This window comes from Cupriavidus sp. H39 (assembly GCF_050271075.1).
In the GTDB taxonomy this organism is placed as follows: domain Bacteria; phylum Pseudomonadota; class Gammaproteobacteria; order Burkholderiales; family Burkholderiaceae; genus Cupriavidus; species Cupriavidus necator_B.
Genome location: NZ_CP189848.1, coordinates 1 through 56,314 on the forward strand (window position 1 = coordinate 1; position 56,314 = coordinate 56,314).

The 56,314-nt window shown below is 66.7% G+C and carries 48 protein-coding genes, 3 tRNA genes, 3 rRNA genes and 1 pseudogene (1 of these 55 cut by a window edge); 33 read left to right on the plus strand and 22 right to left on the minus strand.

The annotated features are described in order from the left end of the window. Positions 1-57: 57 nt before the first annotated feature. The 5 genes from rrf to ACOCMH_RS15500 all read right to left on the minus strand — a co-directional run bounded on the left by rrf (position 58) and on the right by ACOCMH_RS15500 (position 5,245). Positions 58-170 (minus strand): 5S ribosomal RNA (gene rrf, locus ACOCMH_RS15480). Positions 171-291: 121 nt separating this feature from the next. Then, positions 292-3,170: ribosomal RNA gene (locus ACOCMH_RS15485) — 23S ribosomal RNA — on the minus strand. A gap of 316 nt (positions 3,171-3,486) precedes the next feature. After that, positions 3,487-3,562, minus strand: a tRNA-Ala gene (locus tag ACOCMH_RS15490). A gap of 12 nt (positions 3,563-3,574) precedes the next feature. Further along, positions 3,575-3,651, minus strand: a tRNA-Ile gene (locus ACOCMH_RS15495). A gap of 62 nt (positions 3,652-3,713) precedes the next feature. Beyond that, positions 3,714-5,245, minus strand: a 16S ribosomal RNA gene (locus ACOCMH_RS15500). Together the 16S, 23S and 5S rRNA genes with 2 tRNA genes alongside form the textbook arrangement of a ribosomal RNA operon. A 589-nt stretch (positions 5,246-5,834) precedes the next feature. Here ACOCMH_RS15500 and ACOCMH_RS15505 point away from each other — a divergent pair. The 3 genes from ACOCMH_RS15505 to ACOCMH_RS15515 all read left to right on the plus strand — a co-directional run bounded on the left by ACOCMH_RS15505 (position 5,835) and on the right by ACOCMH_RS15515 (position 8,191). After that, positions 5,835-6,221 (plus strand): DUF488 domain-containing protein, encoded by a 387-nt coding sequence (locus tag ACOCMH_RS15505; RefSeq protein WP_427311692.1) that lies wholly within the window; start codon positions 5,835-5,837, stop codon positions 6,219-6,221. 63 nt (positions 6,222-6,284) lie between these two features. Continuing rightward, complete coding sequence (locus ACOCMH_RS15510; RefSeq protein ID WP_427311694.1) at positions 6,285-7,529, plus strand: nucleoside recognition domain-containing protein; 1,245 nt, start codon at positions 6,285-6,287, stop codon at positions 7,527-7,529. A gap of 383 nt (positions 7,530-7,912) precedes the next feature. Beyond that, positions 7,913-8,191 (plus strand): DUF1488 domain-containing protein, encoded by a 279-nt coding sequence (locus ACOCMH_RS15515; RefSeq protein ID WP_018006086.1) that lies wholly within the window; start codon positions 7,913-7,915, stop codon positions 8,189-8,191. A gap of 58 nt (positions 8,192-8,249) precedes the next feature. Here ACOCMH_RS15515 and ACOCMH_RS15520 read toward each other — a convergent pair whose 3' ends face one another. Further along, positions 8,250-8,720, minus strand: a complete 471-nt coding sequence (locus ACOCMH_RS15520; RefSeq protein ID WP_427311695.1) for a universal stress protein — start codon at positions 8,718-8,720, stop codon at positions 8,250-8,252. A gap of 204 nt (positions 8,721-8,924) precedes the next feature. Between ACOCMH_RS15520 and paaA the strand changes: the two genes are divergently transcribed. From paaA to ACOCMH_RS15555, 7 genes are all read left to right on the plus strand, one after another. After that, positions 8,925-9,944, plus strand: coding sequence for a 1,2-phenylacetyl-CoA epoxidase subunit PaaA (paaA, locus tag ACOCMH_RS15525; RefSeq protein WP_427311697.1), 1,020 nt, complete (start codon positions 8,925-8,927; stop codon positions 9,942-9,944). Positions 9,945-9,975: 31 nt separating this feature from the next. Continuing rightward, the gene (gene paaB, locus ACOCMH_RS15530) at positions 9,976-10,263 is read left to right on the plus strand and encodes a 1,2-phenylacetyl-CoA epoxidase subunit PaaB (protein ID WP_012354162.1); all 288 of its coding nucleotides are present in this window, start codon (positions 9,976-9,978) and stop codon (positions 10,261-10,263) included. A 10-nt stretch (positions 10,264-10,273) separates the two neighbouring features. After that, positions 10,274-11,125 carry a 1,2-phenylacetyl-CoA epoxidase subunit PaaC gene (gene paaC / locus ACOCMH_RS15535; protein WP_427311700.1) on the plus strand — a complete coding sequence of 284 codons (852 nt, stop codon included), beginning with the start codon at positions 10,274-10,276 and terminating at the stop codon, positions 11,123-11,125. Positions 11,126-11,156: 31 nt separating this feature from the next. Continuing rightward, positions 11,157-11,717, plus strand: coding sequence for a 1,2-phenylacetyl-CoA epoxidase subunit PaaD (paaD, locus tag ACOCMH_RS15540; RefSeq protein WP_427311702.1), 561 nt, complete (start codon positions 11,157-11,159; stop codon positions 11,715-11,717). Positions 11,718-11,741: 24 nt separating this feature from the next. Then, positions 11,742-12,830 (plus strand): 1,2-phenylacetyl-CoA epoxidase subunit PaaE, encoded by a 1,089-nt coding sequence (gene paaE / locus ACOCMH_RS15545; RefSeq protein WP_427311704.1) that lies wholly within the window; start codon positions 11,742-11,744, stop codon positions 12,828-12,830. A gap of 195 nt (positions 12,831-13,025) precedes the next feature. Continuing rightward, positions 13,026-13,823, plus strand: coding sequence for a DUF1835 domain-containing protein (locus ACOCMH_RS15550; protein WP_427311705.1), 798 nt, complete (start codon positions 13,026-13,028; stop codon positions 13,821-13,823). A 10-nt stretch (positions 13,824-13,833) separates the two neighbouring features. After that, on the plus strand, positions 13,834-14,451 hold the full coding sequence (locus tag ACOCMH_RS15555; RefSeq protein WP_427311707.1) for a TetR/AcrR family transcriptional regulator: 618 nt from the start codon (positions 13,834-13,836) through the stop codon (positions 14,449-14,451). A gap of 27 nt (positions 14,452-14,478) precedes the next feature. Here the strand turns inward: ACOCMH_RS15555 and kefC are convergent, their stop codons facing one another. Further along, a complete protein-coding gene (kefC, locus tag ACOCMH_RS15560; protein WP_427311709.1) occupies positions 14,479-16,293 on the minus strand; it encodes a glutathione-regulated potassium-efflux system protein KefC in 1,815 nt (604 codons plus the stop codon). Then, entirely contained in the window at positions 16,290-16,844 is a 555-nt protein-coding gene (locus ACOCMH_RS15565) for an NAD(P)H-dependent oxidoreductase (protein ID WP_427311711.1), read from the minus strand. Before ACOCMH_RS15565 ends, kefC begins: the two co-directional genes overlap by 4 nt. A gap of 328 nt (positions 16,845-17,172) precedes the next feature. Between ACOCMH_RS15565 and ACOCMH_RS15570 the strand changes: the two genes are divergently transcribed. After that, positions 17,173-17,871, plus strand: coding sequence for a GNAT family N-acetyltransferase (locus tag ACOCMH_RS15570; RefSeq protein ID WP_427311713.1), 699 nt, complete (start codon positions 17,173-17,175; stop codon positions 17,869-17,871). Between the two features lie 98 nt (positions 17,872-17,969). Here the strand turns inward: ACOCMH_RS15570 and ACOCMH_RS15575 are convergent, their stop codons facing one another. The 5 genes from ACOCMH_RS15575 to ACOCMH_RS15595 form a co-directional block, all read right to left on the minus strand. After that, complete coding sequence (locus tag ACOCMH_RS15575; protein WP_010813460.1) at positions 17,970-18,464, minus strand: Lrp/AsnC family transcriptional regulator; 495 nt, start codon at positions 18,462-18,464, stop codon at positions 17,970-17,972. Between the two features lie 407 nt (positions 18,465-18,871). Further along, positions 18,872-19,486, minus strand: coding sequence for an EF-hand domain-containing protein (locus tag ACOCMH_RS15580; RefSeq protein WP_427311716.1), 615 nt, complete (start codon positions 19,484-19,486; stop codon positions 18,872-18,874). A 154-nt stretch (positions 19,487-19,640) separates the two neighbouring features. Beyond that, on the minus strand, positions 19,641-20,432 hold the full coding sequence (locus tag ACOCMH_RS15585; RefSeq protein WP_427311718.1) for a type II secretion system protein N: 792 nt from the start codon (positions 20,430-20,432) through the stop codon (positions 19,641-19,643). A 127-nt stretch (positions 20,433-20,559) separates the two neighbouring features. Then, positions 20,560-21,780 (minus strand): globin domain-containing protein, encoded by a 1,221-nt coding sequence (locus tag ACOCMH_RS15590; protein WP_427311719.1) that lies wholly within the window; start codon positions 21,778-21,780, stop codon positions 20,560-20,562. A gap of 92 nt (positions 21,781-21,872) precedes the next feature. Continuing rightward, positions 21,873-22,325, minus strand: a complete 453-nt coding sequence (locus tag ACOCMH_RS15595; protein WP_427311721.1) for an RrF2 family transcriptional regulator — start codon at positions 22,323-22,325, stop codon at positions 21,873-21,875. A 243-nt stretch (positions 22,326-22,568) separates the two neighbouring features. Here ACOCMH_RS15595 and gspG point away from each other — a divergent pair, with 243 nt between their 5' ends. From gspG to gspF, 11 genes are all read left to right on the plus strand, one after another. After that, positions 22,569-23,030: a type II secretion system major pseudopilin GspG gene (gene gspG, locus ACOCMH_RS15600; protein ID WP_427311722.1), complete on the plus strand. Its 462-nt coding sequence runs from the start codon at positions 22,569-22,571 to the stop codon at positions 23,028-23,030. Between the two features lie 33 nt (positions 23,031-23,063). Then, on the plus strand, positions 23,064-23,564 hold the full coding sequence (locus tag ACOCMH_RS15605; RefSeq protein WP_427311724.1) for a GspH/FimT family pseudopilin: 501 nt from the start codon (positions 23,064-23,066) through the stop codon (positions 23,562-23,564). Further along, on the plus strand, positions 23,561-23,974 hold the full coding sequence (gspI, locus tag ACOCMH_RS15610; protein ID WP_427311726.1) for a type II secretion system minor pseudopilin GspI: 414 nt from the start codon (positions 23,561-23,563) through the stop codon (positions 23,972-23,974). The genes ACOCMH_RS15605 and gspI overlap by 4 nt, the downstream gene beginning before the upstream one ends. Then, complete coding sequence (locus tag ACOCMH_RS15615) at positions 23,952-24,659, plus strand: PulJ/GspJ family protein (protein ID WP_427311728.1); 708 nt, start codon at positions 23,952-23,954, stop codon at positions 24,657-24,659. The genes gspI and ACOCMH_RS15615 overlap by 23 nt, the downstream gene beginning before the upstream one ends. After that, positions 24,656-25,705 carry a type II secretion system minor pseudopilin GspK gene (gene gspK / locus ACOCMH_RS15620; protein WP_427311730.1) on the plus strand — a complete coding sequence of 350 codons (1,050 nt, stop codon included), beginning with the start codon at positions 24,656-24,658 and terminating at the stop codon, positions 25,703-25,705. Before ACOCMH_RS15615 ends, gspK begins: the two co-directional genes overlap by 4 nt. A 270-nt stretch (positions 25,706-25,975) precedes the next feature. Next, positions 25,976-27,418, plus strand: coding sequence for a type II secretion system protein GspL (gene gspL, locus ACOCMH_RS15625; RefSeq protein ID WP_427311732.1), 1,443 nt, complete (start codon positions 25,976-25,978; stop codon positions 27,416-27,418). A gap of 16 nt (positions 27,419-27,434) precedes the next feature. Continuing rightward, positions 27,435-28,040 (plus strand): type II secretion system protein M, encoded by a 606-nt coding sequence (locus ACOCMH_RS15630; protein ID WP_427311734.1) that lies wholly within the window; start codon positions 27,435-27,437, stop codon positions 28,038-28,040. Then, positions 28,040-28,849, plus strand: a complete 810-nt coding sequence (gspN, locus tag ACOCMH_RS15635; protein ID WP_427311736.1) for a type II secretion system protein N — start codon at positions 28,040-28,042, stop codon at positions 28,847-28,849. Before ACOCMH_RS15630 ends, gspN begins: the two co-directional genes overlap by 1 nt. Positions 28,850-28,883: 34 nt before the next feature. Further along, a complete protein-coding gene (gene gspD / locus ACOCMH_RS15640) occupies positions 28,884-31,370 on the plus strand; it encodes a type II secretion system secretin GspD (RefSeq protein ID WP_427311737.1) in 2,487 nt (828 codons plus the stop codon). A gap of 8 nt (positions 31,371-31,378) precedes the next feature. Beyond that, complete coding sequence (gene gspE, locus ACOCMH_RS15645; RefSeq protein WP_427311739.1) at positions 31,379-32,926, plus strand: type II secretion system ATPase GspE; 1,548 nt, start codon at positions 31,379-31,381, stop codon at positions 32,924-32,926. A 14-nt stretch (positions 32,927-32,940) separates the two neighbouring features. After that, the gene (gene gspF, locus ACOCMH_RS15650) at positions 32,941-34,158 is read left to right on the plus strand and encodes a type II secretion system inner membrane protein GspF (RefSeq protein WP_427311741.1); all 1,218 of its coding nucleotides are present in this window, start codon (positions 32,941-32,943) and stop codon (positions 34,156-34,158) included. A gap of 228 nt (positions 34,159-34,386) precedes the next feature. On the opposite strand, the gene ACOCMH_RS15655 is transcribed toward gspF, so the two are convergent. Continuing rightward, positions 34,387-35,664: an NYN domain-containing protein gene (locus ACOCMH_RS15655; RefSeq protein ID WP_427311743.1), complete on the minus strand. Its 1,278-nt coding sequence runs from the start codon at positions 35,662-35,664 to the stop codon at positions 34,387-34,389. Positions 35,665-36,002: 338 nt separating this feature from the next. On the opposite strand from ACOCMH_RS15655, the gene ACOCMH_RS15660 reads away from it, so the two are divergent. Beyond that, complete coding sequence (locus ACOCMH_RS15660; protein ID WP_427311745.1) at positions 36,003-39,608, plus strand: indolepyruvate ferredoxin oxidoreductase family protein; 3,606 nt, start codon at positions 36,003-36,005, stop codon at positions 39,606-39,608. Between the two features lie 173 nt (positions 39,609-39,781). Here ACOCMH_RS15660 and ACOCMH_RS15665 read toward each other — a convergent pair whose 3' ends face one another. Next, a complete protein-coding gene (locus tag ACOCMH_RS15665) occupies positions 39,782-40,393 on the minus strand; it encodes an HD domain-containing protein (protein ID WP_427311747.1) in 612 nt (203 codons plus the stop codon). Between the two features lie 176 nt (positions 40,394-40,569). Between ACOCMH_RS15665 and ACOCMH_RS15670 the strand changes: the two genes are divergently transcribed. The 4 genes from ACOCMH_RS15670 (at position 40,570) to ACOCMH_RS15685 (ending at position 43,933) form a co-directional block, all read left to right on the plus strand. Next, positions 40,570-40,920: a GFA family protein gene (locus ACOCMH_RS15670; RefSeq protein ID WP_427311749.1), complete on the plus strand. Its 351-nt coding sequence runs from the start codon at positions 40,570-40,572 to the stop codon at positions 40,918-40,920. A 4-nt stretch (positions 40,921-40,924) separates the two neighbouring features. Then, positions 40,925-41,344 (plus strand): VOC family protein, encoded by a 420-nt coding sequence (locus ACOCMH_RS15675; protein WP_427313303.1) that lies wholly within the window; start codon positions 40,925-40,927, stop codon positions 41,342-41,344. 100 nt (positions 41,345-41,444) lie between these two features. Beyond that, positions 41,445-42,734 (plus strand): MFS transporter, encoded by a 1,290-nt coding sequence (locus ACOCMH_RS15680; protein ID WP_427311750.1) that lies wholly within the window; start codon positions 41,445-41,447, stop codon positions 42,732-42,734. Positions 42,735-42,802: 68 nt separating this feature from the next. Next, a complete protein-coding gene (locus tag ACOCMH_RS15685) occupies positions 42,803-43,933 on the plus strand; it encodes an MFS transporter (RefSeq protein ID WP_427313304.1) in 1,131 nt (376 codons plus the stop codon). Positions 43,934-43,947: 14 nt separating this feature from the next. Here the strand turns inward: ACOCMH_RS15685 and ACOCMH_RS15690 are convergent, their stop codons facing one another. Next, on the minus strand, positions 43,948-44,832 hold the full coding sequence (locus ACOCMH_RS15690) for a DODA-type extradiol aromatic ring-opening family dioxygenase (RefSeq protein WP_427311752.1): 885 nt from the start codon (positions 44,830-44,832) through the stop codon (positions 43,948-43,950). Between the two features lie 263 nt (positions 44,833-45,095). On the opposite strand from ACOCMH_RS15690, the gene ACOCMH_RS15695 reads away from it, so the two are divergent. Together ACOCMH_RS15695 and ACOCMH_RS15700 are read left to right on the plus strand one after the other, a co-directional pair. Beyond that, complete coding sequence (locus tag ACOCMH_RS15695) at positions 45,096-45,413, plus strand: hypothetical protein (RefSeq protein WP_427311754.1); 318 nt, start codon at positions 45,096-45,098, stop codon at positions 45,411-45,413. A 75-nt stretch (positions 45,414-45,488) separates the two neighbouring features. Beyond that, positions 45,489-46,802, plus strand: coding sequence for an MFS transporter (locus tag ACOCMH_RS15700; protein ID WP_427311756.1), 1,314 nt, complete (start codon positions 45,489-45,491; stop codon positions 46,800-46,802). Between the two features lie 69 nt (positions 46,803-46,871). Here ACOCMH_RS15700 and ACOCMH_RS15705 read toward each other — a convergent pair whose 3' ends face one another. Continuing rightward, complete coding sequence (locus ACOCMH_RS15705) at positions 46,872-47,228, minus strand: DUF2314 domain-containing protein (RefSeq protein WP_427311758.1); 357 nt, start codon at positions 47,226-47,228, stop codon at positions 46,872-46,874. Between the two features lie 104 nt (positions 47,229-47,332). Here ACOCMH_RS15705 and ACOCMH_RS15710 point away from each other — a divergent pair, with 104 nt between their 5' ends. Then, on the plus strand, positions 47,333-47,959 hold the full coding sequence (locus ACOCMH_RS15710; RefSeq protein ID WP_427311760.1) for a DNA-3-methyladenine glycosylase I: 627 nt from the start codon (positions 47,333-47,335) through the stop codon (positions 47,957-47,959). Positions 47,960-48,307: 348 nt separating this feature from the next. Here the strand turns inward: ACOCMH_RS15710 and ACOCMH_RS15715 are convergent, their stop codons facing one another. After that, positions 48,308-49,252 (minus strand): cation diffusion facilitator family transporter, encoded by a 945-nt coding sequence (locus tag ACOCMH_RS15715; RefSeq protein WP_427311761.1) that lies wholly within the window; start codon positions 49,250-49,252, stop codon positions 48,308-48,310. A 205-nt stretch (positions 49,253-49,457) separates the two neighbouring features. Here ACOCMH_RS15715 and ACOCMH_RS15720 point away from each other — a divergent pair, with 205 nt between their 5' ends. Beyond that, positions 49,458-49,709 (plus strand): hypothetical protein, encoded by a 252-nt coding sequence (locus ACOCMH_RS15720; protein WP_018006124.1) that lies wholly within the window; start codon positions 49,458-49,460, stop codon positions 49,707-49,709. A 7-nt stretch (positions 49,710-49,716) separates the two neighbouring features. On the opposite strand, the gene ACOCMH_RS15725 is transcribed toward ACOCMH_RS15720, so the two are convergent. Further along, complete coding sequence (locus tag ACOCMH_RS15725; protein WP_427311763.1) at positions 49,717-50,430, minus strand: aspartate/glutamate racemase family protein; 714 nt, start codon at positions 50,428-50,430, stop codon at positions 49,717-49,719. A gap of 41 nt (positions 50,431-50,471) precedes the next feature. Next, positions 50,472-50,946: pseudogene (locus tag ACOCMH_RS15730) on the minus strand (MFS transporter); the annotation flags it as partial. Positions 50,947-51,835: 889 nt separating this feature from the next. Here ACOCMH_RS15730 and ACOCMH_RS15735 point away from each other — a divergent pair. Together ACOCMH_RS15735 and ACOCMH_RS15740 are read left to right on the plus strand one after the other, a co-directional pair. Further along, entirely contained in the window at positions 51,836-53,752 is a 1,917-nt protein-coding gene (locus ACOCMH_RS15735; RefSeq protein ID WP_427311765.1) for a hypothetical protein, read from the plus strand. A 203-nt stretch (positions 53,753-53,955) separates the two neighbouring features. Beyond that, positions 53,956-54,981: a hypothetical protein gene (locus ACOCMH_RS15740; protein WP_427311766.1), complete on the plus strand. Its 1,026-nt coding sequence runs from the start codon at positions 53,956-53,958 to the stop codon at positions 54,979-54,981. A gap of 161 nt (positions 54,982-55,142) precedes the next feature. Here ACOCMH_RS15740 and ACOCMH_RS15745 read toward each other — a convergent pair. Together ACOCMH_RS15745 and soxB are read right to left on the minus strand one after the other, a co-directional pair. Next, positions 55,143-55,218: transfer RNA gene (locus ACOCMH_RS15745), tRNA-Ala, on the minus strand. A gap of 73 nt (positions 55,219-55,291) precedes the next feature. Then, positions 55,292-56,314, minus strand: the 3' portion of a protein-coding gene (soxB, locus tag ACOCMH_RS15750) for a thiosulfohydrolase SoxB (RefSeq protein WP_427311767.1). The gene runs 699 nt beyond the window's last position; only the last 1,023 of its 1,722 coding nucleotides appear in the window; its start codon lies off the right edge, out of view; its stop codon occupies positions 55,292-55,294.

The window sequence follows — 56,314 nt, forward strand, 5'->3', positions numbered from 1 at the left end:
GCGCCAAAGCAAAAACCCCTCGCAGCGAATGCTGTCGAGGGGTTTTGCACAATAAGAGCCTGGCGATGACCTACTTTCACACGGGAATCCGCACTATCATCGGCGCGGAGCTGTTTCACGGACCTGTTCGGGATGGGAAGGGGTGGTTCCAGCTCGCTATGGTCACCAGGCATGAGGGGTTGTGGCGCTGTCCTGGGACAGCGTCACGAATCGGGATGTAGTGTTGGTTGTGTATGGACTGTGTCAACTGGCACAAGGCGAATCACTCACCAGGCAAAACACACTGGTTATAGGATCAAGCCTTACGGGCAATTAGTACTGGTTAGCTTAACGCATTACTGCGCTTCCACACCCAGCCTATCAACGTCCTGGTCTCGAACGACCCTTCAAGGAGGTCAAGCCTCCAGGGAATCCTCATCTTCAGGCGAGTTTCCCGCTTAGATGCTTTCAGCGGTTATCTCTTCCGTACATAGCTACCCTGCGATGCCTCTGGCGAGACAACAGGTACACCAGCGGTACGTCCACTCCGGTCCTCTCGTACTAGGAGCAGCCCCCGTCAAGATTCCAACGCCCACGGCAGATAGGGACCAAACTGTCTCACGACGTTTTAAACCCAGCTCACGTACCTCTTTAAATGGCGAACAGCCATACCCTTGGGACCGGCTACAGCCCCAGGATGAGATGAGCCGACATCGAGGTGCCAAACACCGCCGTCGATATGAACTCTTGGGCGGTATCAGCCTGTTATCCCCAGAGTACCTTTTATCCGTTGAGCGATGGCCCTTCCATTCAGAACCACCGGATCACTATGTCCTGCTTTCGCACCTGCTCGACTTGTCGGTCTCGCAGTTAAGCACGCTTTTGCCATTGCACTTTAGGTACGATGTCCGACCGTACCAAGCGTACCTTCGAACTCCTCCGTTACACTTTGGGAGGAGACCGCCCCAGTCAAACTGCCTACCATGCACTGTCCCCGACCCGGATTCACGGGCCAAGGTTAGAACCTCAAACAAACCAGGGTGGTATTTCAAGGACGGCTCCACGTGAACTGGCGTCCACGCTTCAAAGCCTCCCACCTATCCTACACAGATCGGTTCAAAGTCCAATGCAAAGCTACAGTAAAGGTTCATGGGGTCTTTCCGTCTAGCCGCGGGGAGATTGCATCATCACAAACACTTCAACTTCGCTGAGTCTCGGGAGGAGACAGTGTGGCCATCGTTACGCCATTCGTGCAGGTCGGAACTTACCCGACAAGGAATTTCGCTACCTTAGGACCGTTATAGTTACGGCCGCCGTTTACCGGGACTTCAATCAAGAGCTTGCACCCCATCATTTAATCTTCCGGCACCGGGCAGGCGTCACACCCTATACGTCCACTTTCGTGTTTGCAGAGTGCTGTGTTTTTATTAAACAGTCGCAGCCACCATTTTATTGCAACCCCTTCACCCTTCTGGCGCAGGCCAGTCAAGCTACCAGGGCGTACCTTATCCCGAAGTTACGGTACCAATTTGCCGAGTTCCTTCTCCCGAGTTCTCTCAAGCGCCTTAGAATACTCATCTCGCCCACCTGTGTCGGTTTGCGGTACGGTCTCGTATGACTGAAGCTTAGAGGCTTTTCTTGGAACCACTTCCAATTGCTTCGCAGCACTAGGCCGCTCGCCCCACACTCTTGAATTCCGCGCCCGGATTTGCCTAAGCGCCTTCTCCAATGCAGGGACCGGGACTTCCAACACCCGGACAACCTTCCGCGATCCGTCCCCCCATCGCATCATACGACGGTGCAGGAATATTAACCTGCTTCCCATCAGCTACGCATCTCTGCCTCGCCTTAGGGGCCGACTCACCCTACGCCGATGAACGTTGCGTAGGAAACCTTGGGCTTACGGCGAGGGGGCCTTTCACCCCCTTTATCGCTACTCATGTCAGCATTCGCACTTCTGATACCTCCAGCATCCTTTACAAGACACCTTCACAGGCTTACAGAACGCTCTCCTACCACGCACTTGCGTGCGTCCGCAGCTTCGGTATATGGCTTAGCCCCGTTACATCTTCCGCGCAGGACGACTCGATCAGTGAGCTATTACGCTTTCTTTAAAGGGTGGCTGCTTCTAAGCCAACCTCCTGACTGTTTTAGCCTTCCCACTTCGTTTCCCACTTAGCCATATTTGGGGACCTTAGCTGGCGGTCTGGGTTGTTTCCCTCTTGACACCGGACGTTAGCACCCGATGTCTGTCTCCCGTGATTGCACTCTTCGGTATTCGGAGTTTGCTATGGCGGGGTAATCAGCAATAGACCCCCCAACCATGACAGTGCTCTACCCCCGAAGGTGAGACACGAGGCACTACCTAAATAGTTTTCGGAGAGAACCAGCTATTTCCAGATTTGTTTAGCCTTTCACCCCTATCCACAGCTCATCCCCTAACTTTTCAACGTTAGTGGGTTCGGTCCTCCAGTACGTGTTACCGCACCTTCAACCTGGCCATGGATAGATCATCTGGTTTCGGGTCTACACCCAGCGACTCAACGCCCTGTTCGGACTCGCTTTCGCTACGCCTTCCCTAATCGGTTAAGCTTGCCACTGAATGTAAGTCGCTGACCCATTATACAAAAGGTACGCCGTCACCCCTTACGAGGCTCCGACTGTTTGTATGCATGCGGTTTCAGGATCTATTTCACTCCCCTCCCGGGGTTCTTTTCGCCTTTCCCTCACGGTACTGGTTCACTATCGGTCGATCACGAGTATTTAGCCTTGGAGGATGGTCCCCCCATCTTCAGACAGGATTTCACGTGTCCCGCCCTACTTGTCGTACACCTAGTTCCACAATCGTGTTTTCGCATACAGGGCTATCACCTGCTAGGGCCGGGCTTTCCATCCCGTTCTGCTAACACCACTGCTAAAGAGTACAAGGCTCTTCCCATTTCGTTCGCCACTACTCTGGGAATCTCGGTTGATTTCTGTTCCTGCAGCTACTTAGATGTTTCAGTTCGCCGCGTTCGCTTCCCTGACCTATGAATTCAGTCAGGGATGACCCATACGGGCCGGGTTTCCCCATTCGGACATCTCCGGATCAAAGCTTGTTTGCCAGCTCCCCGAAGCTTTTCGCAGGCTACCGCGTCCTTCATCGCCTGTGATCGCCAAGGCATCCACCACATGCACTTGTTCGCTTGACCCTATAACGAGTGTGTCTCGATGACTCGAAACCGTCGCTACAGGATGAGTTCTCGCATTTGTGCCGTATTCCAAGTCATCTTTCGATCACTTAAATACATTTTGGTTGATACAATCACAACCCGGTATCGCGTTATACAACTGTGCGTCTCATCAACGCACCGCGACACCTTTACTACATCCCATATTGTTAAAGAACAGCCGATTCGCAGGTGAGACCCGCGATCGCTTGGCAATGCCAAAGGGAAGCACTCAGTAAGCGCTTTCCTTTGACAACCAAACCAAGGTACCAGGTAGTTTCGTCCCGCTCGTAAGCGGTGGTGGAGGATGACGGGATCGAACCGACGACCCCCTGCTTGCAAAGCAGGTGCTCTCCCAGCTGAGCTAATCCCCCCTTCGGATAACTTGGTGGGTCTGGTAGGACTTGAACCTACGACCCCCGCCTTATCAAGACGGTGCTCTAACCACCTGAGCTACAGACCCTTGGCTGTAACAGCAAACAAACCGATAAGTGTGAACGCTAGGCTTGAGACACAAGCCTCTGGAAAGGAGGTGATCCAGCCGCACCTTCCGATACGGCTACCTTGTTACGACTTCACCCCAGTCATGAACCCTGCCGTGGTAATCGCCCTCCTTGCGGTTAGGCTAACTACTTCTGGCAAAACCCACTCCCATGGTGTGACGGGCGGTGTGTACAAGACCCGGGAACGTATTCACCGCGGCATGCTGATCCGCGATTACTAGCGATTCCAGCTTCACGCAGTCGAGTTGCAGACTGCGATCCGGACTACGATGCGTTTTCTGGGATTAGCTCCCCCTCGCGGGTTGGCAACCCTCTGTACGCACCATTGTATGACGTGTGAAGCCCTACCCATAAGGGCCATGAGGACTTGACGTCATCCCCACCTTCCTCCGGTTTGTCACCGGCAGTCTCTCTAGAGTGCCCTTTCGTAGCAACTAGAGACAAGGGTTGCGCTCGTTGCGGGACTTAACCCAACATCTCACGACACGAGCTGACGACAGCCATGCAGCACCTGTGTCCACTTTCCCTTTCGGGCACCTGATGCATCTCTGCTTCGTTAGTGGCATGTCAAGGGTAGGTAAGGTTTTTCGCGTTGCATCGAATTAATCCACATCATCCACCGCTTGTGCGGGTCCCCGTCAATTCCTTTGAGTTTTAATCTTGCGACCGTACTCCCCAGGCGGTCAACTTCACGCGTTAGCTACGTTACTGAAGAAATGAATCCCCAACAACTAGTTGACATCGTTTAGGGCGTGGACTACCAGGGTATCTAATCCTGTTTGCTCCCCACGCTTTCGTGCATGAGCGTCAGTGACGTCCCAGGGGGCTGCCTTCGCCATCGGTATTCCTCCACATCTCTACGCATTTCACTGCTACACGTGGAATTCTACCCCCCTCTGACATACTCTAGCCTGACAGTCACAAGCGCCATTCCCAAGTTGAGCTCGGGGATTTCACGCCTGTCTTATCAAACCGCCTGCGCACGCTTTACGCCCAGTAATTCCGATTAACGCTCGCACCCTACGTATTACCGCGGCTGCTGGCACGTAGTTAGCCGGTGCTTATTCTTCCGGTACCGTCATCGACCCCGGGTATTGGCCAGGGCCATTTCTTTCCGGACAAAAGTGCTTTACAACCCGAAGGCCTTCTTCACACACGCGGCATTGCTGGATCAGGGTTGCCCCCATTGTCCAAAATTCCCCACTGCTGCCTCCCGTAGGAGTCTGGGCCGTGTCTCAGTCCCAGTGTGGCTGATCGTCCTCTCAGACCAGCTACTGATCGTCGCCTTGGTAGGCTTTTACCCCACCAACTAGCTAATCAGACATCGGCCGCTCCTGTCGCGCGAGGCCTTACGGTCCCCCGCTTTCACCCTCAGGTCGTATGCGGTATTAGCTAATCTTTCGACTAGTTATCCCCCACGACAGGGCACGTTCCGATGTATTACTCACCCGTTCGCCACTCGCCACCAGGGTTGCCCCCGTGCTGCCGTTCGACTTGCATGTGTAAGGCATGCCGCCAGCGTTCAATCTGAGCCAGGATCAAACTCTTCAGTTCAATCTCTGTGTGGAAGCCTCGCGGCTCCCTCGCTCTTTCGAGCGGTCGCTCACTCTCAGAAAACTGACTGACCAGATCCGAAGACCCGGTCACGTTTTGCTGTGCGAGCACTGTATAACTTGAAGCAACACTGTCCGAAGACAGCGGCGTCCGCTACCCAGCGCCCACACTTATCGGTTGTTTGTTTGTTAAAGAACTTCGCCACCCGGCTTTGCCGTTCAGCGCGCCGCGTTGTCTGCAGCAGAGAAACGAGATTATGCAGAGCTTTCTTCGTTTCGTCAACCGTTTGCAGCAATCTTTTTTGCTGCCGTCAGCGCTGCAAACCTTGCTGCGCCAACCTTCCGGCCGACCCCGCATCCCTTGCTGCGCCTGCCTTGCAGGGCCGCTTGGTGTTGCGAGGGGGCGAATAATAAGCGACCGCAACGGGGTTGGCAAGCGGTTCCACGAAATAATTCGAAGGCACCGGTAAATCCTGCCGAAAACGCACCAGTTTGTCAGCCACAGCCCCATGATTCATGATCTGGGCTGGGGCAAACCAGCCACCCCGCCGCCGCAGTCTTGCGGGGCGGCCAGACTCAATCGGAACCTCATGACCATCAGCATCGTAAGACTGGGGGCACCGCGTGCGGCCGCCGAGGGCCTGCGCATCGGTACCGTGCGCCGGCCGCCGCGTGGCGTGCCCAAATCGGAGTTTGCGAGCCGCGATTTCTATGATGTCTGGTACCCGGCGCTTTCGCCATCGCCGGAGCTGGTTGCGCAGGCACTACATGCGACCGACGATAAACAATGGCGGGCTTTCGTGCGGCATTTCCGCAAGGAAATGGCCGAGCCGGACGCCAGCCGTACGCTGGACCTGCTGGCAGCGCTGTCGCACCAGACCAATTTCTCGGTGGGCTGCTATTGCGAAGACGAAGCGCGTTGCCACCGCTCGGTCTTGCGCGAGCTGCTCATCGAACGCGGGGCCGTGATCGGCTGAGTTGCGCGACGTGCCGGGATTCTCCCGGCTTTGTTCTCAGGTTTTCCCGCTTCCCCTTTTCCGATGGCGCTGAACGTAGTCTGGCTCGGCTTTTTCCTGATTTCCTTCTCCGTCGCCTGCGTCCGCGTGATCCAGGGCGACCTCGCCGTCTTCCCGGCGATGCTCGGCAGCCTGTTCGACAGCGCCCGCACAGCCTTCGAGATTGCGCTCGGACTGGCGGGGGTGATGAGTCTGTGGCTAGGCATCATGCGCATCGGCGAGCGCGCTGGCGTTGTGGACGCCTTCGCCCGGCTGGTGAACCCGCTGTTGCGGCACTTCTTTCCCGGGGTGCCCCAAGGCCACCCTGCGCAGGGCGCCATGATGATGAACGTATCGGCCAACCTGCTCGGGCTGGACAACGCCGCCACGCCGCTGGGACTGAACGCCATGCGCGAGTTGCAGACGCTGAACCGGCGCCCGGACGTTGCCACCGACGCGCAGATCATGTTCATCGTGCTGAACTCTGCCGGGCTGACGCTGATCCCGACTTCAGTCATCGCCATCCGCCAGACCATCGCGGTCAAGCAGGGGCTGGTCGGCTTCAACGCCGCTGACATCTTCTTGCCGACGCTGCTGGCCACTGGGGGTGCCTGCCTGGCCGGGCTGCTGGCAGTGGCATGGGTCCAGCGGATCAACCTGCTGCGGCCCGCGGTACTGGTGGCGTTCGCGCTGGTCATCGCGCTGCTTGGGGCGATGTTCGCGTGGTTGCGGCATGCGCCGCCCGCACAAGTCGGCACCGTGACGGCGCTCGCTGGCGCCGGGTTTATCCTGTCCTTGATCACCCTCTTCCTGATCTGCGGTGCGCTACGCCGGGTCAATGTGTATGAGGCGTTTATCGACGGCGCCAAAGAAGGCTTCGGCGTAGCCGTGCAGATCATTCCCTATCTGGTTGCGATCCTGGTCGCCATCGGCCTGTTCCGCGCCGCCGGCTGCATGGATGTGCTGATGGCCTGGCTCACGCAGGCTTTCGCCAAATTGGGTGTCAACACCGACTTTGTCCCGGCGCTTCCGGTCGGGCTGATGAAGATCTTGTCAGGCGCCGGGGCCCGCGGGCTGATGGTCGACGTGATGACGACTTACGGCGTGGACTCATTTCAGGGGCGCCTGGCGGCGATTATCCAGGGCTCGACTGAAACGACGTTCTATGTCCTCGCGGTTTATTTTGGCAGCATCAATGTGCGCAATACGCGCCACGCGCTCGGCTGCGCGCTAGTAGCGGACGCTGCCGGCATTGTTTGTGCGGTGGGCGCCGCATATCTTTTCCGCTGACTGTGTTAGCCCCGGCTATGTTGCGCTCATACAACGATATTGTGCGCATCATCCTACATTGACACATTGCACTTGGTGCGTCGCAACAAAGCATGTATAGTGAAGTCTGTCTCCTCCACCACCTCGGTGGATTCCAACCCACGCATAACCTGCGTGGGTTTTTTTTCGTCTGTATTCGGCGCTGCTGCAACGGCGAGGCGCCTGGCCGTAGGGGTTTTCCGCAGCGCAACAAGACGCGCCGAGGACGACGGCATGGCACCCGACACAAGAAATGTCCGGCCAGGGGGCATCCTCCACACTGGCCACCCGGTCGGCGAGACTTTACGGAACGCGGCGTTAGCCTATATTGATTGGATACCTCCGCCGCCAGCACGAGGCACGCCATGCCAGACATCACGTTCCCTCGCAGCCTCCCGACATACTGTGCAGCCAGCCTGACGCTGTCCTGCCCGGCGACGGTAAACGGCAGTCCCACCTTGTATTCCGTCACCGCCGAGGCGCTCGAAGCCCATTTCGGTGCGCGCTCGCCGCGCGAGGAAGACCTGGTGGCCGCCTTTACCAATAACCGCCAACGGATCGAGCGCCTGGCCGAAAGCCTGTTCGAGTTGACCGAGGCGCGTGAAATCGTGCTTCGCAGCGGCCATTTCCGCTTCGCGGGCTGACCCGCCCGCTTCGCTGCCCGCTTTCTGGGGCGCTTTGTCTTGGTCCGGGCTCCGCGCTTCAATCGGCTTTGGCTTCGCCGCGCACTAACAAGACCGGCACGGTGGACTGGCGGATCACCGCCTCGGCAACGCTGCCCAGCACCAGCCGGCGCACCCCGCGTCGGCCGTGCGTGCCGATCACCAGCAAGTCTGCGCCCCATTGGCGCGCGGCCTCATTGATGGAAGCACCGATGTCGCCAGGTACCGCAGCCGCGCTCACCAGGCGGGTTTCATGTGCGACCCCGGCGCTGGCCAGGCGCTGCGCCGCACCGTGCAGGGCCCGCTGGCCGCTTTCCTCGAAGGCCTTCTGCAACTGGCTTGAGTCGTAGTATCCGGCGTCGAACATCGGGGTGCCGGTATCGACGACATAGAGCGCCAGTACGGTGGCCCCGCCAGGGGACGCTACGCGAGTGGCTTCATCAACCGCCAGCGCGGACGTGCTGCTGCCGTCCACCGCCACCACGATCTTGCTGTATGCCGCACTAGTCATCACGTACCTCCGTCGATAGAAAAGAGAGAGGCGGCGTCGTGCCGCCTGTCTTGAATAGTACACATGGAGCGAAGCCGGGGTTCCGCGCCGGCGCAAACACACTGCAGGCGCGCTCGCTTTAATTGACCGACCGGTCGGCTTATATATAATAGGGCCAGCCGCGCCGGAGCCGGATGGGTGAGGCGCCCCGCCAGAGGAGACGATATGTACACGCAGAGTCTTGACCTGCCAGGCCAGCACGCCGATGCAGCACAGGCCAGCGCGCCCCCCGATGAAGCCGCCCGCCAGGCGGCATTCGATGCGTGCATGGCCGCCGACGGCAAGATCGAGCCGCAGGACTGGATGCCGCAGGCCTACCGCAAGACCCTGGTGCGCCAGATCTCGCAGCACGCGCACTCCGAGATCGTCGGCATGCTGCCGGAGGGCAACTGGATCAGCCGGGCGCCGTCGCTCAAGCGCAAGGCCATCCTGCTGGCCAAGGTGCAGGATGAAGGTGGCCACGGCCTCTACCTGTATTCCGCCGCCGAGACCCTGGACGCGTCGCGTGACGACATGGTCGATGCGCTGCACAGCGGCAAGGCCAAGTATTCGTCGATCTTCAATTACCCAACCCTGACCTGGGCCGACGTGGGGGTGATCGGCTGGCTGGTCGACGGCGCCGCAATCATGAACCAGATCCCGTTGTGCCGCTGCTCGTACGGACCGTATGCGCGCGCCATGATCCGCATCTGCAAGGAAGAGTCGTTCCACCAGCGCCAGGGCTTCGACGCGCTGCTGGCCATGATGCGCGGCACCGACGCCCAGCGCGAAATGGTGCAGGACGCGGTCAATCGCTGGTGGTTCCCGGTGCTGATGATGTTCGGTCCGCCCGATGCGGCCTCGACCAACAGCGCGCAGACCATGGCCTGGGGCATCAAGCGCATCTCCAACGACGACCTGCGCCAAAAGTTTGTCGATGCCACGGTCGAGCAGGCACGGGTGCTGGGCGTGACGCTGCCTGACCCCGGCCTGCAATGGAATGCCGAGCGCGGCCACTACGACTACAGCCCGCTGGACTGGGATGAATTCTGGCGTGTCATCAACGGCGACGGTCCCTGCAACCGGGAACGCCTGGCAACCCGCGTGAAGGCGCACGAAGACGGCGCCTGGGTGCGCGAAGCCGCGCTGGCGCACGCCGCCAAGCTGGCCGAGCGCGAATCCCGCGCCAGCCGCGCCGCCGCCTGATCCCAGGCATCGGCAACCTGAGGAGACCACGATGCAACGCAAGGAATGGCCGCTGTGGGAAGTGTTCGTGCGCAGCAAGCAAGGCCTGGAACACAAGCATTGCGGCAGCCTGCATGCGGCCGACGCACAGCAGGCGCTGCACATGGCGCGCGACGTCTATACCCGTCGCCAGGAAGGCGTATCGATCTGGGTGGTGCCGTCCGCGGCCATCACCGCCAGCGTGCCGGAGGAAAAGCCGGAGCTGTTCGATCCGATGGCCGACAAGATCTACCGGCACCCGACGTTCTACCAACTACCCGACGAAGTCAACCACATGTAAGGCCCGCCCGATGACCGCGTCCCCACAGCTTGCCGTGCCTGCCTCGCTGGACCACCTGCCGCCGGCGCGCACCGCCGCGTTGCGCTACGTGCTGCGCCTGGCCGACAACGCCCTGATCCTTGGCCAGCGAAACGCCGAGTGGTGCGGCCATGGGCCGGTGCTGGAAGAAGACATCGCCCTGGCCAATATCAGCCTCGATCTGATCGGCCAGGCGCGGCTGCTGTATGGCCGTGCCGGCGAACTGGAGGGCGAGCTGACCGGCCTGCCCCGCCATGAGGATGACTACGCCTACTGGCGCGCCGAGCGCGATTTCCGCAACTGGACGCTGCTGGAACTGCCGCATCGCGGCCCGCTGGCCGGTAACGCCGCCGCCGTGCGCGACTATGCCGTCACCATGGTGCGCAACTTCCTGTACAGCGCGCTGATGGTGGAGCTCTGGCAGGCCCTGCTGGCCAGCCGGGATGAACAGCTGGCCGCGATCGCCGCCAAGGCGCTCAAGGAGGCGCGCTATCACCTGCACCATGCCGCGGGCTGGACGGTGCGGCTGGGCGACGGCACCGAGGCGTCGCACGCGCGCATGCAGCGTGCGCTGGAACACCTACTGCCTTATATGAACGAGTGTTTTGCGGAAGATCCGGTCGAAAGCGAGGCTGCCGCCCAGGGCATCGGCGTGGTCACCGCCACGCTGCGCCCGGCCTGGGATGCGACTGTCGCCGAGACACTCCAGGCCGCCACGCTGACGCTGCCGCCGGCAACCGGCTTTGTCTCGGCCGGCAAGCATGGCTTGCATTCGGAGCACATGAGCTACCTGCTGGGCGAGATGCAGGGGCTGGCGAGGGCCCATCCGGGCGCGCAATGGTAAGCGCACGCTTCAGCGCAAAGGGTTGATCCACATGAACCTCACCCGCCTCCCTTCCCCGAACGTGCACGACGCAAGCGCCACCGGGGCGCGCGTCGCGCGCGCGTGGGCGGCGCTCGAGGCGGTGCCGGACCCGGAGATCCCGGTAGTGTCGATCGGCGAACTGGGCATCCTGCGCGAGGTCGTATCGGCGCCGGACGGCGTGCTGGAAATCGTCATCACGCCCACCTATTCCGGTTGCCCGGCAATGTCGCAGATCGGTGAGGACGTTGGCCAGGCGCTGGACCGCGCCGGGCTGGCGCCGTGGCGCATCCGCACCGTGCTGGCGCCGGCCTGGACCACGGACTGGATCACGCCGGCCGCGCGCGAGCGCCTGCGCGCGTTCGGCATCGCGCCGCCGGGACAGTGCGGCACGCCCGCCGGGGCGCAGCCGCTGCGCTTTGTGCCGCGCGCCGGCGCAGCCGATGTTGTGCCCTGCCCGCGTTGCGGCAGCGTCCATACGCAAGAGATCTCGCGTTTTGCCTCGACCGCCTGCAAGGCGCTGTACCGGTGCCTGGACTGCCGCGAGCCGTTCGATTATTTCAAACCCTACTGAGCCCCCGGGCCGAGCCAGGCTGCCATGACTCCACAGTTCCACCCGCTGCGCGTGGCGCAGGTGCGCCCCGAGACCGCCGACACCATCTCGATCGCCTTCGAGGTCCCGGACGCGCTGCGCAATGCCTACCGGTTCACGCAAGGCCAGTTCCTGACGCTGAAGGCGCCGGTCGACGGCAAGGACTTGCGGCGCTCTTACTCGATCTGTTCGGCGGTGCAGGACTATGACGCGCACGGCGAATTGCGCGTCGCGGTCAAGCTGGTGGAAGACGGGCTGTTTTCCAGCCATCTGCACGATTCCATCGCCCCCGGGCAGGTGATCGACGTGATGACGCCCGACGGGCGCTTCCACGTGCCGCTCGATGCCAATGCCGCGCGCCACTACGTGGCCTTTGCCGCCGGCAGCGGCATCACGCCGGTGCTGTCGCTGGTTCGCACCACGCTGCAGGCAGAGCCGCACAGCCGCTTCACCCTGGTCTATGGCAACCGCAATGTCGACAGCATCATCTTTTCCGAAGCGCTGGAGGACCTGAAGAACCAGTACCTGGCGCGCTTCACGCTCTACCACGTGCTGTCGCGCCAGCCGCAGGAAGTGGACCTGCTGCACGGCCGGCTCGACCACGCGCGGGTCACCGCCTTCCTGCAGACGCTGATCCCGGTCGACGACATCGATGCGGCCTTTGTCTGCGGGCCGGCCTCGATGATCGACGAGGTCGAGGCGGCGCTGCGCGACGCGGGGCTGGACCCGCACCGCATCCACGCCGAGCGTTTCGGGGTGCCGCTGGCGCGGGCGACGCCCAAGCCGGTCGCAGCCCACGCCGACCACGCCGGCACGGCCGAGCTGGTGGTGGTGCTGGATGGCAAGCAGCACAGCATGCGGCTGCCGCTCGAGGACGCCAACGTGCTCGACACCGCGCTGGCCGCCGGGCTGGACCTGCCCTACGCCTGCAAGGGCGGCGTCTGTTGCACCTGCCGGGCCAAGGTGCTGGAAGGCAAGGTCGAGATGGAAAAGAACTACACGCTGGAGCCCTGGGAGATGGACAAGGGCTTCGTGCTCACCTGCCAGGCGCGGGCGCTTACGCCGCGGGTGGTGGTCAGCTACGACGAACGCTGATCCGGGCCAGCCGGCGTGTGCGTAGTCAGACAAGCGCTGACATTGGCCAGCATGGGCCGTGACTACAATGGCGGCAGGCGGCGCCCTGCTGGCGCGATGCTTGCAGGCGGGTGATCCGGCGCGCGGGGCGGGCGGTGGCCACGCCGCCGCCGCGGCGGCGCCAGCGAACCGCCCCACCCATATACAATCACGGCCATGCAATATATCCACGTCGTAAACGGTGATGTAGCAGGCACGACCCTGCGCCAGGCGCTGGCCCAGGCTGCGCGGCCGGACCCTGTCGTGGTGCTGCGCGACGATCTCGCGGTCGGTCCGCTGGCGGACATCGACAGCACCGGCATGATCCGCTCCGGATTCTGGCAGCGGGTCGCCCCGCACACCGACATCGACTTCGCCGCCGAGATGCGCCAGGCGCTGGACCAGCTGCTGGCGCTGCGGCAGGACGACATGGAAGTGGCGATCTGGCACGGCCAGAGCGCTGCCGACCAGCTGATGCTGCGCCGGGTGGTGTTCCACCTGTACCAGGCGCCGCAGCGGATCAACGAGGTCGCGATGGACCTGCGCGAACTGGAAACGCCGGCACAGGGCAACCTGGCGGCGATCGGCATGTACACGCCGGCGCGGCTGGCGCGGCGCTTCTCCACTATCGCCCCGGTCTCGGTGCTGCGGCTGGGGCGCCTCGGCTACGAGTGGCAGCAGAACGTCAAGGAAAACGCCGACGTGCGGCTGTGGAAGGGCAACACCCTGGTGCCGGCGGCCTACCGCACCATTGACGACATCATCATGGAACGCGCCCCGGCCGACTGGACCCCAGCGGCGCAGGTGGTGGGCAGCGTGATGGGCGCGATCGAGGGCTTGCTCGCCAGCGACTGGTTCGTGTTCTGGCGCTGTCGCGAGCTCATCGCCATGGGCCAGCTGGTACTGCGCGGCAACGCCGACTCGCTCGATACCTGTGAGCTGCGCCGCCATGCCGGCGGCAGCGGAGGCGAATAAACAAGCATATATGGCCCGTACCAAGGCACCCGATTTCGAGGCGCAGCGCGAGCAGATCCTGGACCTGGCCGCCGCCGCCTTCGCCAACAGCAGCTACCCCAGCACCTCGATGGCCGACCTGGCCGCCGCCTGCGGCACCTCCAAGGCGCGGCTGTATCACTATTACGAGAGCAAGGAAGCGATCCTGTTCGACCTGCTGGACCGCTACACGCGCCGGCTGATGCTGCTCGTCACCGAAGTGGAAGCCGATGCCGAGCGCCATGCCCGCACCGACAAGGAAGCCTTCGGCAACCTGATCCGCGCCTTCCTGGCCGAGTACGAGACCTCGCAGACGCGCCATATCGCACTGATCAACGACGTCAAGTTCCTTGCCGAGGCCCAGCGCGACCTGATCCTGGGCCGCGAGCGCGACGTGGTCGCGGCGTTCTCGCGCCTGCTGCGCCGCGCCTACCCGGAGCGCGTCACGCGCGAGAACCAGACTGCGCTGACCATGACCATCTTCGGCATGATCAACTGGACCTTCACCTGGCTCAAGCCGGGCGGCCGCCTGTCGTACGCCGACTTTGCCGAGATGGTGGTCGACCTGCTCGAAGGCGGGCTGCCCGGCCGCGCCGCCGCCGGACGCTAGGCCAGCCACGCCGCAGCCCGCCCCCGCTTACATCCACTCGGCCTCTTCACGCTGGCGCCGCTGCTCGCGGTCCTGGCGGAACATCTCTTCCAGCTCGTCGCGCGCCTGGCGCGCCAGCGAGACCAGCTTCTTCTGGTCGGTGTAGTGGGGATAGAAGCGGTCGATCGCCTCGATGTTGTGGCGCCGGAACCGCAGCGCGACGTTGCGTGCCTCGCCCGGGTCGAAGCCCATCCCTTCCAGCACGCGCCGGCCCAGCATCAGCGAGCCCTCGAACATTTCGCGCTCGAACAGCTGCACGCCGCGGTCCTTGAGCTGATAGACATGCGAGACATGGCGCGCGCGGGCGTAGATCTGCAGCGCGGGGAAGCGCTCGCGTACGCGGTCGATCAGCGCCAGGCTGTCGTCCATGCTGTCGATGGCGACGACCAGGATGCGCGCGTCGGCAATGCCGGCGGCCTCGAGCAGGTCCAGCCGGGTCGCGTCGCCATAGAACACCTTGAAGCCGTACTGCCGCAGGAATTCGATCTGGTCCGGATCGTGGTCCAGCACCGTCACGCCCACGCCCTGGGTGTACAGCAGGCGCCCGATGATCTGGCCGAAGCGCCCGAAGCCGGCGATCAGCACCGGGTTGTGCTGCGGCGTGATGATTTCGTCCGGCCGCTTCTTGCCGGCGCCGATGCGTGGCGCGACCAGCCGGTCATAGGCCAGCAGCAGCAGCGGCGTCGCCACCATCGACAGCGCCACCACCAGCACCAGCAGGGCCTCGGTCTCGCGCGGCAGCAGTCCGGCGCCGCCAGCGACGCCGAACACCACGAACGCGAATTCCCCGCCCTGCGAGATCAGCAACGCGAACAGCAGGCGCTGGCCGCGGGCAATGGAGAAATACCGCGCCAGCAGCGCCAGCACCACTGTCTTCGCCGCCACGAGGGCGGCAACCAACCCCAGCACCAGCCAGGGAGAACGTGCCAGCACGGCAAAATCGATCGACATGCCGACCGCCATGAAGAACAGCCCAAGCAGCAGGCCCTTGAACGGCTCCAGGTCGGCCTCGAGGGCGTGGCGGTATTCCGAATCGGCGAGCAGCACGCCGGCCAGGAAGGTGCCCAGCGCCATCGACAGGCCCACCGCGTCCATCATCAGCGCGATGCCTACCACCAGCAGCAGCGCGAAGGCGGTGAACATCTCGCGCATGTCGGTGCGGGCGATGAAGCGCAGCGCCGGGCGCACCAGGTAGCGGCCGCCCGCCACCACCGCGCCGATCACCGCCACTGCCTTGCCCGCCGCGAGCCAGCCGGCCGCGCCGGCGCCAGCGCCTTCAGCGCCTTGCGTGGCCAGCAGCGGCAGCAGCGCGATCATCGGGATCGCGGCGATGTCCTGGAACAGCAGGATGCCGAAGCTTGCGGCTCCCGCCGGGGTGCCGAACAGGTTGCGCTCGGTCAGCGTCGCCAGCGCGATCGCGGTGGACGACAGCGCCAGCCCGAGCCCGGCCACCAGCGCCACCTGCCAGGGCGCGCCGGCCAGCGCCGCGGCCGCGCCGATCACCAGCGCGCACGCGGCGAGTTGCGCGCCGCCATAGCCAAAGATGCTCCGCCGCAGCGCCCACAGCTTGCGCGGCTCCAGTTCCAGGCCGATCACGAACATCATCAGCACTACGCCGAACTCGGAGAAGTGCAGGATCGACTCAACATCGGTCACCAGGCGCAGTGCGAACGGCCCGATCGCCGCGCCGGCCAGCAGGTAGCCCAGCACCGCGCCCAGGCCGCTGCGCCGCGCCAGGGGCACCGCCACGACCGCCGCCACCAGGAATACCAGTAGCGCAATCAGAAAATCATGCTGGTTCATGCCTGCACCTCTGCCGGCACCGCATGGGTGCCCAGCCGCCCGCAGACATGGGCGATGTGGTCGGCCAGCGCCTGCGCATCGGCATTGTGGGCGTCATGCAGCACCACCGGCGGCAGCCAAGTCATGCCGCACAACAAGGCGGTCTGCTCCAGCGGCAGCAGGAACTCGGCGACCGGGTGGCCATGGATGCCTTCCGGCCCGTAGGCGTCGGCCGTGCCGCCGGTGCTGACCACCGCCAGCAGCGACTTGCCGCGCAGCGCGGTGCCGCCCGGGCCATAGGCCCAGCCCGGTTCCAGCACTTCATCCAGCCACAGCTTGAGCAGCGCGGGCACGCTGTACCAGCGCACCGGAAACTGCAGCACGATGGTGTCCGAGACCGACACCACGCGCTGTTCGGCAACGACATCGATGTCGTAGTCGACATAGCTGCGGTAAAGGTCACGCACCTGGACTTGCGGCAGCGCGCTCAGCGCGTCGGCCAACGGCCGGTTGACGCGCGAGCGGCTGGGCGCCGGGTGCGCGTAGATCACAACGATGGGAGGCTCGGTCATTGAAAGGCGCTGGGACTGAGGGGTGATCGGGACAAATCCAGAGGTCGCGACGAATTGTCGCGTTGCACCAAATCCACACCTGCGGGCGCGCAACAATTCATCACATTTTTTTAAGTAGTTGATTCTATTAGTTTTAATCGGCTGTCCAGCGCAGCGGGAATCTGCTGCGGCGCGGGATGCTTACGTCAAACTGACAATTCCACTACAATACTTTTCGCGCTGCATCAAGCTGGTGTTTCCCCGAGTCTCGCATGGATGCCAGGAAAAGTGCCTGGAAAAACACCATCGCAGTGCCTATTTTTATCTGACAGCACCGGAAGGAATCATCGTGAACCCGCTCGAACTGAGCAAGGCCGTCGGCGCACTGACCGACGAAGATCTGCGCAAGGCAGCCGAAGCCAACCAAGCCGCCCATCGCGCCACCGTCCTGGTGCGCGAGCTGGCGGCCCACCACCGCTCGCGCCTGCTGAAGCATTTCCTCGCCCTGGGCGAGGAGGATCGCCTGCTCCGTTTCGGCCAGTCGGTGGGCGACCACGTGATCGAAGCCTATGTCGACAGCATCGACTTCGACCATGACAGCGTGTTCGGCGTCTACGACGACAAGCTCGAGCTGATCGGCGTCGGCCATTTCGCCAACCTGCGCGACAACGCCCAGGGGCGCGTGGCGGAGTTCGGCGTGTCGGTGTCGGGGAGCGCCCGCGGCCGCGGCATCGGCAGCGCGCTGTTCGAGCGGGCCGCCATCCATGGTCGCAATACCAGCGTCCGCACGCTGTACATGCACTGCCTGTCGCGCAATGCCGCGATGATGCACATTGCCAAGAAGGCCGGCATGAAGGTCCAGTATGCCTACGGCGAAGCCGACGCCTACCTGGAACTGCCGCCCGCGGACACTGCAAGCCGCCTGAGCGAGGCGCTGGACGAGCAGCTCGCCGACCTGGACTACGCGGTGCGCCGCAACCTGCGCGACGCACGCCGCTTCGGCCTGCGCTTCTGGCGCACCATGGTGCCGCAGAAGCATACCGCCTGACCGGCCGGGCCCACTGACCCACCGGCCGCACGGCATCGACGAAAAACGGCGCATCGCCACGATGCGCCGTTTTGCTTTTTCAGACTCGGCAGCCCACCTCAGGCCGCGCCGCCCACCGGCAGCGCGGTGGTGTCCTTGATACTCTCCAGCGCGAAGCTCGAGCGCACGTCGATGACCGAAGGATGCGCCAGCAACTGTTCCTGCATGAAGCGCGCAAAGTGCTCCATGTCCTCGACATAGACCTTGAGCAGCAGGTCCATCTCGCCGGTCATGGCGTGGCAGGCCGCCACTTCCGGCCAGACCGCGATCGAGGCGCGGAACAGGTCCAGCGGCGCCTTGCCCTTGGGCGCGCCGCCATGCTTCTCCAGCCGCACATTGATATAGGCCAGCAGGCCGAGCCCGATCTTGTTGGGCTCAAGCAGCGCCGCGTACTGCCGGATCACGCCTATCTCTTCCAGCCGCCGGATGCGGCGCAGGCAGGGGCTGGGCGACAGGTTCACGCGCTCGGCCACCTCCAGGTTGGTCAACCGGCCGTTGGTCTGCAGCACTTCCAGGATCTTCCGGTCGATCTTGTCCAACTCCACCTTGCTCACGATATTGTTGCTCCGCAATATGTTTATTGGCAATTTTTTTGCGCAAATTTAGCAAGCCGTGCACAAGTACGCAATTTTTTGTGAAATTACATCCGATCTACGCTCGATTTTGTGAGGTCGGCAGCCTTATCGGTCACTCGCGCGTCAGCCGGTCGGGCCGGGCATTCCCTGGTGGTGCTGCCGGTATTTCCGCCGCAACCGCTGACCGCACGGGCGAGGTGGTGCCCGGGTCCGGCAAGCAGGGAAGCGGCATTCTACGGGGGTTTATGCCTGGGCCAGCACCTTCTTGGCGTGGACCGCGCCGGCGTTCTGCGCTGAATCAAAAAAAAAGCGCGCGGCCAGCAGGCTCGCGCGCTTGGTGACGTGCGCTGGCAGCGGCGCTCAGGCGGCGCTGCCAGGGAGCTCGATCAGCCGCCGCTGGTGGACGGCGCCGCCGGATTGGCCGGTGCCGGCTGGCTGCCGGGAGCCATGCCCCGCGGGCCCCGGTCGCCCCGATGGGGATGGTCGCGGTGCATCTTCTCCATGCCCGCGCGGATTTCATCGCGGGTCAGCTTGCCGTCGCGGTTGGCATCGAGCTGGTCGAAGCGCTTGGCCAGGCCCGGCATGCCGGCATTCGCCTCAGCCTTGGTCAGCGCGCCGTCGCCGTTCTTGTCGGCGGCCTTGAACTTCTCGTCGAAGGCAGCCTGCATGCGCGCATGATGCTCGGCCATGGCGGTCTTGCGGTGCGCATCCATCTCGGCCTTGTCGATCTTGCCGTCGCGGTTGGTATCGAGCTTGTTGAACCAGGCATCGGCCTCGGCCTTGGAAATCGCGCCATCGCCGTCGGTATCGATTGCCTTCATCCACATTCCGCCGCCATGGTGGCGATGGTGGTGGTCCATGCCTGGCTTGCCGGCCGGCGCTGGCGATGCGCCCGGCGCAGCGGGCGCGCTGGCCTGGGCAAAGGCGCCGCCGGCGACCAGCAGGGCGGCCGATGCGGCCAGGAAGTGCTTCAGAATCTGCGGCTTGTGATTGCGTTGCATGTCGTGCTCCTTGTCATCACGTTGGCATGTACGGATTAGAACGCAGACGATGCAGCGAAGTTGGCGGTTTTAATACGATGTTACCCGCCTCACAGAAAGCCGGCAGTGGCGTAAGGGAACGCAAGCAAAGCGGAATAATCGATGCGCCGGGAGTCTAGGGCTGCCCTTTCGGTGCCATCTGGCCTTCTTGGACCGCCTCGGGCGACACCGATTGGTATTGGTGCGGATCGACGGGCTGCGGTTGGGGCTGCGCCGGCTGCCCCGATGGTGCTGCCTGAACCGGCTGCGGCTGGGGTTGCAGCTGGGCTTGCTGCGCCGCTGGCTGGGACTGGGGTTGCGCCTGCGGCTGGGCCGGTTGCCCCGGCGGCAAGCCGCGCGGCGGCTGGGCCGGTGTGGGCTGGCCAGCGGCCTGCGCCGGCGGCGGCATGGGCGTTGCCAAGGGCGCCGCCGCGCCGGCGGGCGGCGTCGGCAGCGGGCCGGCGGCACGCGGCGCAGCGCGCGTGGCAGCCGCCTGCAGCGGCAATGCGATCTCTTGGCGTACGCCATTGCGCTCGATCACCACGGCGCGCTGACGGACTTCCACCAGCCGGATTTGCGGCGACAGTTCGGCGCCCATGCGCACGGCCTTGGCCGGGGCGCCGTCGATGGAGACGATCGCCGCGCTGGCGCCACCGCCGAGCTCGGCCACCACACCGAGCAGTTGCACGTTGCTGGGCCCGCGCTGCGCCGAGCCGCCGAACAGTGTCGCAACCGCGCCGGTCTCGACCGCCTCGGTCTGTGCCACGCGCGCGCTCTTGGGCACCGGGATGGTTCGCATCGCGCTGAACGTCAGCACCCAGTAGGTGACCAGCGCGCACAGCGCGATAAACAGCGCCACGCTGGCCAGGCGCGGCAGCCACAGCGCGGAGGCATCGAAGCGGAACGAAGGCCGGACGGACAATTGCATGGATCGGGATCCTGGATACCCGCCGCGGCGGGTCATGGCGCGAGAGCGAGAGACGCGCCAAGCGTACCAGAGCCCCATGACGCTGTCTGCCGCGCCGGCGGTGCTTCCGGCGTTGCCGCCGGTACGCTTAGAGCAAGTCGTCCAGCAGGTCGGGGCCGAACACCTCGCGCTCGATATGCGCCACCGGCACGCCCGCGCTCACCAGCGCGTGACGCTGCGCCTGCATGAAACCGAGCGGTCCGCACAGGTAGAAGCGGCCATCGACAAAGCGCTGCAGGTCGGTCTGGCGCAGCATCTCGGCCAACGGCATGGTGCCGGCGTGGTCGTAATCGCGGCCCGCGACATCTTCTGCTTGCGGGAACTCATAGCTGATGTGGGTGACCAGGCCGGGCAGGCGCTCGCGCGCCCATTGCAGGTCGGCGCGATGGGCATGGTGGCGGCCATCGCGGGCGGCGTGGGCGAACAGCACCGGTCGTTGCGAGCCCTGCGCGGCCAGCGTGCGCAGCACCGACAACATCGGCGTGATGCCGATGCCCCCCGACAGCAGCACCAGCGGGCGGCGGCTTTCCAGCGCCGGGGTGAACTCGCCGAACGGCGCGCTCACCTTGAGCTCGGCACCCTCGTGGGCGTTGGCGTGCAGCCAGTTCGAGACTGCGCCGGCCGGCGTGGCCTGGTCGCCGTCCTCGCGCTTGACCGAGATGCGCCAGGTCGGCAGCCCGGCCTCGGCCGACAGCGAGTACTGGCGCAGCTGGCGCGTACCGTTGTCCAGGCGCGCCTCGACGCTGATGTACTGGCCCGGGCGGAAGTCGCGCAGCGGCTGGCCATCGGCGGCTTCCAGCGTCAGCGCCACCACCTGGCCGCCCTGCGCCTCGCGGCGCACCACGCGCACCGGAATCAGTGCGCCGGCGGCCACGCCGGTGCGCTGGTACAGGCGCGCCTCGGCGGCGATCAGTTCGCCGGCCAGCAGCCAGTAAGCCTCGTCCCAGGCGGCCAGCAGCGGCGGCGTGGCAGCTTCGCCTAGCACCGCGGAGATCGCGCCGAGCAGGTGCCGGCCGACAATCGGATAGTGCGCGGGCGTAATGCCCACCGCCGCGTGCTTGTGCACGATGCGCTCGACCACCGGCCCCAGCGCCGCAGCGTTGTCGATGTTTGCCGCGTAGGCGAACACGGCCGACGCCAGCGACTGCTGCTGGCTGCCGTTGGCCTGGTTGCCCATGTTGAACAGCTGGGTCAGTTCGGGCCGGTCGGCGAACATCTCGCGGTAGAAATGCGTGGTGATGGCCAGGCCGTGCTCACGCAGCACGGGCACGCTTGCATCGATATAGGGGCGGGAAGCGGCGGACAGCATCAGGAATCACTCCGTTTTATTCATGCAATCGAAATGCATGTTTTTGGGCAACAAAAAACCGGCATTCGCCGGCCACGCGCGGATCCATCCGCTCAGGCCGAACGCCGGTTCAGGAAATCACGATGCAGGCGGATGATCGATTCGGCCGTCTGGCTGCCGGTGACATCGGCCAGCGTAACGTCGTCGAGCGCGCGGTAGAAGGCCTGCTCGGCCACGTCCAGCGCGCGCTTCAGGCGGCAGTTGCCGTTCAGCGCGCAGGGCGGGTTGTCGCAGTCGATCACCGGCCGGTGCCCTTCCAGCTCGCGCAGGATGGTGCCGACGGTCAGGCGCTCGGCGCCGGGGCCCAGTTGCAGGCCGCCGTGGCGGCCGCGCGTGGCGCTGATCCAGCCCAGCTTCGACAGCCGCGCCGCCACCTTGACCAGGTGGTTGTGCGAGATGCCGAACTGCTGGCCCACCTCGGCGATCGTGATCGGCCGGCTGCCGTCGCCACGGGCGACGTACATCAACAGGCGCAGCGCGTAATCGGAGAAGCGGGTCAGTTGCATCGTGGCGCCATGTTAAAAAAGATGCATCCTGGATGCAAGTTATATTTTTCCCCGCCGTGCTAGGGTGCAGGATCGCCAGAAGGCGCCGGCGGGCTTTGTGATTCATATCAGACATTGCTACGCCCCCGACGAAGGCCGCCCATAAAAGAGTCATAAGGCGCCGGTTATACTGATTGGCGAACCCGGCCCCGCCAGCACCCTGGCGCGGGTCCCGCCATTCCAGCAAAAAGGTCCTACACAACAATGCGCAGATTCACTACCCAGCTTGCCCGCCCCGCCCGTCCTGCCCGCCGCGCGCGCGGCTTTACCCTGATCGAGATCATGGTGGTGATCGTGATCCTCGGCGTGCTGGCGGCACTGGTGGTGCCCAAGATCATGAGCCGTCCGGACGAGGCCCGCATCGTGGCCGCGCGCCAGGATATCTCGTCGATCATGCAGGCGCTCAAGCTGTACCGTCTCGACAACAGCCGCTATCCGACCACCGAACAGGGCCTGGGCGCACTGGTCGCCAAGCCGACCACCGAGCCGGTGCCCAACAACTGGAAGGGCGGCGGCTACCTGGAAAAGCTGCCCAAGGATCCGTGGGGCCATCCGTACCAGTACCTGAACCCCGGCGTGCGCGGCGAAATCGACGTGTTCAGCTTCGGCGCCGACGGCCAGGCCGGCGGCAACGCCAACGACGCCGATATCGGCAACTGGGAGTAAGCGCCCCTGCCGCCCGCCCTTGCCGCTTCCATCATGACCACGGCGCCGCGCCGCCGCGCCCCCCGGCAGCGGCACCCCGGCTTCACGCTGCTGGAACTGCTGGTGGTCATGGTGATCGCCGGCATCGTGATCTCGCTGGTCGCGGTCAATGCCGCGCCCAACGAGCGCGGCCGCGTGCTTGACGATGGCCAGCGCATCGCGCGGCTGTTCGAGCTGGCGCAGGAAGAAGCGCAGCTGGGCGCGCGCCCGATCGCGTGGGAAGGCGACGCCGGCGGCTGGCGCTTCCTCGAAGCCACCCCCAACGGCTGGATCCCCATGCGCACCGACGTGTTCGCGCCTGGCAACTGGCGCCTGGCGCTGGACCAGGTCATCGTCGCCGAAGGCGGCCGCAGCACCGGCACCAACAGCCCGCCGCGGCTGATCTTCGGGCGCGAGCTGATCGATGCCCCGCAGCGCCTGGTGCTGGTGCGCGGCGATATCCGCGTGGACGTCGCCGGCGACGGCAGCGGCCGCTATTTCGCCAGCACGCCATGACGCGCCCGCGCCTTGCCGGACGCCAGCACGGCGGCGTGGCCGGCTTCACCCTGATCGAAGTGCTGGTGGCGCTGACCATCCTGGCCGTGGCGCTGACCGCGGCCATGCGTGCGATGAGCTCGATGGTGGATGCCAGCGCGTCGCTGCAGACCCGCATGCTGGCTGAATGGAGCGCCGAGAACCACCTGGCTTCGGTGCGCCTGGCCAAGACCTGGCCCGAACCCGGCGTCAGCGGCTATGCCTGCCCGCAGGGCGGCACGCCGCTGTACTGCGAGCAATCCGTGTCGGCCACGCCCAATCCGGTGTTCCGCCGCGTAGAAATCGCGGTCTATCCTTCCGCCACCGACAAGTCAGTGCGGCTGGCGTGGCTCGTCACCATTGTCCCCAATGAAACCCGCAACGTGCTCTGAGCGCCGGCGCGGGCGCACATCCGCCGGCGGCTTCACGCTGCTGGAAATGCTGGTCGCCATCACGCTGCTGGCGGTGATGGCAGTGATCGGCTGGCGCGCGCTGGACAGCCTGACGCGCAGCCGCGAACGGCTGACCGATCACGATGCCCGGCTGGATGCGCTCAAGGTGCTCTACGGCCAGCTGCAGGCCGATTGCGAGCACCTGGCCAACCCTACGCTGCTGCAGGCCAGCCCGGTCGAGATCGCCCAGAACCGGGTGCTGCTGGTGCGCGACCGCCGCGACGAAGGCCAGCCGCCGACATGGCAGGCGCTGTCTTACCAGCTTGACGGCAACACGTTGCTGCGCGTGGCCGCGCCGCCGGTGGACAACCGCGCGGCGCTGCAGACGTCGCTGCTGGCGCTGCGCCAGGGCGGCGGCAACAACGCGCAGGTGCGACGTGTGCTGGGCGACGTGGATGGCCTGAGCGCGCGCGCCTGGGTCGAGCCCGCCGGCTGGCAGGCGGACAGCAACCGCATCCGCAACGTACTGTTCAGCGGCAATGCAGCCAGCGCGGTGGCAGCATCGGACGTCGGCGCGGCGGTGCCCAACACCGCGGTGCGCGCGGTGGAACTGACCATCCTCGCCCGCATGGGCGACGGCGACGCGCCGCGGCAGTTCCAGAAGATCTGCATGTCCGGGCTATGACGCACGCCCGCCGCCGATCCCGCTTCCGGCCCGTGCGCCGCCGCGCGCGCGGCGCCGCCGTGGTCACCGCGCTGCTGATGGTGACGCTGGCCGTGGTGGTGGTGTCGGGCATGCTGTGGCGGCAGCAGGTGCAGATCCGCGCTATCGAAAACCAGCGGCTGCTGGCCCAGGCCACCTGGATTGAGCGCGCCGCGGTCGACTGGGCGCGGCTGATCCTGCGCGACGACCAGCGCCGCAGCAACGTCGATGAACTGGGCGAGCCGTGGGCGGTGCCGATCGCCGAGACCCGCTTGTCGGATTTCCTGGGGGCGTCGCTGCGCACCGACGTTGCGGGCGAGACCTCGTTCCTGTCCGGGCGCATCCTCGATGCGCAGGCGCGCTTCAACCTGGCCAACCTGGTGACGTGGTCCGCCACCGGCGGCCAGGGCGCCCCGGTCGGGCGTGTTGCCAACATCGACCAGTCGGCGCAGGCCGCCTATGGCCGCCTGCTGCGCACCGTGGGGCTGAACCCGGCGCTGGCCGAGTCCACCGCGCGCTACATGCTGCAGGCCGCCCAGGGCGGCCAGGGCGGCGATGCATCGGGCCGGCAGGCGCCGCGCCCGCTCGACAGCGTGCAGGGCCTGCTGGCGCTGCCCGGCTACACGCCCGAGAAGGTGGCCGTGCTGGAACCCTTTTTGATCGTGCTGCCCGAGCGCACCCTGGTCAATGCCAACACCGCCGACGCGGAAGTGCTGGCCGCCATGATCGACAAGCTGCCGCTGGAGCGCGCGCGCGAACTGGTGCGCCAGCGCGACCGCGCCTATTTCAACAACATCGGCAACCTGCAGACACAGCTGTCCGCGGTGGCGCCGCAGGCCAGCAGCGGCAACCTGGGCAACCTGCTCGACGTGCGTTCGCATTACTTCCTGGTCTACGGGCTGGTGCGGCACGAGCGCGCCAGCCGGCTGCAGGTGTCGCTGATCTACCGCGGCGAACCGCTCGGTGCGGCCAACACCACCCGCGTGGTCTGGATCCAGGATGCGGACCGGCTGCCGGACCTGCGCTGAACCATGGCAAGGCGGGCTGGCGCACATATGAAAACGGCATACCGGAGCAACCGGGGAGAATGGTATTGACGTGGTTTTGTCACGCAGGCAAGGTATGCTGCGGCGCTGGCGCGAGCCTGGCACCAGCCCGCTCGCCGCCGATCGGCCTCCCAGGCCGCCCGCCGGCATCCCCGCACTCCGGCAAGTTTCCTGCGCCGGGGCGATCCCGGGCGCATCCCATGGGCCATGCGCCTTATCGAGCCGTTCTACTGAAGCCAAAGCAAGGACATCTTGAGCACCACCCTGTACGTGCGCATGCCGCACCGGCCGCATGACCAGCCGCAACCGTGGCAGTTCGGCGCCCTACCGTTTGCGCTGGTGCGCACGGCCGCGGGCGAGTCTGCGCGGCGCGGATTGCCTCGTGCCGTGCCGGAAGTGTTGCGAGAAGGCCACGCCCGCATTGCCGACCTGCCCGCGGCGGAGCGGCTGGTGCTGATCCTGGCCGCCAGCGACGTACTGCTGACCACTGCCAGCGTGCCGCCGCTGCCGCCCGCGCGTTTGAAGCAGGCGCTGCCCAACCTGGTCGAGGACGCCCTCGCCACCGACGCGCAGCCGTGCCACATCGGCATCGGCCCGGCCCTCGGCGGCGCCACGCCCGGCCGCGGCCCGCGCCAGCGCTTGCTGATGGTGGCGGACCGCGCCTGGCTGCGCACGGTGCTCGATGCCTTTGCCGAGCATCGCCATCGCCGCCGCCACGTGCTCGCCGCGCAGCTGTGCGTGCCGCTGGCCGCGGTCGAAGAGGAGGCCGGCGCAGAGCCGTCGCTGGCCCCGCCCGGCGAGGTGCCGGCAGCGGCCCAGCCGGCTACGCTGGTGGTTGAAGCCGCCGCCAGTGCGCTCGCCGAAAGCGGTGCGCTCGGTGGTGCGCTGGGCGAGGCCTTGCCGGCACCCGCAGCCACCACGGCGCGCCAGTGGCAACTGACAGTGCGCACCAGTGCGCACGCCGGCTACGGGCTGCTGCTGGGCGACGACGCACTGGCCGCATGGCAGGCGCTGGCGCCCGCGGGCACCTGGTACGCCGATGCCGACGCCGCGGCCATGGCGCCGGTCCCGGGCCTGCGCCAGGCCGGGCGCGCCGGCTGGCGGCTGTGGATCGACGGTGCCCAGGAATGCCTGCGCGAGCCGGGGCTGGACCTGGCGCAGTTCGAATTTGCGCAGGGCCGCGCCGACCGTTGGAACCTGGTGGCGTGGCGCCTGCCGCTGGCGCTGCTGGCGGGCCTGGTGCTGGTCCAGTTGATCGGCATGAACACCCACTGGCTGCTGCTGCGCAACGAGCAGCAACGGCTGGAGGCGGCGCAGGCGCAGACGCTGCGCGGCGCGTTCCCGCAGATCCCGACCGTGCTCGATGCCCCGCTGCAGATGCGCCGGCAGGTCGAGCAACTGCGTATCGCCAGCGGACGCAGCACGCCGGACGATTTCCTGCCGCTGGCCGACCGCTTCGCCCAGGCCGCGCGCCGGCTGCCGCCCGATGCGCTGCAGGCGCTCGAGTACCGCGGCCGCATGCTGGTGGTGACGCTCAAGCCTGGCACCGACACGGCCGGGCTGCGCAGCGCAGCGCGCCAGGCCGGGCTGCAGATGGAAGAGGACAAGGCCGGCAATGCCTCGGGCAGCACCGGCACCAGCGCAGGCACACCTGTAACACCCGGCTCGCGCTGGACCATCAAGCCCGGCCTGTGACCGGCGCATGCCCAACATGAACCCATTGAAAGACTCCGCCCGCAGCCAGTCGCCCGCCGCCCGCCGCAGCGGGCCCGCCACGCTGCGCACGCGCCTGGCGCGGCTGCGCCCGTCGGTGCCGCAGGCGTGGCGGGAACGCTTCGACGCCTTCTGGTCGGCACGCAACCCGCGCGAGCAGGCCATCCTGGCCGGCGGCGCCGCGGTGCTGGCCCTGGTGGTGGGCTACCTGGTGCTGTGGGAGCCGGCCGCCGACGGCCGCGAGCGGGCCGCGCGCAACCTGCCGCAGCTGCGCGCCGACCTGGCCGAAATGGAAACGCTGGCGCAGGAAGCGCGCGGCCTGAAGGCCACGCCGGCGCCGTCGCTGCGCGGCGATGCGCTGACGCAAGCGCTGCAGGAAAGCCTGGGCCAGTACGGCCTGAAAGCCACGCGGCTGGCGGCCGGCGCCGACAACAGCGTGCAGGTGCAGCTGGACAAGGTCCCGTTCGGGGCGGTCAGCACCTGGCTGCAGGACGTGCGCCAGCAGCAGCGCATGAAGGTGATCGATGCGCGCGTGGTTTACGTCGGCGCCACGGCACTGGTGAACGTGACCGCGACCCTGCAGGGTCCGGGCGGCCGCAGCTGATGGTGCGGCTGGAAACCTTGCGCCTGCCGCGCCGCGCGCTGCGCCAGCCGGCCGCCGCGCGGCGCCTGCGCTGGCTCGGGCTCGCCCTGGCGAGCGCCGCGGTGACCACGGTGGCGATGCTGCCGGCGGCATGGATCGCCGCGCGCGTCGCCACGCAGACGCAGGGGCGCGTGTTGCTGGCCGACGCCAGCGGCTCGCTGTGGCGCGGCAGCGCCACCCTGGCGCTGTCGGCCGGCGCGGGCAGCCAGACCGCCACCGTACTGCCCGGCCGGCTGCACTGGACGCTGGCGTTCTGGCCGCTGCTGACCGGCACCGCACGGGTGGTGCTGACGCATTCCGAGGCCATGGCCGCGCCTGTCGCGCTCACCGCGACGCCGGGCGGCTGGAGCGCGCAGGCGGGCGCCATGCGGCTGCCCGCTGCGCTGCTGGAGGGCGTCGGCGCGCCGTTCAACACGCTGCGCCCGGACGGCCTGATGCGGGTGGACTGGTCCGCGCTGCAGGGCGGCTTCTCCGGCAAGGGCTTGACCGGCCATATGACGCTGCGCATCGAGCAGGTGTCCGCCGCGGTCAGCCGGCTGCGCCCGCTGGGCAGCTACCGGGCCGAGATCGACTGGACCGGCGCAGGCGGCGGCAAGCTGCAGCTGAGCACCATCGAGGGACCGCTGCACCTGGAGGGCAGCGGCACGCTCGGGCGGCAGGCGCGCTTCGAGGGAACCGCGCATGCCGAACCGGAGGCCGCCACGCAGCTGACCAGCCTGCTGAGCCTGCTGGGACGACGAGATGACAATGTGACTAGGCTGCGTTTCTGATGCCACGCAGAACGCACAGCCCACGGAAATGACTATGACCACCCACGCCAACCGACCTGTTTTCAAGACCGCCTGCGCCCGCGCCGTGGCATTGCTCTGCGGGCTCTCACTGCTGGCGCCCGCGCCGCTGTGGGCCCAGCCCGGGGCTCCCGCCTCGCGTACCCAGGGCACCCCGCCGGCGCCGCCCGACGTGACGCCCGCCAATCGCGACCAGGTGGTGCTGAACTTCGTCAACGCCGACCTCGATTCCGTGATCAAGGCGGTCGGCCAGGCCACCGGCAAGAACTTCGTCATCGACCCGCGCGTGAAGGGCACCGTCAATCTCGTCACCGAGCAGCCGGTGTCGCGCGCCCAGGCGCTGCAGACGCTGGGCTCGGTGCTGCGCATGCAGGGCTATGCCATGGTCGAGAGCAACGGCTTCACCAAGGTCGTGCCGGAGGCCGATGCCAAGCTGCAGGGCTCGCCCACCGTGATCGGCGGCAGCCCAAGCCGCGGCGACCAGGTGGTGACACAAGTGTTCCGGCTGAACTACGAGTCGGCCAACAACCTGGTGCCGGTGCTGCGGCCGATGATCGCGCCCAACAACACCATCACCGCCTATCCGGCCAACAACACCCTGGTCATCACCGACTACGCCGACAACCTGCGCCGTATCGCCCGCATCATCGCCGCGGTCGATGCGCCGGCCTCTGGCGAAGTCGAACTGGTGCCGCTCAAGCACGCGCTGGCCAGCGATACCGCGGCGGTGCTGCAGCGGTTGCTCGATCCCGCTGCAGCGGGTGCCACCGGCGGCGGCGCCGCGGGCGTCGACGCCAGCCTGCGCACCTCGGTGGTGGCCGAGCCGCGCAGCAATTCGCTGATGATCCGCGCCACCAGCCGCGCGCGCCTGCAGCAGGCGCGCCAGTTGATCGAGAAGCTCGACCAGCCCTACGCGCGCCCCGGCAACATCTGGGTGGTGCCGCTGAAGAACGCCGATGCGATCAAGCTGGCCGCCACGCTGCGCGCCATCGTTGCCGCCGACAGCAGCTTCGCCACCGCCACCCAGCCCGGCGGACAGGCGGGCGGCATCGGCGGCGCGGCGGGCATGACCAATGTCTCGACGCCGACGGGCGGCCAGTTCACCGGCGGCGCCACCACCGCCCAGACCGGCATGCGCAGCGGTACCGGCACCGGCGCCGGGGGCGGCAGCGGCGGCGCCTATGGCAACTCGGCCTTCTCCGCCTCGTTCGGCACCAACACCCAGCCCACCACCGGCGGCATCATCCAGGCGGACCCGTCCACCAACTCGCTGATCATCACCGCCAGCGAACCGGTCTACCGCAACCTGCGCGGCGTGATCGACGACCTTGACGCGCGCCGCGCGCAGGTCTACATCGAGTCGATGATCGTCGAAGTCACCGCCACCCAGGCGAGCGAACTCGGCATCCAGTGGCAGGGCCTGATCAGTTCGCCCGGCGGCAACAACAATGTCTTTGCCGGCACCAATTTTGGCACCGGCGGACAGAACATCCTGAACCTGACGCTGGCCGGCGCGCTGGCCGACAGCAACCGCTCCGCCGGCATCGCCGCCGCGCAGCAACTGATTCCTGACATCGGCGGCCTGAACCTGGGCATCGTCAACCGCGCCATGGGCCTGGGCGCCCTGCTGCGCGCCCTGGGCACGAATGGCAGCGTCAACCTGCTGTCAACACCGAACCTGATCACGCTCGAGAACGAGGAAGCCAAGATCCTGATCGGCCAGAACATCCCGATCACCACCGGCTCTTACGCCCAGACCGGCGGCGCGGCCTCGGTCACGCCGTTCCAGACCTTCGACCGCAAGGACGTCGGCATCACGCTGCGGGTCAAGCCGCAGATCACCGACGGCGGGCTGGTGAAGATGCAGATCTTCCAGGAATCGTCGAACGTGGTGCAGGCGACCGCCAACCTGATCCAGGGCCCGACCACCAATGTGCGCTCGATCGAGACCAACGTGCTGGTCGACGACGGCCAGATCATCGTGCTGGGCGGCCTGATCGAGGACAACTATGGCGACGGCGTGCAGAAGGTGCCGCTGCTGGGCGACATCCCCCTGATCGGCGGCCTGTTCCGCTACGAGAACAAGAACCGCTCGAAGACCAACCTGCTGGTGTTCCTGCGGCCCTATGTGATGCGCACGGCCGGCGCCACCGACCGTCTGACCGCGGACCGCTACGACTATATGCGGGCGCAGCAGCAGGGCTTCGTATCGCCTAACATCATGGTGCGGGACACCAACACGCCGATGCTGCCGCCGGCCGACGCGCCCGGCACGCCGTTCGTCAACCCGCGCACCAACGGCCCGGTGGCCGGCCCGCTGCCGTTGCCGCAAACGCTGCCGCCAGGCTCGCAGCAGCCGGGCGAGCCGGGTCAGGCGCCGTTGCCGCAGGCCGTCCCGGGCCCGCAACCGGTGCCGCAGCCGGTCCCGCAACCCGCACCGCAAGCGCCGGTAAGCGCCCCGCAACCGCTGAACCAGCGCGGCGAAGCCGCACTCCCGTACTGAGGCCCGCCATGGCCAGCGAAGTCCAAACCGCCCTCCCCGCCGGCCTCAACCCGCCGGCCGAACTCGAGCCACCCTCGCCAATGGCGGCGCGGCTGGTCTCCTACGGCTTTGCGCGCGAGGCGCCGCTGCTGATCGCGCACCAGCGCCCCGACGGGCTGGAGGTGTGGGTCAGCCGCGCCACCTCGCCGACCGCGCTGGCCGAAGTGGCGCGCGTGCACGGCGCGCTGCGCCTGCGCGTGCTGGAGCCCGAGGCGCTGGAGCATGCCATGTCCGACGCCTATCACCGCCAGGACGGCAGCGCCGCGCAGGTGGTGGGCGAGGTCGAGGGCGAGGTCGACCTGTCGCGCCTGATGCAGGACATCCCGGCGGTGGAAGACCTGCTGGAATCCGAAGACGATGCGCCGATCATCCGCATGATCAACGCGCTGCTGACGCAGGCGGCGCGCGAAGGCGCCTCGGATATCCATATCGAGCCGTTCGAATCATCGTCGGTGGTGCGCTTCCGCGTCGACGGCACGCTGCGCGACGTGGTGCGGCCCAAGAAGGCGCTGCACGGCGCGCTGATCTCGCGTATCAAGATCATGGCGCAGCTCGATATTGCCGAGAAACGGCTGCCGCAGGACGGCCGCATCACGCTGCGCGTGGGTGGCAGGCCGGTCGACGTGCGCGTCTCGACGCTGCCCACCGGCCACGGCGAGCGCGCGGTGCTGCGCCTGCTCGACAAGGAAGCCGGCCGGCTGGACCTGGCCAAGCTGGGCATGGCGCCCGACACGCTGCGCGGCTTCGACCACCTGATCCGCCAGCCGCACGGCATCGTGCTGGTGACCGGGCCCACCGGCTCGGGCAAGACCACCACGCTGTATGCCGCGCTGTCGCGGCTGGATGCGCGCACCACCAACATCATGACGGTGGAAGACCCGGTCGAGTACGACCTGGACGGCATCGGCCAGACCCAGGTCAACCCGCGCATCGACATGACCTTCGGCAAGGCCCTGCGCGCGATCCTGCGCCAGGACCCGGACGTGGTCATGATCGGCGAAATCCGCGACCTGGAAACCGCGCAGATCGCGGTGCAGGCCTCGCTGACCGGCCACCTGGTGCTGGCCACGCTGCACACCAACGACTCGGCTTCGGCGGTGACGCGGCTGGTTGACATGGGGATCGAGCCGTTCCTGCTGTCGTCGTCGCTGCTGGGGGTGCTGGCGCAGCGGCTGGTACGCCGCCTGTGCCCGCATTGCAAGCGCGAGGAAGTGATCGAGGTCACGCCGGCCGAGGCCGAGATCCTGCACGCGCAGGGCAAGCCGCTGCAGACGCTGTGGCATCCGGTCGGGTGCGACAAGTGCGGCCAGTCGGGCTACCAGGGGCGCATGGGGGTCTATGAGCTGCTGACGGTCAATGACGAAATCCGCACCATGATCCACCGGCAGGCGCCGGAATCGGAGATCAAGCAGGTGGCGCTGGCGCACGGCATGCACACCATGCGCGGCGACGCGCAGCGCTGGGTCGACAGCGGCGCGACCTCGCTCGAGGAAGTGCTGCGCGTCACGCGCGACTAAGGCGGAGCCCCCGGATGCCAGCTTTCCGCTATGAAGCCGCCGACGCCGCCGGCAAGACCGACCGCGGCGTGATCGAGGCCGACAGTGCGCGCCAGGCGCGCGGCCAGTTGCGCGCGCGCGGGCTGACGCCGCTGACCGTCGACGCGCTCGCCGGCGCCGGCCTGGCGCCGCGCCGCGGCAGCCAGCTGCTCGCACGCAAGCTGTCGACGCAGGAGCAGGCGCTGTTCACGCGCCAGCTGGCCAGCCTGATCGTGGCCGGCCTGCCGCTGGACGAAGCGCTGGGCGCGCTGGCCGACCAGGCCGAGCGCCCCTATGTGCATGAACTGCTGGCCGGCATCCGCGCCGAGGTGATGGGCGGCAGCGCGCTGTCGGTGGCGCTGGCGCAGCATCCGCGCGACTTCCCCGAGATCTACCGCGCACTGGTCTCGGCCGGCGAGCACTCGGGCCACCTGGGCGTGGTGCTGGAGCGGCTGGCCGGCTATATCGAGTCGCGCAACACGCTGACCGCCAAGATCCGGCTGGCCTTCACCTATCCGGCCATCGTCACGGTGGTGGCGTTCGCGATCGTGATCTTCCTGCTGTCGTATGTGGTGCCGCAGGTGGTGAGCGTGTTCGCCAACACCAAGCAGAAGCTGCCGACGCTGACCATCATCATGCTGTGGCTGTCGGACTTTGTGCGCAACTGGTGGTGGGCCGCGCTGGCGGTGCTCGCGGTGGCTGCGTTCAGCATCCGCCGGCTGCTGCGCCAGCCCGCGGTGCGGCTCGAATGGCACCGCTGGCTGCTGACCGCGCCGCTGCTGGGCAAGCTGGTGCGCGGCTACAACACCGCGCGCTTCGCCGGCACGCTGGCGATCCTGGTCTCGGCAGGCGTGCCGATCCTGCGCAGCCTGCAGGCCGCCGGCGAGACCCTGACCAATGAGGCGCTGCGCGCCAATGTCGAAGACGCCAACACGCGCGTGCGTGAAGGCGCCTCGCTGGCGCGCGCGCTGGCGGCGCAGAACCAGTTTCCGCCGGTGCTGGTGCACCTGATCCGCTCCGGCGAAGCCACCGGCAACCTGCCGATCATGCTCGATCGCGCCGCGCAGGGCGAGGCGCAGGAACTGGAACGGCGCACGCTGTTCCTGACCAGCCTGCTGGAACCGCTGCTGATCCTGACCATGGGCGTGGTGGTGCTGCTGATCGTGCTGGCGGTGCTGATGCCGATCATCGAGATCAACCAGCTGGTGCGGTAAGGCCGCTGGCGCTGGCATAGGGGCAACGCTCGCATTGCCTGACGTCCGGGGTGAGGGGCTGGCCTCTCCCGCGAAGTGGGAGAGGGGTTGGGGGAGAGGGCGGGAGCCCTCACGAAGTCAGGCGCATCGTGCTTGCCGCACGCCTGCCCTCTCCCCCGGCCCCTCTCCCGCTAGCGGGAGAGGGGAGAAAACCAGGGGCCCGCTTCACTCGGCTTTCTACTCGGCTTTCTACTCGGCTTTCTGCTCGGCTTTCTTGCTCGGACGCTTGCGCGTCTTGCGCGCCGGTGCCGGCGCCGGTGCGGACTCGGCCTCGGCGGCCGGTTGCGCTTCGGCATCCACCGTTGCCGTCAGCACAGTCTTGCCCGGCGCCGCGAATACCGACTGGTCGATCGGCCACGGGGTCTCGCTCAGCGTCACTTCCGGCCGGCGTGCCGCGCGCTTGCGCGCGCCAGTGGGGTTGCCCGCTTTCGGCTCCGGGTCCGGCTGCGGCGCCGCTTCCAGCGGCGGCACCGGTTGCGGCTCGGCCTCGGCCTGCACCGCATCGGCCGCGACAAAGGGCGGCTCGGCTGGCGCCGGAACCTCCGGTTCGGGGGCGACGGTCTCCGGCGTCGGCAGCGGCTCGACCCCGCGGGCGGGCTCCAACGCTTCGGCCGGTGCGGGGGCGGGCTGGCGGCGGGCCGGTTCGGCATGCTGGGCGGACGGCTGCGGCGCACGCTGCTGCGGCTCGCCGCCGCCCTTGGCACGCTTCTTCAGCCGCACCCAGATGGTCTTGTTGTTGCCGCCGTTGCGGGTCTCCACTTCGAACAGGCCGGTGGCCAGCACCAGTTCCGAAAGCTTGCCGTAACCGTAATTGCGCGAGTCGAATTCCGGCGCCTGCTTGGCGATGTGGTTGCCCATGCTGCCCAGCGTGAGCCAGCCGTCTTCGTCCGACACGGCCTGCGCGGCGTTCTGCAGCAGGCGCACCAGGCGCGAGTCCTGGCGCAGCTCGCCGGTGCTGCGCTTGCGCGTGGGCGCGGCGGCGCCGTCGGCGCCGTCCGCGCCTTCGGTGTCGACCTCGGCGCGCAGCACGTCGGAGTAGATGAACTTGTCGCAGGCGGTGACGAAGGGCTTGGGCGTCTTGCGCTCGCCAAAGCCGTACACGGTCAGGCCCTGCTCGCGGATGCGCGAGGCCAGCCGGGTGAAGTCGCTGTCGCTGGAGACGATGCAGAAGCCATCGAAGCGCCCGGTGTAGAGCAGGTCCATGGCGTCGATGATCATGGCGCTGTCGGTCGCGTTCTTGCCGACGGTGTAGCGGAACTGCTGGATCGGCTGGATCGAGTGCGACAGCAGCCGTTCCTTCCAGCCGGCCAGGTTGGGCCGGGTCCAGTCGCCGTAGATGCGCTTGACGGCGGCCACGCCGTACTTGGCGACCTCGGCCAGCAGGCCTTCGACAATGGCGGGCGCCGCGTTGTCGGCGTCGATCAGCACGGCCAGGGTTGCGGTGCCCTGGCGAGGGGAATTGGTCATGTTCGGATATTCGCTGGTAGGCCCGCGTCAGGGCGGGCGGTCAAGAGTCCGGGTTGCACCAGGATGGCAACACAGATATGACGGAGGCGAGACTGCCTGGCGTCGGCACGGGCCGTCTCGATGCAACGCAGTGTACACGCGAACCCCTGTCCATACGGGAATTCACGGCCAGGACGGGCACGCTTTGTGCTGCATTGCAAGGTACCGTCGATTTTGTGGCGGTGCTACCATGCCGCGCAGAGACAACAGCCGTCCGGCGCCTTCACAAGAGGCCCCGGACGGTTGCCCACAACTGTAGGTGTCGGCGATCCCGACAGCACGCCCCTAGAGGAGCACCCATGAATGCCCCCCTGACCTCTCCGGTCAGCGACGCCATCCGCCAGGCGCTCGCCAACGTTTCCCTCGAAGACAAATACACGCTTGACCGCGGCCGCATCTATATCAGCGGCACGCAGGCGCTGGTACGCCTGCCGATGCTGCAGCACGAGCGCGACCACGCCGCCGGACTCAATACCGCCGGCTTTATCTCCGGCTACCGCGGCTCGCCGCTGGGCGCGCTGGACCAGTCGCTGTGGAAGGCCAAGAAGCACCTGGCCGCGCACAATATCGTGTTCCAGGCCGGCCTGAACGAAGACCTCGCCGCCACCTCGGTGTGGGGCTCGCAGCAGGTCAACATGTATCCCGATGCGAAGTTCGACGGGGTCTTCGGCATGTGGTACGGCAAGGGGCCGGGCGTGGACCGCACCGGCGACGTGTTCAAGCATGCCAACTCCGCCGGCTCCTCGAAGCACGGCGGCGTGCTGGTGCTGGCCGGCGACGACCACTCGGCCAAGTCCTCGACGCTGGCCCATCAGTCCGAGCACATCTTCAAGGCCTGCGGCCTGCCGGTGCTGTATCCGTCCAACGTGCAGGAGTACCTGGACTACGGCCTGCACGGCTGGGCCATGAGCCGCTACTCCGGGCTATGGGTGGCGATGAAGTGCGTGACCGACGTGGTGGAATCGTCGGCCTCGGTCGAACTGGACCCGCACCGCGTGGAGATCGCGCTGCCGGACGACTTCATCATGCCGCCGGGCGGCCTGAACATCCGCTGGCCCGATCCGCCGCTGGAGCAGGAAGCGCGGCTGCTCGACTACAAGTGGTACGCCGGCCTGGCCTATGTGCGCGCCAACAGGCTGGACCGCATCGAGATCGATTCGCCGCACGCGCGCTTCGGCATCATGACCGGCGGCAAGGCTTACCTGGACACGCGCCAGGCGCTGGCCGACCTGGGCCTGGACGATGCCACCTGCGCGCAGATCGGCATCCGGCTGTACAAGGTCGGCTGCGTGTGGCCGCTCGAAGCGCATGGCGCGCGCGCGTTTGCCGAGGGCCTGCAGGAAATCCTGGTGGTCGAGGAGAAGCGTCAGATCATGGAGTACGCGCTCAAGGAAGAGCTGTACAACTGGCGCGACGACGTGCGCCCCAAGGTCTACGGCAAGTTCGACGAGAAGGACAACGCGGGCGGCGAATGGTCGATCCCGCAGAGCAACTGGCTGCTGCCGGCGCATTATGAGCTGTCGCCGGCGATCATCGCCAAGGCCATCGCCACGCGCCTGGACAAGTTCGACCTGCCGGTCGACGTGCGCGCGCGCATCACGGCGCGCCTGGCGATCATCGAGGCCAAGGAAAAGGCGCTGGCGACGCCGCGCGTCGTCGGCCAGCCCAAGGCCGAGCGCAAGCCGTGGTTCTGCTCGGGCTGCCCGCACAACACCTCGACCAACGTGCCCGAAGGCTCGCGCGCGCTGGCCGGCATTGGCTGCCACTACATGACGGTGTGGATGGACCGCAATACCAGCACCTTCAGCCAGATGGGCGGCGAAGGCGTGGCATGGATCGGGCAGGCGCCGTTCGCCGGCGACAAGCATGTGTTTGCCAACCTGGGCGACGGCACCTACTTCCATTCGGGCCTGCTGGCGATCCGCGCGTCGATCGCCGCGGGCGTCAATATCACCTACAAGATCCTGTACAACGATGCGGTGGCGATGACCGGCGGCCAGCCGGTGGACGGCCAGCTGTCGGTGCAGGACATCGCCTGGCAGGTGCACAGCGAGGGCGCGAAGAAGATCGTCATCGTCAGCGACCAGCCGGAGAAATACAACGCGGCGATCCAGCTGCCGCAAGGCATCGACATCCATCACCGCGACCAGCTCGACAGCGTGCAGCGCGCGCTGCGCGAAGTGCCGGGCTGCACCATCCTGATCTACGACCAGACCTGCGCCACCGAGAAGCGCCGCCGCCGCAAGCGCGGCACGATGGAAGACCCGCCGCGCCGCGCCTTTATCAACGACGCGGTGTGCGAGGGCTGCGGCGACTGCTCGGTCAAATCCAACTGCCTGTCGGTCGAGCCGCTGGAAACGGAGTTCGGCACCAAGCGGCAGATCAACCAGTCGTCGTGCAACAAGGACTTCTCGTGCGTGAACGGGTTCTGCCCGAGCTTTGTCACGGCCGAAGGCGCGCAGGTGCGCAAGCCGGAGCAGCACGGCGTGTCGATGGACAGCCTGCCCGCACTGCCCGAGCCGGCACTGCCGGCGATCCGCCGCGCCTACGGCATCCTGGTGACCGGCGTCGGCGGCACCGGCGTGGTCACGATCGGCGGACTGCTCGGCATGGCCGCGCACCTGGAGAACAAGGGCGTCACCGTGCTCGACATGGCCGGGCTGGCGCAGAAAGGCGGCGCGGTGCTGTCGCATGTGCAGCTGGCCGCGCGCCCGGACGACCTGCACGCGACCCGCATCGCCATGGGCGAGGCCGACCTGGTGATCGGCTGCGATGCGATCGTGTCCGCCACGGACGAGGTCATCTCCAAGACCCAGGCCGGCCGCACCCGGGCCGTGGTCAACACCGCGCAGACGCCGACCGCCGACTTCATCAAGAACCCGAAGTGGCAATTCCCGGGCGTGTCGGCCGAGCAGGACGTGCGCAAGGCCGTCGGCGAGAAGTGCGATTTCATCAACGCCTCCGGCCTGGCGGTGGCGCTGCTGGGCGACGCCATCTACACCAACCCACTGGTGCTGGGCTACGCCTGGCAGAAGGGCTGGATTCCGCTGACGCTGCAGGCGCTGGAACGCGCCATCGAACTGAACGGGGTGGCGGTCGAGAAGAACAAGGCTGCGTTCGACTGGGGCCGCCATATGGCGCACGACCCCGAGCATGTGCTGTCGCTGACCGGCAAGCTGAAGAACACCGCGGAAGGCGCTGAAGTGGTCAAGCTGCCCGCCTCGACCGGCGCGATGCTGGAGAAGCTGGTTGCCCGGCGCATGGCACACCTGACCGCATACCAGGACGCCGCTTACGCACAGACCTACCGGGAAGCCATCGAGCGCGTGCGCGTGGCCGAAAGCACGCTGCTGGGCAGCGGCAAGGCGCTGCCGCTGACCGAGGCGGCGGCGCGCAACCTGGCCAAGCTGATGGCCTACAAGGACGAGTACGAAGTAGCGCGGCTCTACACCGATCCCGCCTTCCTCGACAAGCTGCGCGCGCAGTTCGAAGGCGAGCCCGGCCGCGACTACCAGCTCAACTTCTGGCTGGCACCGCCGCTGAACGCCAGGCGCGACGACAACGGCCACCTGGTCAAGCGCAGGTTCGGCCCGTCGACGATGAAGCTGTTCCGCGTGCTGGCGAAGATGAAGGGGCTGCGCGGCGGCATGTTCGACCTCTTCGGCAAGACCGCGGAGCGCCGCACCGAGCGCGCGCTGATCGGCGAGTACCGCGCCCTGCTCGACGAACTGGTGGCAGGCCTCAATGCCGCCAACCACGACACCGCGGTGGCGCTGGCCAACCTTCCCGACGATATCCGCGGCTTCGGCCACGTGAAGGAAAATAATCTGAAGGCGGTGCGCGCGCGCTGGGTGAAGCTGCTGGAGCAGTTCCGCCATCCGGAGACGGCGCAGCGGGCGGCCTGACGGCGAGGACTTCTGCATGGCCCCGCGGTTGTCTCCCCTCTCCCGCTTGCGGGAGAGTGGCCGGGGGGAGAGGGCGGGAGCATCTGGATGCGTGCCTTGCCAGACCACCCCTCACCCTGCCCTCTCCCCATGCGGGGAGAGGGGAACACCATGGGTTGGCATGAGTCGTCGCGTTACGCCTGCGCCAGGGTGGTCTCTCCCGGCTTCACGTACATCGAATTCTTCGGCTGCGACAGCACCCTGCGCACCATCGGCTCGAAGAACGACAGCGGCAGCGTGTCGTAGTCCGTCATGAACGCCGCCGCATCGTACTTGCGGCAGAACTCGGCGGTGCGTTCGAACAGCGCCGGCTGGCTGCGGTATTGCTCGCGCAGGTTGCGATCGAGCCCGAGATGATGGAAGAAGTAATAGCCCTGGAACACGCCGTGCTTTTCCACCATCCACAGGTTCTCGGCGCTGACGAAGGGCTTGAGGATGGCGGCGGCAATATCGGGATGGTTGAAGCTGCCCAGCGTATCGCCGATATCGTGCAGCAGCGCGCAGACCACGTATTCCTCGTCCTGGCCGTCGCGGTGGGCCAGCGTCGCAGTCTGCAGCGAATGCGTGAGCCGGTCCACGGGGAAGCCGCCGCAGTCGCCGTCGAGCAGGCGCAGGTGCGCCAGCACGCGGTCTGGCAGCGCCCGTGCGAACGGCATGAACTCGGCCGAGATGGCGGCCCAGTCCTCGCGGGTGCCGTGTTCCATATGGCTGAAGCTGGCGCGTGCGGGCGCGTGGGTGTCGCTCATGCGGGTCTCCTTTTGGTGGGCGTGCTTGGCATGCCGCCATCGTCTTGAAAGGCGTGCAGGCATTGTGGCAGCCATGACCGGACTACACTGTCAAAAACCAAACAATGTGGCCGCATATTGCGGCGCAGCAGCGTCGATGTGATTTTGGCCGAACGGTACCCGCTCAAGGAGACAACATGACTTTCAACGGAAGCTGCCATTGCGGCAACATCGCCTTCGAGGTCGAGGCCGACAGCATCCCCAGCGTGATCCGCTGCAACTGCTCGATCTGCCGCCGGCGCGGCCACCTGCTGTGGTTCGTGCCGCGCGCAAGCTTCAGGCTGGAGACGCCTGAGAGCAACGCCTCGACCTACCGCTTCAACACCATGAAGATCGCACACCGCTTCTGCCCGGTGTGCGGCTGCGGCCCGTATGCGGATGGCCAGGACAAGGACGGCAAGCCGATGGCCGCGGTCAATGTGCGCTGCCTGGACAATGTCGACCTCGACAGCCTGAAGGTGATCGACTATGACGGGCTGCACCACTGACGCCATGTTCCGCATCGTCGGCATCGATCACCTGGTGTTGCGCAGCGCCGATGTGGACGCGCTGCGGCGCTTCTATGTCGACGTGCTCGGCTGCAGCGTCGAGCGCGAGCAGGCTGACCTGGGCCTGACCCAGCTGCGCGCCGGCAGCGGCCTGATCGACCTGGTCGCGCTGGATGGCCCGCTGGGGCGCGCGGGCGGCGCGGGGCCTGGCGCCGAAGGCCGCAACCTCGATCATTTTTGCCTGCGCATCGACCCGTTCGACGCCGCGGCGCTGCGCGCGCACCTGGCACGGCATGGCGTCGACGCGGGCGAAGTGGCGCAGCGCTTCGGCGCCGAAGGCAAGGGACCCTCGCTGTATGTGCAGGATCCCGACGGCAATGTGGTCGAGCTGAAAGGACCGCCGACGCCGGTGACCGCACAGTAACGCGCGGCGCCGCCGGCAGCGCGCGCACAGGCTCGCTACAATTTCCGACTGGCCCCAGGCGCGCCGCCTTCCAGGGCGGCCATTCCCCGCCGGGCCCGCCATGACCACACTAGAAGCCAGCTCAGGCACGCACGCCGCCAGCACCGACCCAGACGCCAGCCCGGCCCGCGCCGGACCCGCGCAGCCCGTCACGCCACCGCGCCGGCTGGTGTGGATCCTCGGCCTGACCGAGACCATCTCGTGGGGCACGCTGTTCTTCGCCTTCACCGTCTTCATCGACCCCATGATCCGCAGCCTGGGCTGGTCCAAGCCCTTCCTGGCCGGCGGCTATTCGCTGGGGCTGCTGGTGTGGGCGCTGTGCTCGTTTGCGGTCGGCCGGCTGCTGGACCGCGCGCCGGCGCGCAAGGTGATGGGCGCGGGTTCGGTGCTGGCCGCGCTGGGCCTGCTGCTGTGGGCATGGACGCCCTCGCAGGCAGTATTCCTGCTGATGTGGGTGCCGATCGGGCTGGCCATGGCGAGCACGCTGTACGAGCCTGCCTTCGTGGTGCTGCGCCAGGCCTATGGCGACCAGTACCAGAAGCCGATCGTCGCCGTTACCCTGATGGCCGGCTTTGCCAGCACCATCTTCGTGCCGCTGGCGCAATGGCTGGTGCTGCATCTCGGCTGGCGCCCCACGCTGGTCGGCTTTGCCCTGCTCAACCTGCTGGTCTGCGCGCCGCTGCACGCGCGCATGCGCTACGCCCTGCATCCCTCCTACACTGGCGCGGGCCCGGCCGACGGCCGCTCCGGCAGCCGCGACATCGCCCGCGCCACGCTGCGCCAGCCGGTGTTCTGGGCGGTGGTGCTGGCCTTTACCGCGACCGCGGTGGTGGCGTCGCTGCTGGGCGCGCACCTGATCCCGATGCTGACGGAAAAGGGCATGCCGGTGGCGCAGCAACTGGCGGTCGCGGCGCTGATCGGGCCGGCCCAGGTGGCGGGCCGCATGCTGATGATGCGCGCCGGGGTGCGCCACCCGGTGCGGCTGTCGCTGCCGGTCTATGCGCTGATGAGTGCCGGGCTGCTGTGCTTTGCGTTGGGGCACGGCGCGTGGTTGATGGTTGCGGCGGTGCTGTACGGCTGCGCCAACGGCGTCAACACCATGCTGCGCGCAATGGCCATGCCGGAATTGATTTCGCGCCATCACTACGCCACCCTCAACGGGCTGATGATGACGCCGGTGCTGCTCATGCAGGCGGCAGCCCCGTGGCTGGGCGCGCTGCTGTGGCGCGCGGCCGGCGGCTACTGGCTGATGCTGTGGGTGATGCTGGCGCTGGCGCTGGCCGCGCTGCTGGCGTTCGGCTATGCGCTGCACCGGCGCGGGCTGCTGCGCGTGGACGCGGGCCGCCCGTGAACGGCTCCCCTGCTCCTGCCGCCGCCGTGCTGCCGGCCAGCCGGGTCGCGCGTGCCACGCGCGGCACCATGGCGCTGTTCTTCGTCAACGGCGCGACCTTTGCCACCTGGGGCGTGCATATCCCCACCATCAAGGCGCGCTTCGGCCTGTCCGACGCGATGCTGTCGCTGGCGATGCTGGCGGTGGCCGGCGGCGCCATCGTGGCGATGGGCCCGGTCGGGCGCTGGGTGGCACGCGCCGGCAGCGCGCGCGCCGCGATGGCCGGCGGGCTGCTGTTCGCGCTGGCCACGGTGGCCATCCTGGCGATGCCGACGTTCTGGCTGCTGCTGCCCGCGCTGCTGGCGTTCGGCATGGCCAATGCGGCGTTCGATGTCGCCATGAACGCGCAGGCCGCCACGGTCGAGGCCAGCCGCACGCGGCCGGTGATGTCGGCGCTGCATGGCATGTTCAGCCTCGGCGGCATGGCGGGCGCGGGCTTTGGCGGCCTGATGCTGGCACTTGAGGTGGCTCCGCTGGCGCATGCGGCGCTGATGGCCGGCGTGACCGCGGCGGTGGCCGTGGCAACGCTGCCGGGGCTGCTGGCCGACCATCCGGTGCTGCCGTCCGCGCCCCACCATCGCGACCATGCGGTGCGGGCGCTATGGCTGCTGGGCCTGCTCGCCTTTCTCGGGCTGATCGGCGAAGGCGCGATGTACGACTGGACCAGTGTCTACATGCGCGACGTGGCGCGCGCGCCCGACGGCTGGATCAGCCTGGGCTATGCCGCGTTCTCGGGCGGCATGGCGTGCGGCCGCTTCGGCGGCGACCGCGTGCGCGCGCGCCTGGGCGACAGCGCCACGCTGAGCGGCAGTGCCTGGCTGGGCTTTGCCGGCATTGCGCTGGCCTTGGCCGTGCCGCTGCCGCTGGCCGCGCTGGCGGGCTTTGCGCTGATGGGGCTGGGCGCGGCCAATATGGTGCCGATCTTCTTTGTCGCCGCGTCGCGGCTGCCTGGCGTGGCGCCGGCGGAAGCGATTTCCCGGGTGGCGCGCTTCGCTTATGTGGGGCTGCTGCTGGGCCCGGTGCTGATCGGCGGCGTGGCGCACCTGGCCAGCCTGCGCGCCGGCCTGGCGCTGGTGGCGCTGACCATGGGCTGGATCGCGCTGTCGGGGGCGCGCTCGGCGCGGCGTTACCTGCCGCCACGCACGCCGGCGGGCCGGTAGGCCCGCAGCCGGCTTCAGGCGGCGGCGCGCAGTGGCGCCCCGGCGCCCATGCCTTCGAAAACGAAGCTGTCCATCGCCAGCACGCCATAGGTGACCTCGTCGGCCACCCGGGACACCGTGGCCGGCTCAGGTATCGCAGGGGGCGCCCCCGCCGGGCCGAGCGCCGCACCCAGCGCCACATAGAACGGCAGCAGGTGTTCGTCGGTCGGGTGAGCGCGGCGCGCATAGGGCGCCTGCGCGCGGTAATCGGCAATGCGGCTGGTGTCGCCGGTGGCCAGCGCCTGCTCCAGCGCCTCGGCCATCCACTTGCGGAAGGCTTCGACGTACGGCTCCGCTTGCGGGCCGTGCTGTTCGCGCCGGCCGCCGCCAAACACTTCCTGCAGGTTGTGCGTGAAGCTGCCCGAGGCCAGCACCAGCACGCCTTCGTCGCGCAGTGGCGCCAGTGCGCGCCCGATCGCGATCTGCGTCGCCGGCGGCAGGTACGGATTCAGCGCCAGCTGCACCACCGGCATGTCGGCATCCGGAAAGAAGTGGCGCATCGGCATCCAAGCGCCGTGGTCCAGCGGACGCTCGTCGTCTTCGCCGACAAACCCCGCGCCGGGAATCGCCGCCGTCTCGACCAGCGCCTTCACCCGCGCCGCCAACTCCGGCGAACCGGGGGCGTCGTAGCGCAGCGCGTACAACTCGCGCGGGAAGCCGCCGAAATCGTGCCACGCCTCCTGGCGCTCGCGGCTGGTGACCGCCAGCGTGCTGTAGATCCAGTGCGCCGAAATCACCAGCACCGCGCGCGGACGCTGCGCGCGCAGACGGGCGCCAAGTGCATCGAAGGCGGCACCGGTGGGGCCGGGATCGATGGCCAGCATTGGCGAGCCGTGCGAGATATAGAGCGAGGGAAGCATGGCAATACCACCTTCAAACGGTTTGTGTACTGGCTTCCAGTTTGGCAAAGAACGGCGGCGGGCGCGGGCCGCGTTTGCGGACACCTCATGCAAAAAAATTGAATCGCGGGGACGATGCGTGGCACCGCCCACACTGCGCCGGCGACGCCAGCGCCCGGGCCGACGGCACGGACTTATCATGCAGCCGGGAGTTCGCTATCGAGCGGCTCCGGAGGGACTTACACAACGCAGCGCCATCCCGCGCAGCATGGCAGGAGACCCAGTTGGCACCGCGCAAACCTGTTTCCGGGCAATGGTGGCACCCAGGCGTCTACGGCAGCGTGCCCGCCGTAGCGCTGTGGATCCTTGCGCGTCTGCCGGCCGGGCTGCTGCTGTCGGTAACCGGCATGCCGGCCGCGCCCGCCTGGCTGAACCTTGGCGGCGACACGGTATTTGTGACTGGCTGGATAGCCAGCGCATTGCTGCTGTGGTTCACGCGGCGTCGCCCGGCGCGCCAGGCCGTGCCAACCACAGACGTACAGGCGCCCGCCGAGACCGCCGCGATTGGCGCGTCGGGCTCCGGATCGGCACTGAGCGGCTGAGTGGCGTCGGCGGCGCCGCGGTATGCGGTTAAGGAATCGCTTAATATGGCGATTTCCCCGCATAACCAACGCTTCATGACCGCGACCACAACCGCCCCCGTTCCCGAACTGACCCACGCCACCCGACGCAAGGCGATCATCGCCGCCACCATCGGCAATGGCCTGGAGTGGTTCGACTTCACCGTCTACAGCTTCTTCGCCGTCATTATTGCCAAGCTGTTCTTTCCCACCGGCAATGACCTGACCTCGTTCCTGCTCACCGTCGCCACCTTCGGCGTGGGCTTCTTCATGCGCCCGGTCGGCGCCATCGTGCTGGGCGTCTACGCCGACCGCGTCGGCCGCAAGGCGGCGCTGACGCTGACCATCCTGCTGATGGCGCTGGGCACGGCCATCATCGGACTGGCCCCGACCTACGACCAGATTGGCCTGTGGGCCCCTGCGTTGATCGTGCTGGCGCGCCTGATCCAGGGCTTTTCCGCCGGCGGCGAAGTGGGCGGCGCCACCGCTTTCCTGATCGAGCACGCGCCTGACGCCGAGCGCGGCGCCTATGCCAGCTGGCAGCAGGCCAGCCAAGGGATCTCCTTCATGCTGGGCGCGGCCATGGGCGCGCTGGTCACCAATGGCCTGGCGCCGGAACAGATCGACGCCTGGGGCTGGCGCATCCCGTTCCTGTTCGGCCTGCTGATCGGGCCGGTCGGCATGTATATCCGTTCGCACCTGCACGAGCCGCCCGAGTTCGAGGCGCGCCAGGCCGCCCGCCAGGCCGCGAAGGTGAAGTTTTCGCCGCTGTCGCAGGTGCTGCGCGACCACCCGCGCGAAGTGCTGGCCGGGCTGGGCGTGACCATCCTGTGGACGGTCTGCACCTACGTGCTGGTGTTCTACATGCCGTCGTACGCCAAGCAGCAGCTGGGTCTGCCGCTGGGCGCCACGTTCCAGTCGACCGCGCTGTGCGGCGCCATCATCCTGGTGCTGTGCCCGCTGATGGGCATGCTGTCGGACCGCATCGGCCGCAAGCGCATGCTGGGCGTCGTGGCGCTGCTCATCGGCGTGCTCGCCTATCCGCTGTTCCACTGGCTCAACGTGGCGCCGACCACGCAGACGCTGCTGCAGGTGCAGATCGTGCTGGGCATCCTGCTGGCGGCCTTTACCGGCCCGGCCCCGGCCGTGCTGGCCGAGCAGTTCCCGACCGAAGTGCGCTCTACCGGCCTGTCACTCGCCTATAACTTCGCCGTGACCATCTTCGGCGGTTTTGCCCCGCTGATCGTGACATGGCTGATCGAGTCGACGCAGAACAAGCTGGCGCCGGCCTACTACGTGATCGCCGCCGCCACGGTGAGCTTGGTCGCGCTGATCTTCATGCACGACCGGACCGGCAAGAAGCTGGAATGAGCACGTAGCGTCCCCAAATCGGAAAAGCCAGCCTTGCGGCTGGCTTTTTTGTTGCCCGCGGCCGGTCGATCAGGCGTTTTCTTCGCCGTCCCGATAAATATGAATCACATGCCGGGCCTCGAAACACAGCGGCATGCCGGGGTTCATCTCGTCGGTGCAGTACGGCTGGTTGTCGAGTTCGCCGGTATAGAGCGCGCCTTCGCGGCCCGTGACATTGACCCACATCCGCTCGACGTGCACTTCCTCGTTGCCGGCCTCGTCCGCCACGAGGATGCGGAAGATCAGCTTGACCTGCTGGCCGGCCGCGAGCGCGTCGCGTTCCGCGCGGGGCGGCAGCCAGAAGGTGTCAGGGTGGGCGGCGGCGATGGGCTCGGCGTCGTCGAGCTCCCATCCGTCTTCGTCCAGGGTGGTCAATCGCATGTCCATTTTCAGCCTTCCGCAATCTTTCAGGTGCGGGCATGATCGCAGCAAATGCGCCGGCCGGCGAGGGGCAGGCCGGCGCCACGCCCATTCCCAATTGAAAGGACCGCATGACGAGCAACAAGGAAGACCTGCCGGTGCCGGTGCGCTGCGGCTGGTGCGGCACGCTGGAGGATTACTGCCACTACCACGATACCGAGTGGGGCTTTCCAGTGGCCGACGACCGGCGGCTGTTCGAGAAGCTTTGCCTGGAGGGGTTCCAGTCCGGCCTGAGCTGGCTGACCATCCTGCGCAAGCGCGAAGCCTTCCGCAAGGCGTTTGCCAATTTCGACATCGAGAAAGTCGCGCGCTTTACCGAGCGCGATATCGCGCGCCTGCTGGGCGACGCCGGCATCGTGCGCCATCGCGGCAAGATCGAGGCCGCGATCAACAACGCCCAGCGCGCCCGCGAGCTGCTGGAGTCGGAGTCCTCGCTGGCGGCCTATTTCTGGCGCTTCGAGCCCGATCCGGCCAGCCGGCCCAAGCTGCTGACGCCCGAAGTGCTACGGACCATGGCCACGTCGCCTGAATCCACCGCGCTGTCCAAGGATCTGAAGCAGCGCGGCTGGCGTTTTGTCGGCCCCACCACGATGTATGCGCTGATGCAGGCAATGGGCCTGGTCAACGACCACCAGGAGGGCTGCGCCACGCGCGCGCAGGCGGTGGCCGCGCGCAAGACGTTCAAAGTGCCGCGCTAGCCGGTATACGTGCAGCCGCGTATACATAACCCACCGGGACACCGCCATCTGGCGCAAAGGTCCTGGTTATGGTCTTTATATTGTTTACATATGTAAACATAGTAGTAGTAGGTAAACCTGGCTCCGAGCCGTGGATAAGTCACCTTTTTCCTTTCAAGTCAGTGACTTGCGGGAAAGATAACGGATCCGGGATAACCCTGATTTGGCGGGACAAGACGGTGGCGACGTATACGGCTGCCTCGTGAACACGGGAGTTGTCCGTATACGTCCCACAACGCGTCCCCAGGCGGGACACAGCTTGTCCGGCCGGTTATCCCCAGCATCGGACCAAGCTGTCCACAGCCGGGCTCAGCCATCGGCAGTCTTGGCGGCAACGTATACCGGGTCGACGTGCGTCATCACGTTCAGCACGTGGTGGTGTTCCAGCGTGCGGCGCCGCGCCTCCACCGCGATGGCATGGCCCTGCGCCACGGTCAGGCTGGCGTCGATCTCGAGGTGCACGTCGACCAGGACCTGGTCGCCCATCTTGCGCGTGCGCAGGTCGTGCAGGCCGAGCACGCCGGGCGTGGCCAGCATGGTGGCGCGGATGGCGTTGACGGTTTCCTCGTCGGCTGCGCGGTCCATCAGGTCGTTGAGCGCGTCCCAGCCAAAGCGCAGCCCCATGCGCGCCACCATCAGACCCACCACGATCGCCGCGATCGGATCCAGGATGTGGTAGCCAAGCAGGTTGCCGCCGATGCCAAGCGCCACCACCAGCGATGAAGCCGCATCCGAGCGCGCATGCCAGGCGTTGGCCACCAGCATGCTGGAACGCACTCGCCGCGCCACGGCCAGCATGTAGCGGAACAGCGCTTCCTTGGCGGCCAGTGCAGCCAGCGCCACCCAAAGTGCCAGCGGCTGCACCGGCTGTGCGCCGCCCGGATGCTGCAGCTTGCCCAGCGCCGCCCACAGCATGCCCGCCGCCACCGTCAGCAGCAGTACACCGAGGGCCAGCGATGCCGCGGTCTCGAAGCGCAGGTGGCCGTACTGGTGGTCGGCATCCGGATCCTTGCGGCTTTGCCATCCGGCGGCCAGCACGACAAAGTCCGAAAGCAGGTCGGACAGGGAATGCGCAGCATCGGCAAGCAGCGCCTGCGAGCCGGAGGTCACGCCCGCGACCGCCTGTACCGCGGTCAGGCCGATATTGACCGCCACGCTGACCAGCGTGCTGCGCCGGCCGGCGCGGTGGCGCGCCTCGGCCTGCGCCGCGGGGGTAGCGTCGTCGTCGGGCAGGTCGCCCGGTTTTGCGCGCATGCTGGGGAAGTGCGATTCCATCGGGTGACTATAGCCGAACCTGCACAAAGCGCGGCGCGGCGTGCGGCCACGCCATCGTGCCGATTTCGTAACAGCGCTGGCTAACTTATTGCGCCGCCCTTACCGTAGACAAGACGGGCACCGCACCAACCGTGCGCACCAGCGCCAGCGGGCGCACCCGGTCTTTGCAAGGAGGGCTCTCACGATGGCGATCCGTTCGCTAGCCTCGCACAGCACATCCCAGCTACGCCGCCTGGTCGGACAGATGCAGGCCGAAGTCGACGCACTCGAAAACCTTTCCACGCCCGATGCCGATGCGCAAAGCCGCCTGGGCTACGCCACCGGCCGCCTGCGCGACGGCATCGAAGCAGTCGAGGATGCCCTGCAGTCGCTGCGCGCGCTGCAACAGGTTCGCCCCTCGGCCATGAAGGCCAGACGCCCTACCCGCGTGGCCTAGGCAGCGCTTACGCGTCTGCCGCAGCAGTTTCCGGCGCTGCCGCCGGCCCCTGGCGCAAGGCCAGCCGCAAGGCGCGGGCCAGCGCTTCGCATGCAGACGGGATGGGCCCGATCACGGGTACCGCAAAGCGCTGTCCCAGCGCCCGCGCGGCCTCGCCAAGCGGCCCGCCGCCGATGATCACGGCCTGCGCGCCATCGTCGACACACGCCTGCACGGCGCCCGCCAGCCGTTCTTCCTGTTGTTGCGGCAGGTTGCCCAGCGCGCGCGGGTCGCCATCGGTGAAGCGCGCGCCGGTAAACCACGCCTCCAGCCCCTGCCGGCGCACGCCGGCTTCGATCGAAGCCGCCAGCCGCGGCGTGGTGGTGGCGATGCCGAAGCGCCGCTCGCCCGCCGCGGCGGCACGCATCGCGGCCTCGCCGATGCCCACCACCGGCACCGTCAGCTGCGCGCGCAGCGCGTCGAGGCCCGGATCACCGAAGGCGCCCACGATCACGCCCCCGGCACGGCGGGCCAGGCGCAGCATGTCTGCGTCATTGACCGCCTCGCCGGCCACCGCCAGATCGCCGTCGTCGACGATCATCGGCGCACCGAGTGCAGCCGTCGCGCCCACCACGGCCGGCGGGGCGGCCAGGTGCTGCGCGAACCAGGCGCGCGCGATGCCGACCATCATTTGCGTGGTGGCGCTGGAAGTATTCGGGTTGATCAGCAGGATGTGGGGCATCGAAGTCTCGGGATTCAGGTGGTGCTGCCGGCGTTTTTCGCCAGCCCGAATGCCGGCGCCAGCATATTGTCCAGGCCGCCGCCCGCCACGTTGATCGCCCCCGCCGCCACGCCGCGGAACCGCGACGAGCAAAATTCGGCCAGCACGGTCACTGCGATCGAGATCTCGCCGCCGAGCCCCAAGCCGACAATAAAACGCCCCGCGGCGAGCACAGCATAATTCGGCGCCAGCGCGCAGATCAGCGCACCCAGCGTGAATAGCATCAGGTTGATGCTCAGCATAGCGCGGCGCCCCATACCGGTCGGCGATATAGCCGGAACCCAGCCGACCTAGCGCCGCCGCGCCGAACGTCAGTGTGTTGAGAAAACCGATCTCCGCCGCCGACACGCCCCAGTATTCCCGCAGCAAAGGTCCCGCCAGGCCCACGGCATTCTGCTCGAACACGTCGAACAGCACGCCGAACAAAATCAGCGCCAGGATTTTCTTGTGCGACGGGGTGACGCCGATATCGTCCAGCGCCCGCTCGAGCTGCTACAGCCGCGGCTGCGACGAAGAAACGATGACTTCCGCACCCATGCTTTTGCTTCCAGCGCACGCCGGCGCTTGCTTTACGGGCCGGGACCGAGCGCTCCCGACGGAACTGGCCCAGCTGTTCGCGAATGCGTCCGACGAACGATTTCCGGTTGGCTTGCATGGGACGTGTCAGTCCTGGCGGGCACGGGTGGTCAACAGCGCCCGGCGCGCGCGCCGGGCCCAGGCTCAACGATAGCGCATGGCGCCGATCGAGGCGAGCCGCGCGTCCCGCTGCGTGGCCGCGGCGCGTGGCGCTTAACGGCTCGCAGCGCTGGCATTCATATGGAATTCAGGTGGCATTAACCCCTCGACGCTCTGGCGTTGCGCCGGCATTAAATGCCCGCCCGGCCCTCGCCCAGGTCAGCGCAATTTCCCGTTCTTGAAGCCGCGAAAATCGCGCGCGATGATATTGCCCCGTACGGAAAACTGTCCACAAATCGAACAAATCCTTACATGTGATCCGCAGGCGAGTAATCGTTACGTCGCAACCGTGCCCAGCAATAGTGCATAGGTGCCCCGCCAGAAAATCACACGTAACCCATTGTTACTGTCCTGTACGCTCTCGGACACGTGCCCCTAGTATCGCCGCTGCCGGGTTTCCCAAGGGGTTAACCCGATCCGCTTTTTATGCCACTGCAATTCTTCGCGCACACCCCCAACCGGCACCAGAACGGGGTGGTGATGTTTATTCACTTTCATCTTTTATCCATTTACTTAAAAATCAATGACTGGGAAAAATCTACCTCGCGATAACCCATCCGACCTGCGCAGAACGCGTAATTCCTACATTTCCCCGAGCCTGAACTTCTTGGCCGCTGCCTGTGCCGCTGTGGTGCTTACGGCATGCGGCGGCGGTGGCGACGATGCCACCTCCGGCAGCAGCTCGTCGACGGAAGCTTCGCGTGCTTCGCGTCGCCCGTCCACACCGGCTGAATCGACCCAGGTTGCCGACGCGATTTTCGACGCTACCGGCAGCCTGAATGCCAGCGAATATGTCGCCATTGCTTCCGATTACAGCAGCGATAAAGCCATGGCTTATCGCTATGGCGCAAGTAATTCGGCCGCCGCAGCAGTCAAAACCTATTGGAAGCCCTCGGACCAGACCTTTTATCCGCATGGTAATACCTGCTACCAGCAGGAATTTCCCGGCACCCAGATGGACACCAGCACCAACATCATTTACCAGCTGGGTAACATCGACTGCACCCGTAACGATTTCGGCAGCAATATGGGCGATGTGATTTACCGCCCCGACGTCGCCTCCGATTCCGCCGTCACGCCGCTGCTGACGCTTGACCTGAGCGCCGGCACCATCGCCGAGAAGCCGCAGACGGCCTGGGTGTTTGGCAATGCCACCACCAATCCGCAACTGAATAATCACGTCGCCGCCAACGGTGGCGTCATGCCCACGCAGCCGATCGCCATGGGCCGCTGCAGCGAGCACGATTGCGCACAGTCGCTGGTGGCTTTCCAGAACGGCCTGATCGCTTCGGTCGGCACGAATACGGCTTCGCACTCGGCTTCGGTGAAGCTTCCTGATGGCAAGGTGCCCACGGCAATCGCGATCACCTCGAATTCCGAATTCGCCTTGGTCACCATCTGGGACACCAAGAACCTGAAGGGCCAGGTGGCTGTGATTGCGCTGGGCAGTCTCGCCGACGGCAGCCAGGTGGGCGGCCCGTATGACTCCAGCGATATGTCGTGGGCCGGCCTCTATCCGGGCCTGCGCAATATGTCGAACTTCGTCTTCATGAAGCTGCTGGGCTTCGTTGACCTGCCGGATATGAAGGCCCCGACGGACATTTCCGCCGTGACCGACTTCAGCACCATGCAGGACAACACCACCCAGGGCTGGATGCGTGACCCGGTGGGTGACCGCGGCGCGAGCCTGGGTCGCGACGAAGTGACGCCTGGCCTGAGCGAAGCCAACCAGAAGAGCTTCGCCGTGGGTGGTGTCAACGCCGACCTGATCTCCCGCGCCGGCGTGGCCGCAGTGATCTCGAAGTCGGAAAAGAAGGTAGTGTTCCTGGACCTGAAGCCGCTGTTCGACAAGGTCAACAACACCTATTTCGAAGGCAGCTTCAGCGACCTGCAGAACGCGCTGTCGAATACGGGCCAGGAAGACTCGCAATGGCCGCAGACGTTCGCGGTGGACAACTACGCTCCGACCATCATCAAGACCATGAGCCTGGCTGAAAAGCCGACCGCGGTGAAGGTCTCGATCCTGGCCAACCCCGGCCAGGCCTGGGTGGCGACGGAAGACGGCGTGATCCACGCTATCTCGGTGGCTGGCGTGCAGTCCGGTACCAACCTCGATCCCGCGCTGATCAAGGAAGTGACCACCCTGCAAGTGGGCAAGAACCCCACCAGCATGATCCACCAGGTGAACCGCGAGAGCTTCGGCAACTCGAACACCAAGCTGTGGGTGGTGTCGCGCGGCGAGCAGAAGGTGCAGCTGGTAGATATGGCAACGCTGACGGTTGAAAAGACGCTGCAGGATTCGCGCATCGTCGACCCGATCACGGTGTCCGAAACCCAGCAAAGCCCGCTGCTGACCAGCGTGATCACGCTGACCGACTATGCCGGCAAGCAGGTGCTGAACTATCGCTATGCACCGATCAACCTCCAGGGTGGCAACACCCCGATGTATATCGGCGTGGGCCAGTCGGGCAATGAAGAGTTCGAGTTCGGCGGTGCCTATGCGGTGGCCGGCAAGCCGTTCAACTTCACCCAAAGCAATGTACCCTGAGCGTCATGTCAGCCTGAAGCGCGCCGGTTGATCCCGGCAAGCTTCTCCCACTGATATCGCTTGATCGAGGCCCGCACGGTTCGCCGTGCGGGCTTTTTTCATTGGGCAGACGCCGGTAACGCCGTGACGCCGCGTGCGCTGGAGCACAGATATCCTGCCAGCGGACATGACAACCTCGCCATATGCGCAAGGAGCCTGTCCCAATGCCGAGTCCATCCGCCCACGATCTGAACGCCCGCGGCACCGGCGCCCCCATCAGCCTGGTCGCGCCCGGCGAGGGTGGCGTCAAGGACTATGCCGCGACGCTGAACGGGTTGCTGCAGGGACAGCTTCTAGAGGCGACGCCCGACCTGCCCGCGACCGCGCTGGACGGCGCCGATGTGATCCTCCATTACTGCGGCTACGGCTACGCCAGGCGCGGCGCGCCGCTGTGGCTGCTGCGCCGGCTGCGCGAGGCCCGCCCGCGCATGCGCCGTCTCGGCATCTACTTCCACGAACTGTATGCCGACGGGGCACCATGGCGCTCGGCGTTCTGGCTCTCACCGGTGCAGCGCTACATTGCCGCGGAACTGGCGGCGCTGGCCGACTTCTGGGTGACCAACCGCGAGGGCTCGGCGCGCTGGCTCGACACCCACGCGCCGGCGCGGCCGCATCGCGTGCTGCCGGTGTTTTCCAATCTCGGGGAAAGTGGCGCGCAGCTTCGGGACAGGCAGGCTGCCGTGGTCTTGCTCGGCGGCCCGGCGCTGCGCGCCCAGACTTACCAGGAAGCGGGTGACGCGCTGTTCGACTGGGTCAATCGTGCCGGCTTCACGCTGCATGACGTCGGGCCACCGCTCGGCGACGCCGGTCTGGCGGCCAGAGTCGCTCACCAAGGCGCGGTGGTGCACGGCCGCGTCGAAGCCGCCGAAGCGGCGCGGCTCCTGTCGGCATCGACCTATGGCGTGCTGGCCTATCCGGTCGACTATGCGGCCAAGAGCGGAGTATTCGCCGCGTACTGCGCCCACGCGGTCTGCCCCGTGCTGCTGTCCCGCCACGGCGGCGTGCACGATGGCATCACACCCGGGCATTACCTGCCTTCGATCCCGGCCATGACGACCGACCTGGACGCCGCCTGGCGCATCGGCCGGGCCGCCCACGCCTGGTATGCGCCGCATGCGCTGCGGCATCATGAGGCGGGGTTCAGGGAGTTGTTAGGAGCGCGGGCGGTCCAGGTTGCTGCAGCGTTCTGAGGGGGGCGTGACCGCGGAACATCGAGCCAGGACGGCCGGTGCAGAATTTTGCGCGTTCTCTAGGACCGTTCATGCCAGCCTTTACAAGACCCCAACAAAAAACCCCGGCAACCTGACGGCTCCGGGGTATGCGATGTTTTGCGGGATGCTTGAAAGAATTCTGGTGGACCGAAGGAGGATCGAACTCCCGACCTCTGCATTGCGAACGCAGCGCTCTCCCAGCTGAGCTATCGGCCCGTCGCGGAGGATTGTAGCGTACTTGAGCCGGGCGCTTCAATCCTCGGCGCAATCATGCGTGGTGTTTGCCACATCACGCCGCGATGCCGGCATTGCCATCCATGCCGCGCACGCGCGGCAGGTTCAGCGGGCGGGCGCTGACTTCCCGGGTGCTGCGCAGCCACTGCGCCATCACGTCCCAGATCGGCGGCCCGCCGGCGTCGCGGGCTTCTTCGGCGACCGGGGCCCAGCCGGCCACTTTGTAGGTCTTGGCGGCGTCGAGCGGCTTGCCGCCCAGGCGCATGTCGGTGATGCGCTTGCCCATGCCGGCGGCCGGGTCGATGGTGTACTGCAGGCCGCCGACACGCACCATGTCGCCGCCCTGCTGGTAGTACGGGTCCGGGTTGAACAGATTGTCGGCGACGTCTTCCAGGATGGTCTTGATGGTCGCGCCGCTCATCTGCGTCACCGTGGTGTACGGGTAGGTGATGGCGGTCTGGTCCATCAGGTGTTCCATGGTGATGGCCTGGCCCGGCAGCAACGTGGTGCCCCAGCGGAAGCCCGGCGAGAACGCGATCTGCGCGCCCTGGGCCTGCATCAGCCCATCGAGGATCAGCTGGTCGAAGGTGCCGTTGAAGTTGCCGCGCCGGTACAGCAAGCCGCGGTTGACGGCCAGCACCTCGCCCAGCTTCTGCTCATAGGGCGCGCGGACCTTGCGGATCAGTGCGTCCATGCCGGGGTCGGGCGGCAGGTAGTTGGCGAAGACTGGCAGCAGCCGGTAGCGGAAGTCGGCCACCTTGCCATTTTTCACGTCGAAATCGAGCACGCCGAGGAACTTGCCGTTGGAGCCGGCATTGGTCACCAGCGTGGTGCCGCCGGCGTTCTTCACCGGCACTGGCGCGGGCACGCCGTCATGGGTGTGGCCGCCGAGGATGGCGTCGAGCCCGCGCACGCGCGAGGCCAGCTTCAGGTCCACGTCCATGCCGTTGTGCGACAGCAGCACCACCGCCTGCGCGCCCTTGCCGCGCGCCGCGTCGATGACCTGCTGCAGGTTCTCTTCCTGGATGCCGAAGGTCCAGTCCGGCACGAAGTAGCGCGGGTTGGCGATGGGGGTGTA

What these genes read in the sequence shown, in the direction of transcription:
- gspD (WP_427311737.1), top strand. Translation starts at nt 28,884, where the DNA reads ATGACCACCCACGCCAACCGACCTGTTTTCAAGACCGCCTGCGCCCGC.
- ACOCMH_RS15550 (WP_427311705.1), top strand. Translation starts at nt 13,026, where the DNA reads ATGCAATATATCCACGTCGTAAACGGTGATGTAGCAGGCACGACCCTG.
- ACOCMH_RS15615 (WP_427311728.1), top strand. Translation starts at nt 23,952, where the DNA reads ATGAAACCCGCAACGTGCTCTGAGCGCCGGCGCGGGCGCACATCCGCC.
- gspN (WP_427311736.1), top strand. Translation starts at nt 28,040, where the DNA reads ATGGTGCGGCTGGAAACCTTGCGCCTGCCGCGCCGCGCGCTGCGCCAG.
- ACOCMH_RS15665 (WP_427311747.1), bottom strand. Translation starts at nt 40,393, where the DNA reads ATGAGCGACACCCACGCGCCCGCACGCGCCAGCTTCAGCCATATGGAA.
- ACOCMH_RS15660 (WP_427311745.1), top strand. Translation starts at nt 36,003, where the DNA reads ATGAATGCCCCCCTGACCTCTCCGGTCAGCGACGCCATCCGCCAGGCG.
- ACOCMH_RS15520 (WP_427311695.1), bottom strand. Translation starts at nt 8,720, where the DNA reads ATGACTAGTGCGGCATACAGCAAGATCGTGGTGGCGGTGGACGGCAGC.
- gspF (WP_427311741.1), top strand. Translation starts at nt 32,941, where the DNA reads ATGCCAGCTTTCCGCTATGAAGCCGCCGACGCCGCCGGCAAGACCGAC.
- ACOCMH_RS15590 (WP_427311719.1), bottom strand. Translation starts at nt 21,780, where the DNA reads ATGCTGTCCGCCGCTTCCCGCCCCTATATCGATGCAAGCGTGCCCGTG.
- ACOCMH_RS15700 (WP_427311756.1), top strand. Translation starts at nt 45,489, where the DNA reads ATGACCGCGACCACAACCGCCCCCGTTCCCGAACTGACCCACGCCACC.
- ACOCMH_RS15630 (WP_427311734.1), top strand. Translation starts at nt 27,435, where the DNA reads ATGAACCCATTGAAAGACTCCGCCCGCAGCCAGTCGCCCGCCGCCCGC.
- ACOCMH_RS15710 (WP_427311760.1), top strand. Translation starts at nt 47,333, where the DNA reads ATGACGAGCAACAAGGAAGACCTGCCGGTGCCGGTGCGCTGCGGCTGG.
- ACOCMH_RS15675 (WP_427313303.1), top strand. Translation starts at nt 40,925, where the DNA reads ATGTTCCGCATCGTCGGCATCGATCACCTGGTGTTGCGCAGCGCCGAT.
- ACOCMH_RS15565 (WP_427311711.1), bottom strand. Translation starts at nt 16,844, where the DNA reads ATGACCGAGCCTCCCATCGTTGTGATCTACGCGCACCCGGCGCCCAGC.
- ACOCMH_RS15515 (WP_018006086.1), top strand. Translation starts at nt 7,913, where the DNA reads ATGCCAGACATCACGTTCCCTCGCAGCCTCCCGACATACTGTGCAGCC.
- ACOCMH_RS15595 (WP_427311721.1), bottom strand. Translation starts at nt 22,325, where the DNA reads ATGCAACTGACCCGCTTCTCCGATTACGCGCTGCGCCTGTTGATGTAC.
- kefC (WP_427311709.1), bottom strand. Translation starts at nt 16,293, where the DNA reads ATGAACCAGCATGATTTTCTGATTGCGCTACTGGTATTCCTGGTGGCG.
- ACOCMH_RS15715 (WP_427311761.1), bottom strand. Translation starts at nt 49,252, where the DNA reads ATGCGCGCAAAACCGGGCGACCTGCCCGACGACGACGCTACCCCCGCG.
- paaA (WP_427311697.1), top strand. Translation starts at nt 8,925, where the DNA reads ATGTACACGCAGAGTCTTGACCTGCCAGGCCAGCACGCCGATGCAGCA.
- paaD (WP_427311702.1), top strand. Translation starts at nt 11,157, where the DNA reads ATGAACCTCACCCGCCTCCCTTCCCCGAACGTGCACGACGCAAGCGCC.
- paaE (WP_427311704.1), top strand. Translation starts at nt 11,742, where the DNA reads ATGACTCCACAGTTCCACCCGCTGCGCGTGGCGCAGGTGCGCCCCGAG.
- ACOCMH_RS15605 (WP_427311724.1), top strand. Translation starts at nt 23,064, where the DNA reads ATGACCACGGCGCCGCGCCGCCGCGCCCCCCGGCAGCGGCACCCCGGC.
- ACOCMH_RS15585 (WP_427311718.1), bottom strand. Translation starts at nt 20,432, where the DNA reads ATGCAATTGTCCGTCCGGCCTTCGTTCCGCTTCGATGCCTCCGCGCTG.
- gspK (WP_427311730.1), top strand. Translation starts at nt 24,656, where the DNA reads ATGACGCACGCCCGCCGCCGATCCCGCTTCCGGCCCGTGCGCCGCCGC.
- ACOCMH_RS15510 (WP_427311694.1), top strand. Translation starts at nt 6,285, where the DNA reads ATGGCGCTGAACGTAGTCTGGCTCGGCTTTTTCCTGATTTCCTTCTCC.
- ACOCMH_RS15705 (WP_427311758.1), bottom strand. Translation starts at nt 47,228, where the DNA reads ATGGACATGCGATTGACCACCCTGGACGAAGACGGATGGGAGCTCGAC.
- ACOCMH_RS15655 (WP_427311743.1), bottom strand. Translation starts at nt 35,664, where the DNA reads ATGACCAATTCCCCTCGCCAGGGCACCGCAACCCTGGCCGTGCTGATC.
- paaC (WP_427311700.1), top strand. Translation starts at nt 10,274, where the DNA reads ATGACCGCGTCCCCACAGCTTGCCGTGCCTGCCTCGCTGGACCACCTG.
- ACOCMH_RS15740 (WP_427311766.1), top strand. Translation starts at nt 53,956, where the DNA reads ATGCCGAGTCCATCCGCCCACGATCTGAACGCCCGCGGCACCGGCGCC.
- ACOCMH_RS15670 (WP_427311749.1), top strand. Translation starts at nt 40,570, where the DNA reads ATGACTTTCAACGGAAGCTGCCATTGCGGCAACATCGCCTTCGAGGTC.
- gspE (WP_427311739.1), top strand. Translation starts at nt 31,379, where the DNA reads ATGGCCAGCGAAGTCCAAACCGCCCTCCCCGCCGGCCTCAACCCGCCG.
- ACOCMH_RS15685 (WP_427313304.1), top strand. Translation starts at nt 42,803, where the DNA reads ATGGCGCTGTTCTTCGTCAACGGCGCGACCTTTGCCACCTGGGGCGTG.
- ACOCMH_RS15555 (WP_427311707.1), top strand. Translation starts at nt 13,834, where the DNA reads ATGGCCCGTACCAAGGCACCCGATTTCGAGGCGCAGCGCGAGCAGATC.
- ACOCMH_RS15505 (WP_427311692.1), top strand. Translation starts at nt 5,835, where the DNA reads ATGACCATCAGCATCGTAAGACTGGGGGCACCGCGTGCGGCCGCCGAG.
- paaB (WP_012354162.1), top strand. Translation starts at nt 9,976, where the DNA reads ATGCAACGCAAGGAATGGCCGCTGTGGGAAGTGTTCGTGCGCAGCAAG.
- gspI (WP_427311726.1), top strand. Translation starts at nt 23,561, where the DNA reads ATGACGCGCCCGCGCCTTGCCGGACGCCAGCACGGCGGCGTGGCCGGC.
- ACOCMH_RS15680 (WP_427311750.1), top strand. Translation starts at nt 41,445, where the DNA reads ATGACCACACTAGAAGCCAGCTCAGGCACGCACGCCGCCAGCACCGAC.
- gspG (WP_427311722.1), top strand. Translation starts at nt 22,569, where the DNA reads ATGCGCAGATTCACTACCCAGCTTGCCCGCCCCGCCCGTCCTGCCCGC.
- ACOCMH_RS15690 (WP_427311752.1), bottom strand. Translation starts at nt 44,832, where the DNA reads ATGCTTCCCTCGCTCTATATCTCGCACGGCTCGCCAATGCTGGCCATC.
- ACOCMH_RS15725 (WP_427311763.1), bottom strand. Translation starts at nt 50,430, where the DNA reads ATGCCCCACATCCTGCTGATCAACCCGAATACTTCCAGCGCCACCACG.
- ACOCMH_RS15720 (WP_018006124.1), top strand. Translation starts at nt 49,458, where the DNA reads ATGGCGATCCGTTCGCTAGCCTCGCACAGCACATCCCAGCTACGCCGC.
- ACOCMH_RS15580 (WP_427311716.1), bottom strand. Translation starts at nt 19,486, where the DNA reads ATGCAACGCAATCACAAGCCGCAGATTCTGAAGCACTTCCTGGCCGCA.